The organism is Enterobacter cloacae complex sp. 2022EL-00788, from assembly GCF_026627565.1.
Lineage (GTDB): Bacteria > Pseudomonadota > Gammaproteobacteria > Enterobacterales > Enterobacteriaceae > Enterobacter > Enterobacter pasteurii.
The window spans coordinates 170,377-227,134 of sequence record NZ_JAPNMC010000001.1; the positions used below are offsets into that span (position 1 = coordinate 170,377).

General features: G+C 48.1%; 65 protein-coding genes (2 of these 65 running past the window's edge). 21 read left to right on the forward strand and 44 right to left on the reverse strand.

Translation table 11 applies throughout. The features are described from left to right. The 32 genes from OWK27_RS00790 to iteA form a co-directional block, all read right to left on the reverse strand. On the reverse strand, positions 1–2,876 hold the 5' portion of the coding sequence (locus OWK27_RS00790) for a host specificity protein J (RefSeq protein WP_267589560.1). It extends 799 nt beyond the left edge of the window; only the first 2,876 of its 3,675 coding nucleotides appear in the window; it begins with the start codon at positions 2,874–2,876; its stop codon lies beyond the left edge, outside the window. A 52-nt stretch (positions 2,877–2,928) separates the two neighbouring features. Further along, positions 2,929–3,552, reverse strand: coding sequence for a tail assembly protein (locus OWK27_RS00795; RefSeq protein ID WP_267589561.1), 624 nt, complete (start codon positions 3,550–3,552; stop codon positions 2,929–2,931). Next, entirely contained in the window at positions 3,530–4,264 is a 735-nt protein-coding gene (locus OWK27_RS00800; RefSeq protein WP_267589562.1) for a C40 family peptidase, read from the reverse strand. The genes OWK27_RS00795 and OWK27_RS00800 overlap by 23 nt, the downstream gene beginning before the upstream one ends. A gap of 1 nt (position 4,265) precedes the next feature. After that, positions 4,266–5,003: a phage minor tail protein L gene (locus tag OWK27_RS00805; RefSeq protein ID WP_267589563.1), complete on the reverse strand. Its 738-nt coding sequence runs from the start codon at positions 5,001–5,003 to the stop codon at positions 4,266–4,268. 56 nt (positions 5,004–5,059) lie between these two features. Then, positions 5,060–5,374 carry a hypothetical protein gene (locus OWK27_RS00810; protein WP_118282643.1) on the reverse strand — a complete coding sequence of 105 codons (315 nt, stop codon included), beginning with the start codon at positions 5,372–5,374 and terminating at the stop codon, positions 5,060–5,062. A gap of 105 nt (positions 5,375–5,479) precedes the next feature. Next, positions 5,480–5,818: a phage tail protein gene (locus tag OWK27_RS00815; protein WP_267589564.1), complete on the reverse strand. Its 339-nt coding sequence runs from the start codon at positions 5,816–5,818 to the stop codon at positions 5,480–5,482. 36 nt (positions 5,819–5,854) lie between these two features. Beyond that, positions 5,855–6,562 (reverse strand): hypothetical protein, encoded by a 708-nt coding sequence (locus OWK27_RS00820; protein WP_118282639.1) that lies wholly within the window; start codon positions 6,560–6,562, stop codon positions 5,855–5,857. A gap of 46 nt (positions 6,563–6,608) precedes the next feature. After that, positions 6,609–7,457, reverse strand: coding sequence for a DUF2971 domain-containing protein (locus OWK27_RS00825; RefSeq protein WP_267589565.1), 849 nt, complete (start codon positions 7,455–7,457; stop codon positions 6,609–6,611). Between the two features lie 189 nt (positions 7,458–7,646). Beyond that, positions 7,647–10,433: a phage tail tape measure protein gene (locus OWK27_RS00830; RefSeq protein ID WP_267589566.1), complete on the reverse strand. Its 2,787-nt coding sequence runs from the start codon at positions 10,431–10,433 to the stop codon at positions 7,647–7,649. Next, positions 10,433–10,696, reverse strand: a complete 264-nt coding sequence (locus tag OWK27_RS00835) for a DUF1799 domain-containing protein (RefSeq protein ID WP_048994953.1) — start codon at positions 10,694–10,696, stop codon at positions 10,433–10,435. Before OWK27_RS00835 ends, OWK27_RS00830 begins: the two co-directional genes overlap by 1 nt. Before the next feature lie 47 nt (positions 10,697–10,743). Continuing rightward, the gene (locus OWK27_RS00840) at positions 10,744–11,055 is read right to left on the reverse strand and encodes a phage tail assembly chaperone (protein ID WP_267589567.1); all 312 of its coding nucleotides are present in this window, start codon (positions 11,053–11,055) and stop codon (positions 10,744–10,746) included. 47 nt (positions 11,056–11,102) lie between these two features. Continuing rightward, complete coding sequence (locus OWK27_RS00845) at positions 11,103–12,041, reverse strand: phage tail tube protein (RefSeq protein WP_267589568.1); 939 nt, start codon at positions 12,039–12,041, stop codon at positions 11,103–11,105. Between the two features lie 43 nt (positions 12,042–12,084). Next, a complete protein-coding gene (locus OWK27_RS00850) occupies positions 12,085–12,501 on the reverse strand; it encodes a phage tail terminator-like protein (RefSeq protein ID WP_267589569.1) in 417 nt (138 codons plus the stop codon). Next, on the reverse strand, positions 12,498–12,728 hold the full coding sequence (locus OWK27_RS00855) for a hypothetical protein (protein ID WP_267589570.1): 231 nt from the start codon (positions 12,726–12,728) through the stop codon (positions 12,498–12,500). Before OWK27_RS00855 ends, OWK27_RS00850 begins: the two co-directional genes overlap by 4 nt. Positions 12,729–12,730: 2 nt before the next feature. Then, positions 12,731–13,312, reverse strand: coding sequence for a hypothetical protein (locus tag OWK27_RS00860; protein WP_267589571.1), 582 nt, complete (start codon positions 13,310–13,312; stop codon positions 12,731–12,733). A 1-nt stretch (position 13,313) separates the two neighbouring features. Further along, entirely contained in the window at positions 13,314–13,664 is a 351-nt protein-coding gene (locus OWK27_RS00865; protein ID WP_267589572.1) for a hypothetical protein, read from the reverse strand. Continuing rightward, positions 13,664–14,146, reverse strand: coding sequence for a DnaT-like ssDNA-binding protein (locus OWK27_RS00870; protein WP_267589573.1), 483 nt, complete (start codon positions 14,144–14,146; stop codon positions 13,664–13,666). The genes OWK27_RS00865 and OWK27_RS00870 overlap by 1 nt, the downstream gene beginning before the upstream one ends. Positions 14,147–14,185: 39 nt before the next feature. Beyond that, positions 14,186–14,461 carry an Ig-like domain-containing protein gene (locus OWK27_RS24320; RefSeq protein WP_410377910.1) on the reverse strand — a complete coding sequence of 92 codons (276 nt, stop codon included), beginning with the start codon at positions 14,459–14,461 and terminating at the stop codon, positions 14,186–14,188. A 2-nt stretch (positions 14,462–14,463) separates the two neighbouring features. Beyond that, positions 14,464–15,435 (reverse strand): major capsid protein, encoded by a 972-nt coding sequence (locus tag OWK27_RS00875; RefSeq protein ID WP_267589574.1) that lies wholly within the window; start codon positions 15,433–15,435, stop codon positions 14,464–14,466. 12 nt (positions 15,436–15,447) lie between these two features. Further along, positions 15,448–16,221, reverse strand: coding sequence for a hypothetical protein (locus tag OWK27_RS00880; protein WP_267589575.1), 774 nt, complete (start codon positions 16,219–16,221; stop codon positions 15,448–15,450). Between the two features lie 120 nt (positions 16,222–16,341). Beyond that, entirely contained in the window at positions 16,342–16,872 is a 531-nt protein-coding gene (locus OWK27_RS00885; protein WP_267589576.1) for a hypothetical protein, read from the reverse strand. 81 nt (positions 16,873–16,953) lie between these two features. After that, on the reverse strand, positions 16,954–18,069 hold the full coding sequence (locus tag OWK27_RS00890) for a hypothetical protein (protein WP_267589577.1): 1,116 nt from the start codon (positions 18,067–18,069) through the stop codon (positions 16,954–16,956). Position 18,070: 1 nt separating this feature from the next. Then, on the reverse strand, positions 18,071–19,459 hold the full coding sequence (locus OWK27_RS00895) for a DUF4055 domain-containing protein (RefSeq protein ID WP_267589578.1): 1,389 nt from the start codon (positions 19,457–19,459) through the stop codon (positions 18,071–18,073). Next, positions 19,459–20,784 carry a terminase large subunit domain-containing protein gene (locus OWK27_RS00900; RefSeq protein WP_267589579.1) on the reverse strand — a complete coding sequence of 442 codons (1,326 nt, stop codon included), beginning with the start codon at positions 20,782–20,784 and terminating at the stop codon, positions 19,459–19,461. Before OWK27_RS00900 ends, OWK27_RS00895 begins: the two co-directional genes overlap by 1 nt. Further along, entirely contained in the window at positions 20,753–21,787 is a 1,035-nt protein-coding gene (locus OWK27_RS00905; RefSeq protein WP_267589580.1) for a terminase small subunit, read from the reverse strand. Before OWK27_RS00905 ends, OWK27_RS00900 begins: the two co-directional genes overlap by 32 nt. Positions 21,788–22,269: 482 nt before the next feature. Next, positions 22,270–23,409, reverse strand: a complete 1,140-nt coding sequence (locus OWK27_RS00910) for a DGQHR domain-containing protein (RefSeq protein WP_267589581.1) — start codon at positions 23,407–23,409, stop codon at positions 22,270–22,272. Beyond that, positions 23,406–23,951: a hypothetical protein gene (locus OWK27_RS00915; RefSeq protein ID WP_248189337.1), complete on the reverse strand. Its 546-nt coding sequence runs from the start codon at positions 23,949–23,951 to the stop codon at positions 23,406–23,408. Before OWK27_RS00915 ends, OWK27_RS00910 begins: the two co-directional genes overlap by 4 nt. 81 nt (positions 23,952–24,032) lie before the next feature. Then, complete coding sequence (locus OWK27_RS00920) at positions 24,033–24,410, reverse strand: M15 family metallopeptidase (RefSeq protein ID WP_267589582.1); 378 nt, start codon at positions 24,408–24,410, stop codon at positions 24,033–24,035. After that, complete coding sequence (locus OWK27_RS00925; protein WP_267589583.1) at positions 24,394–24,741, reverse strand: phage holin family protein; 348 nt, start codon at positions 24,739–24,741, stop codon at positions 24,394–24,396. Before OWK27_RS00925 ends, OWK27_RS00920 begins: the two co-directional genes overlap by 17 nt. A gap of 60 nt (positions 24,742–24,801) precedes the next feature. Then, positions 24,802–25,467, reverse strand: a complete 666-nt coding sequence (locus OWK27_RS00930) for a hypothetical protein (RefSeq protein WP_267589584.1) — start codon at positions 25,465–25,467, stop codon at positions 24,802–24,804. Positions 25,468–25,733: 266 nt separating this feature from the next. Further along, complete coding sequence (iteS, locus tag OWK27_RS00935; protein WP_267589585.1) at positions 25,734–27,989, reverse strand: S8 family anti-phage peptidase IteS; 2,256 nt, start codon at positions 27,987–27,989, stop codon at positions 25,734–25,736. Continuing rightward, positions 27,964–29,118 (reverse strand): anti-phage ATPase IteA, encoded by a 1,155-nt coding sequence (gene iteA / locus OWK27_RS00940; RefSeq protein WP_267589586.1) that lies wholly within the window; start codon positions 29,116–29,118, stop codon positions 27,964–27,966. The genes iteS and iteA overlap by 26 nt, the downstream gene beginning before the upstream one ends. A 356-nt stretch (positions 29,119–29,474) precedes the next feature. Between iteA and OWK27_RS00945 the strand changes: the two genes are divergently transcribed. Together OWK27_RS00945 and OWK27_RS00950 are read left to right on the forward strand one after the other, a co-directional pair. Next, positions 29,475–29,810 (forward strand): hypothetical protein, encoded by a 336-nt coding sequence (locus tag OWK27_RS00945; RefSeq protein WP_267589587.1) that lies wholly within the window; start codon positions 29,475–29,477, stop codon positions 29,808–29,810. Positions 29,811–30,172: 362 nt separating this feature from the next. Next, positions 30,173–31,105 carry a DUF2971 domain-containing protein gene (locus tag OWK27_RS00950; protein ID WP_267589588.1) on the forward strand — a complete coding sequence of 311 codons (933 nt, stop codon included), beginning with the start codon at positions 30,173–30,175 and terminating at the stop codon, positions 31,103–31,105. Between the two features lie 43 nt (positions 31,106–31,148). Here the strand turns inward: OWK27_RS00950 and OWK27_RS00955 are convergent, their stop codons facing one another. The 4 genes from OWK27_RS00955 to OWK27_RS00970 all read right to left on the reverse strand — a co-directional run bounded on the left by OWK27_RS00955 (position 31,149) and on the right by OWK27_RS00970 (position 32,963). Then, positions 31,149–31,814, reverse strand: coding sequence for a bacteriophage antitermination protein Q (locus OWK27_RS00955; protein WP_267589589.1), 666 nt, complete (start codon positions 31,812–31,814; stop codon positions 31,149–31,151). Further along, positions 31,811–32,107 carry a Ref family recombination enhancement nuclease gene (locus OWK27_RS00960; RefSeq protein WP_267589590.1) on the reverse strand — a complete coding sequence of 99 codons (297 nt, stop codon included), beginning with the start codon at positions 32,105–32,107 and terminating at the stop codon, positions 31,811–31,813. Before OWK27_RS00960 ends, OWK27_RS00955 begins: the two co-directional genes overlap by 4 nt. After that, positions 32,104–32,700, reverse strand: a complete 597-nt coding sequence (locus OWK27_RS00965) for a DUF1367 family protein (protein ID WP_267589591.1) — start codon at positions 32,698–32,700, stop codon at positions 32,104–32,106. Before OWK27_RS00965 ends, OWK27_RS00960 begins: the two co-directional genes overlap by 4 nt. A 71-nt stretch (positions 32,701–32,771) precedes the next feature. Beyond that, positions 32,772–32,963: a hypothetical protein gene (locus OWK27_RS00970; RefSeq protein ID WP_196350030.1), complete on the reverse strand. Its 192-nt coding sequence runs from the start codon at positions 32,961–32,963 to the stop codon at positions 32,772–32,774. A gap of 531 nt (positions 32,964–33,494) precedes the next feature. Between OWK27_RS00970 and OWK27_RS00975 the strand changes: the two genes are divergently transcribed. Then, positions 33,495–34,841: a GrpB family protein gene (locus OWK27_RS00975; protein ID WP_267589592.1), complete on the forward strand. Its 1,347-nt coding sequence runs from the start codon at positions 33,495–33,497 to the stop codon at positions 34,839–34,841. 68 nt (positions 34,842–34,909) lie between these two features. Here the strand turns inward: OWK27_RS00975 and OWK27_RS00980 are convergent, their stop codons facing one another. The 4 genes from OWK27_RS00980 to OWK27_RS00995 are packed head-to-tail and all read right to left on the reverse strand — an operon-like array spanning position 34,910 to position 37,145. Next, entirely contained in the window at positions 34,910–35,635 is a 726-nt protein-coding gene (locus tag OWK27_RS00980; protein ID WP_267589593.1) for an ATP-binding protein, read from the reverse strand. A 2-nt stretch (positions 35,636–35,637) separates the two neighbouring features. Further along, on the reverse strand, positions 35,638–36,447 hold the full coding sequence (locus tag OWK27_RS00985) for a helix-turn-helix domain-containing protein (RefSeq protein WP_267589594.1): 810 nt from the start codon (positions 36,445–36,447) through the stop codon (positions 35,638–35,640). Positions 36,448–36,487: 40 nt separating this feature from the next. Then, a complete protein-coding gene (locus tag OWK27_RS00990; protein WP_232944634.1) occupies positions 36,488–36,934 on the reverse strand; it encodes a hypothetical protein in 447 nt (148 codons plus the stop codon). Then, on the reverse strand, positions 36,912–37,145 hold the full coding sequence (locus OWK27_RS00995) for a Cro/CI family transcriptional regulator (protein ID WP_102890647.1): 234 nt from the start codon (positions 37,143–37,145) through the stop codon (positions 36,912–36,914). Before OWK27_RS00995 ends, OWK27_RS00990 begins: the two co-directional genes overlap by 23 nt. A gap of 88 nt (positions 37,146–37,233) precedes the next feature. On the opposite strand from OWK27_RS00995, the gene OWK27_RS01000 reads away from it, so the two are divergent. The 17 genes from OWK27_RS01000 to OWK27_RS01080 all read left to right on the forward strand — a co-directional run bounded on the left by OWK27_RS01000 (position 37,234) and on the right by OWK27_RS01080 (position 48,307). Beyond that, positions 37,234–37,635, forward strand: coding sequence for a helix-turn-helix domain-containing protein (locus OWK27_RS01000; RefSeq protein WP_324291162.1), 402 nt, complete (start codon positions 37,234–37,236; stop codon positions 37,633–37,635). 175 nt (positions 37,636–37,810) lie between these two features. Further along, a complete protein-coding gene (locus OWK27_RS01005) occupies positions 37,811–38,290 on the forward strand; it encodes a hypothetical protein (RefSeq protein ID WP_267589596.1) in 480 nt (159 codons plus the stop codon). Positions 38,291–38,293: 3 nt separating this feature from the next. Further along, complete coding sequence (locus OWK27_RS01010; RefSeq protein ID WP_267589597.1) at positions 38,294–38,590, forward strand: hypothetical protein; 297 nt, start codon at positions 38,294–38,296, stop codon at positions 38,588–38,590. 3 nt (positions 38,591–38,593) lie between these two features. Then, positions 38,594–38,740, forward strand: a complete 147-nt coding sequence (locus OWK27_RS01015; RefSeq protein ID WP_267589598.1) for a hypothetical protein — start codon at positions 38,594–38,596, stop codon at positions 38,738–38,740. Positions 38,741–39,148: 408 nt separating this feature from the next. Next, positions 39,149–39,496: a hypothetical protein gene (locus tag OWK27_RS01020; protein WP_232944630.1), complete on the forward strand. Its 348-nt coding sequence runs from the start codon at positions 39,149–39,151 to the stop codon at positions 39,494–39,496. An 80-nt stretch (positions 39,497–39,576) separates the two neighbouring features. Continuing rightward, entirely contained in the window at positions 39,577–39,840 is a 264-nt protein-coding gene (locus OWK27_RS01025) for a hypothetical protein (RefSeq protein WP_267589599.1), read from the forward strand. Further along, complete coding sequence (locus OWK27_RS01030) at positions 39,833–42,214, forward strand: exodeoxyribonuclease VIII (RefSeq protein WP_267589600.1); 2,382 nt, start codon at positions 39,833–39,835, stop codon at positions 42,212–42,214. Before OWK27_RS01025 ends, OWK27_RS01030 begins: the two co-directional genes overlap by 8 nt. After that, positions 42,211–42,771 carry a siphovirus Gp157 family protein gene (locus OWK27_RS01035; RefSeq protein ID WP_267589601.1) on the forward strand — a complete coding sequence of 187 codons (561 nt, stop codon included), beginning with the start codon at positions 42,211–42,213 and terminating at the stop codon, positions 42,769–42,771. Before OWK27_RS01030 ends, OWK27_RS01035 begins: the two co-directional genes overlap by 4 nt. 313 nt (positions 42,772–43,084) lie before the next feature. Beyond that, positions 43,085–43,912, forward strand: coding sequence for a ParB/RepB/Spo0J family partition protein (locus OWK27_RS01040; protein WP_267589602.1), 828 nt, complete (start codon positions 43,085–43,087; stop codon positions 43,910–43,912). Further along, a complete protein-coding gene (locus OWK27_RS01045; protein WP_267589603.1) occupies positions 43,909–44,154 on the forward strand; it encodes a hypothetical protein in 246 nt (81 codons plus the stop codon). Before OWK27_RS01040 ends, OWK27_RS01045 begins: the two co-directional genes overlap by 4 nt. Positions 44,155–44,296: 142 nt before the next feature. After that, positions 44,297–44,509 (forward strand): excisionase family protein, encoded by a 213-nt coding sequence (gene xisR, locus OWK27_RS01050; protein ID WP_063439464.1) that lies wholly within the window; start codon positions 44,297–44,299, stop codon positions 44,507–44,509. Then, entirely contained in the window at positions 44,509–45,789 is a 1,281-nt protein-coding gene (locus OWK27_RS01055; protein WP_267589604.1) for a site-specific integrase, read from the forward strand. The genes xisR and OWK27_RS01055 overlap by 1 nt, the downstream gene beginning before the upstream one ends. Positions 45,790–46,049: 260 nt before the next feature. Next, on the forward strand, positions 46,050–46,655 hold the full coding sequence (locus OWK27_RS01060; RefSeq protein ID WP_267589605.1) for a transporter: 606 nt from the start codon (positions 46,050–46,052) through the stop codon (positions 46,653–46,655). Positions 46,656–46,892: 237 nt separating this feature from the next. Beyond that, positions 46,893–47,165 carry a DUF883 family protein gene (locus OWK27_RS01065; protein WP_148419487.1) on the forward strand — a complete coding sequence of 91 codons (273 nt, stop codon included), beginning with the start codon at positions 46,893–46,895 and terminating at the stop codon, positions 47,163–47,165. Between the two features lie 182 nt (positions 47,166–47,347). Continuing rightward, positions 47,348–47,587, forward strand: coding sequence for a regulatory protein YcgZ (gene ycgZ, locus OWK27_RS01070; protein ID WP_193355075.1), 240 nt, complete (start codon positions 47,348–47,350; stop codon positions 47,585–47,587). A gap of 118 nt (positions 47,588–47,705) precedes the next feature. Then, on the forward strand, positions 47,706–48,005 hold the full coding sequence (locus tag OWK27_RS01075) for a hypothetical protein (protein WP_148419485.1): 300 nt from the start codon (positions 47,706–47,708) through the stop codon (positions 48,003–48,005). A 23-nt stretch (positions 48,006–48,028) separates the two neighbouring features. Next, complete coding sequence (locus OWK27_RS01080; RefSeq protein WP_148419484.1) at positions 48,029–48,307, forward strand: biofilm development regulator YmgB/AriR family protein; 279 nt, start codon at positions 48,029–48,031, stop codon at positions 48,305–48,307. 85 nt (positions 48,308–48,392) lie between these two features. Here the strand turns inward: OWK27_RS01080 and OWK27_RS01085 are convergent, their stop codons facing one another. Beyond that, a complete protein-coding gene (locus OWK27_RS01085) occupies positions 48,393–49,850 on the reverse strand; it encodes an EAL domain-containing protein (RefSeq protein WP_267589606.1) in 1,458 nt (485 codons plus the stop codon). A 285-nt stretch (positions 49,851–50,135) separates the two neighbouring features. On the opposite strand from OWK27_RS01085, the gene OWK27_RS01090 reads away from it, so the two are divergent. Then, complete coding sequence (locus OWK27_RS01090) at positions 50,136–51,020, forward strand: MarR family transcriptional regulator (RefSeq protein WP_148419560.1); 885 nt, start codon at positions 50,136–50,138, stop codon at positions 51,018–51,020. A 33-nt stretch (positions 51,021–51,053) separates the two neighbouring features. Here OWK27_RS01090 and OWK27_RS01095 read toward each other — a convergent pair whose 3' ends face one another. The 3 genes from OWK27_RS01095 to OWK27_RS01105 form a co-directional block, all read right to left on the reverse strand. Continuing rightward, complete coding sequence (locus OWK27_RS01095; RefSeq protein WP_267589607.1) at positions 51,054–52,229, reverse strand: HlyD family type I secretion periplasmic adaptor subunit; 1,176 nt, start codon at positions 52,227–52,229, stop codon at positions 51,054–51,056. Next, positions 52,226–54,391: a type I secretion system permease/ATPase gene (locus OWK27_RS01100; protein ID WP_267589608.1), complete on the reverse strand. Its 2,166-nt coding sequence runs from the start codon at positions 54,389–54,391 to the stop codon at positions 52,226–52,228. The genes OWK27_RS01095 and OWK27_RS01100 overlap by 4 nt, the downstream gene beginning before the upstream one ends. 176 nt (positions 54,392–54,567) lie before the next feature. Beyond that, on the reverse strand, positions 54,568–56,758 hold the 3' end of the coding sequence (locus OWK27_RS01105) for an Ig-like domain-containing protein (RefSeq protein ID WP_267589609.1). Its footprint extends 15,815 nt past the window's final position; only the last 2,191 of its 18,006 coding nucleotides appear in the window; the start codon falls outside the window, past its right edge — the gene reads right to left on this strand; its stop codon occupies positions 54,568–54,570.

Below are 56,758 nucleotides of genomic sequence, written 5' to 3' on the forward strand. Positions count from 1 at the left end.
GCTGCAGCCGTGCCGTCTGACTTAACATATGAATCGAATTTCTGGTTCACTCCTGCGGTAAGCTCGCCAATCGAGGCGTTTACTGATGTTTCAAGTTTAGAAACTGCCTGCTGCGCATCTGCTGCGGCCTGCCTGACCTCAAGAATATGCGCATCCTGTGTTTCAAACTGGGCCCGTACACTGGTGGTCAGTTCAGCCATTGCTCTGTCTACTTCAGCAATGGTGGTGGTCACCACCAGAATTTCGGCCTTAACCTCGCCGTACTGTTCCCATTGACGGAACGATACCTTACCTATGGCCAGCGAGTTATTCAGGCTCGCTTCTAGATTCGAATTGATGCCCTGATTAAAGTGATCCCACACTCCTGAGTTTTGAATTTCCTCGTCGATGTCACCAATCAAATCTGAAGCATCCTGATTGGTAACTCCTTTCACCCAATCAGTCCAGTCGCCCACGTTACCGATACGATCAACAAGCCTCGCGCGATACCACTGACTTACGCCTGCTTTCATTGGTCCGTGCTGATATGTTGCTGAGGGATAGGCCAGCAAGGTTAGTTGTTGAGGGTTCTGGAAGTCAGACGTGGTGGCCCGCTCAATTTCCGTATAAGCAGTGTCACCTGAACCTTCAGGAAAGCCCCATGCCAGGTCGATATTCCACACAACGTTATCGGTGGCGCGAAAGTTGGTCGGGGTGCCTGGCTTGCCCTGTTTACCTGAGAGGAAAGTATTTTCGGCATAGCCCCACGGTGATGACGTTTCCTGCGCATTTAGCGCCCTTACCCTCACATCGTATGAGCCTGAATAAATCCCCTCAACAGAGAAGCCCTGGGCGCTCGTAACCGGAACGTTTATCCAGTCGCCGCTATCCTTACGCCACTGTGCAATATAGCGGATAGCTCCATCTACCTTACTCCAGGAAACATACATCGTCGCCACAGTCAGCCCCTGGGCGACATAATCAGTCTCCTGAATAACAATGTTTTCAGGTGCACTGAGAACATTAATCGGTGTAACTGTGATCGGAGGGCTTTCGATACGCACGCCGTCATCGATGTAGCGATATTTCTCAGGGTCGTGCTGAATTGCCGAAATGGTGAAACCGCCTGTTTCATCGTCGTTAGCGGCAACAGACATCACCCTAAAATACTGAATAGCTACCTTGTCGCTGTCGATAGCCCATACAGCTCCGTAAACGGGCGTCTGGCTGTATGCAGTTGTCAGGGTTACCGTATGCTCTTCGTTGTCTACGGCCTCAATGGTGCGCGACTGGGTGGTACCATCAGGCATGTTCATAACCAGACGAGCACCGGCCTCATAGTCAATGGCGCGATCGAGGGTCACGACCCGCCCCTTAATCGACTTCATACGCCCTCCGTTCTGGATACCAGCACGGAACGGATCGGCAACCCCTATCACCTGCGACGGTAACGGTATGTAGCCGTCGAGCCCGACACCAAATGTCACTGAGCCGTCTTTAACGCTCGACAGCAGCGCCCAGCGGCCGCGTCGGTGCGCCTCACTCTGTTTTGTGCAGCCTATAGCCGTAAGCGTGAGCTGGTTAATCTGGTAACGCTCAACCAGGGCAGAGTCATAGACCCCTTCCACCGTGTCGCTGTAATGGTTGACAGGGTCAGACCATGACACCAGGCATGAGGAATAACGTTTTTTGTAGCTGCCGCCAGCGTAAGAGAATTCGCCGTTGATAACGTTTGACGCGGTATAAACCCAGTCAACATTATCCTGCGGCACGTCAGCTTTAACAAAAAGCTGCTCGTTGCCCCAGAACGTGATCCCGCGAAATACCGCTGCCAGGTCGTTAAGTACCGTGTAGGCGTCCTGCTGGCTCTGAATAAACACATTGCAGGTGAAACGCGGTTCTGTGCCGCCCGCGCCGTCAGAAACCGATTCATCGCAATATCGTGCAATCTCGTAAAGCTCCCACTTATCAACCATGCTGGCATCAATGCGCGAACCCATACCGTAAATTTCATCAAGCAGGAGATCGTAAAAAATCCAGGCAGGATTATTGCTGTACGCCCATTTAAAACCGCCCGACCAGCTACCGGAGTAGGTGCGATACACGGAATCATAGTTATCAGGTACGCGAATGATTTTGCCCTTAGGCTTACAGGTTATCTTCGGCGCAGATCCATTAAACTGGCTGGCATTAACCTCAATGTACAGCAGCGCGGTATTGGGATATCGAAGCTTACTGTCGATTACCTCAGCGAAAGAAAAGACGCTAAAGCCGTTAACCAGTTTTGAATCCGTCGAATCAGGAGTAAGGCGACGAACCCGAACAGACCAGCCGGTAGAGGACTTAGGAAAATTTATCCGGTGATCCCGCTGATACTCTGACGTGGTTTTTCCGTCAAATTTACCCCTAACTACTTCCTGCCAGTTCCCTCCATCGGTTGAAAGGTCAATGGCGTACTCGGTTACAGTACCAACCATGTCTCCGTTATTCTTATAGCGGTACTGAACTGGCAAACTCAGCTTAATTCTGACGGCATCAAGCGCCAGATTTGTAAACTGTCGGGTCCACGATACCGATTCACTTACGACTACCCCAACCGCCAGTTCGTTATTCACCTCAGGCAAGCCGGGAATGTATTCCTGGTCCTGTGTGCCGGTACGAAATTCCCAGGTAACGCCCTCAAAGTTGTACGTGCCGTTAGCATTCGCCAGTGGGGTATCGTTCAGGTAAATATCCTGGGCAGTCAAATTGCCCTGAATCTCACCTTCAGAAAGGGCCACCAGCATTTTTAAACGGGCTTCAGACAGTAAATCGTCTGGTTGCTCAACGGGTGTGCGCGCGCTTCCACCACCGCCCTTTCTTCCTGAATACGGGATTTCCGTGAATGAGTAGTTCATATTGCACCCATAAAAAAGGCCACCGAAAAGGTGGCCAGTCAGAAATTGATGGTTAATGCTGATCGCTGGAGAACATTCCTGCGCTGATAATCGCGCCGCCGATTTCCCGCTCGCCATAGAGCACCGGAACGGGATAACCCATCGATACGGTATTTACCGGAGCACCGAAGGCATAGTTAGGCTTGTTGTCACTGCTGGATGATGCGCCCACGTTGAAATCAGGCTGCGGCGTCAGCATCTGCACCACGCCTCCAAGAACCATGCTCAGGCCGATTGAGGTTAGGGCTGTGACAGCGGCACCTGTTGCCGTAGTTGCTCCCAGCGCAGCCCCCCACAGCGCCAGTGAGCCGCCAGCTGTAAAGAATGCTGCAGCAAGCGCAGCCGCGCCTATAACGACCTGAAGGAATCCACCCCGCTTTGCCCCTTCAATAACAGGCTCAATACTGAATACCTCCCCTCCGGCGGTCATATCAAACTCGTCAATCCCGATATTGTTGCGACCGCTGAAAAATGCGAAGCGAATACCGTTCATATGCGCCTCGCTCATGTATTTCCTGAACCCCGACACCTGCGAACACATCGCCCTGAGCATTTCGCGCAGGTCTGCCACATGAAACTGGTGAGTTTTACCGAACTTTTTCGCCATGCGGCCTTTAAGAATCAGCGTTTTTTTCAAGGTTTACTCCTTTGTGTCTTACCACGCGTACAGTCCGATCACGGTAATATTTGCCATAAGGCACGCGCGTTGATAGCTGCCCGAACATATGATGAAGCATCTGGTTGTCGCCCAGATAAATCGCAGCGTGATTGGTTACAGGGGCGCTGACCTGCATCATGATCATGTCGCCAGGCTGTATCTGACTGGATGGCACTTCATAGAACCCTTCGCGCACCCAGTTATCGTCGTAGCGGTTTTCCTTCGCATCAATCCACCACTCGTAGTCGACAGAGTAATCCCCCACAACCACGCCGTGTTCACGCAGGTAATATTCACGGATCAGCGACCAGCAATCAGCGTATCCCAGCAGCCACTGGCGACCGACATAATCGCGTTCGTCACGCGGTGAAATCGTGCAAAAATCCCCGTCAGGCCAGGACATAATCCCCCACTCAATCCCTGACCAGTCGCACTGGATACGGTCGAATTCAGACGGTATCAGTCGGGTGACATCAGGATGAGAATGGATAACCATGATGATCTCACCCAGTTTTTCAGCCGCACGTCGGTCATCGGGTGACATCGTGAAAGTTTCAGTCGGATCACTGGACACGTTGCGACAGGCAACGTATTTCTGCCCCATACTCGTTTCAACGATCACGCCGCAGGCCTCTTTCGGGTACTCAGCCGCGACGTGTTTACGTATTGCGTCCATCAGGCGTTTACGCATGCTATTTCCCCTGTAAATTTGCCGCAGGAAAGCCACCGAAAGGAAGTGGGTTGTCCTGTCCAAAGCGATCCCTGCAATCCTGCATACGACCGCCGCACACATCCAGAGCAGGGTTATCAGTTGGCGTGCCGTCTTTCTGAAAATACTTCGTGCCGTTGTAGTCGCAGCCGTTACCTGTGCGGTACCAGCCCCGGAGGCACCATGTACACACGGGGAGAATTTGCCTTGCCGGCAACTGGAGGTTCTGAATATCGAAGGGGGAGCACAGTTCAAAATCGACCTGTACGCGCGATTCTGCGGTTCGGGCACTGATATAGAAAAGCTGCACACGTTCTTCGTTCGGGTTTGCGTTAGGATTGCCATGCACCCAGTTAGCGGCATCCAGATATTTAGCGAACGTGGTATGAATGCGGACCTTAGCCTTCACCATGTCGTCATACTGCAAACAGAGCGCCGTGACGTAGTTAGATATATTCCCTACTGAAAGAGTTGGTGTCGGCTGCGGGCCCGCCCCCGATAATTCCAGCCCCGTCACCTCATAGGGATGCGGGTCGTATTCGTTACCCTGCCAGATGATCGATGGGAGATTGACAGCGGCAAACGATGCCCAGCCTTCGGAGTGGATATTGTAAGCGTGGAAGCGAAGCACTTTATCCATCCCGAAGGATGTTCCATCAACCTCGATTAGCTGGATTTTTTCGCCAGGCTCCAGCGCCTGGAAATCAGCATTTAGCCCCATAAATTTTACCCATAAAAAAACCCGCCGAAGCGGGTTTGTGTTTTAACCTGAGTTCTTTACTGGCACTTAACCTGTTTCAATGATTCAAGCTGATTGAGTCGCGCCTGTGCCTTTTTTCTGGCATCACTTTTAGCCATTCCGTTACCAATGCCAAAATCACCCAGCACGCCTAAAACTGTTCTGCCATCAAATTCACCTGTTGACTCGATTTCTTGCTGAATACTGTGCGTTTTAGCAATTTCCTGTTTGATGGCCTGACAGTCGAATGCAGAAGTCTCTTCCCCTGTGACCGAAGGGGCCTGAGGATATTGCTTAGTAGCACAAGCAGACAGGAATCCAACACTTAAAACCAGAAGCGCTAACTTTTTCATTAACAAATAACCCTAAATTAATTCACATATTTTTATTTTAAAGCGGCTCGCATGGTACCAGTCACTTCTAAACCAGTCATAAACCAAACTCATAATCAATAAAAATCATGGTGCAAAGGCTTGTTTGAATGTGAATGCCAGTGAGACAACTTTACCTGAGATAAACGATGGTTTTATTGAGTCAGGTTTCACCCGGTAAAGTTTTTTCTCCCCCCACGGATTCGACCACCAGAACGACTGGTGAGCATGGGAGTGGAGAAACGCCCGGATAGCCGCAACGTCCTTTTTCTTTCCCGTCCAGGTCAGCTCCCATTCTTCCGCCACGTTGTTAATCCCGTTAACCGCCACCTGTTCATACCCGTCTCCGAATTGTGAGGTCAATAGATTAACTACTTCGTTCGCACTTGGCGAAACTTGTGTTGCCCACGAGAATGTTTTTGACATAACACATCTACCTCTAAGCATTTATTGCTTAACTTCTCAAACATCCATTTCAATCCCATCCGTTGTTTTGTTAGTCACTTCCTTGCGTATTAATAAAAATAACACAACCATAACTGAAGAAATTAACAACTGGATCCAGCCGGCCATGCTATTACTTATTTGAGATGGCATGATTGCAGCAATTATCGCTGATAAAACCCATAAAATCAAAAGTGAAAAGTTAAACACCTCCACAGTTTTAGTAATAGATGCCTTTACATTTTTTGGATTGCTATTTTTAAACTTAATTGAATACAAGCAGCCAGAAACAAAAGGTTCAAGAGTATAAACATGATATTCCCAGACCTTTTGCCAATGCTTCCCAGCAATTATTATGAAGCTTGTAAAGATTGACAAAATGCAACCTACCAAGGAAACAAAGGCAAGTGAAAAAAATATTGAGTAAGGCACATGTCCATTTTGCAAATCAATAATTTTAATTATCAACGCCCCCCAACCTGCAAATAGAAGAGCGGTTATCGCCCAAAGATAATTCAACCTTTGCCAGTAAAGCCCAATTTCAAACTCTCTAATTTTATGTGAAATTTCAAATGATCTTTCAATTTTCTTAAGATCATCTGCAGTTATATTAACATTGAGGTCTTTAAAGTCTTTATTTAGAAGCTTAGAAAAATATGCAATGTTTTTTTCAAAATGTTCAATCAAATCTGAAGGTAAGTTGTAATTACGAGTATGCGTAGACATATTGATCTCTCTGATGCTAAGTGATTAATGATGGAAATATATTTAGCTAGCCTCGGTAAGGAATAGATGAACGACTGATATTGACGGCATCATATCCATTATTATTAAGCAACATTCGAACTCCTTTCTCTATCAAAGCACCATTTGCCCCCGGACCTATAACCACTTCTATTATAGGCAGTTTATCTTCCATGACACTTAATTCAATATACGGGATAATGAGTCCGTTTCCACAGCGAAACTTTATATCCGATTTATTATTAACTTGTAGGGCAGCTACTCTAAATTCACCTTCCTCACGGAAACTGTAATTTTTTATAAAAGGTACTATTAAGCCGAATAACTTAGCTCGCAAGCCTTCATCAAGTCCATCCAATAAAGATTGCTTTTCATAGAGGTCAAAATGATTTTTCTTTATTTTGTCTAAGGTTCTTGTGAAAAAATCATATTCAGTGCCTTTTTCAAGATATTCCACTTCATTACAATAAAGATCATACCGTGGGATGAAAGTTTTTTCTTGTCCGATTAATTTATTAAATGAGTTGTAATTCCATAAACCAATGCTATTCATCAGCTTTTTATCAAATACGACACATACTCCTTGCTGACCATAACCACGCCATTGACTAAGCAAGTCCTTTGATTTACAGAATGATGTTGAATATATCTCTGGCAAGTCACTTTTCTTAATGTAATCTATTACATTTGATAAATGCCCCCGCCATGAGGCTAAACGCCCTTCAGAAGGAGGGCCATTTAGAAACTCTTCAAGGCAGCAAATCCCATATATAAACTCCTCTTGGTCGTTTAAAAATGAATAATTAGTAGCCCAGATTGATTTACTCTCAATAATACCCTTTAATCCATTTAAATTTGTATAATGACACAATTCCATTTTAAGCTCTCGAATTCAAAAAAAATAATGACATTCAAACCCTGTACTTATCACTGTTTTCTCACAATCCTATCTGATTATCAACCCTTTAAGCAAAAATGTCAGCCGCGAATATTAGATATATTGGCAAGATGCCTCGTACAAGTACCGCTTGCCACTCAGCTTATTAACATTCTATAAGCTAATATACTATTTTTGATTATACAGATTTCCACCGGGTGCAATCTCTTTTCTCAGACGACGAGTAATTTCGGTTTGGACAACATTTTTAACCAAGTTGCCTATACTCTCAGCGCCTTTCCGATTTGAGAAGTTTTTCCCAACCTCATTACTCTGCATAACAGAAACAGGTGCATCAACATTCACTGTAAGCCCTCTGCTACAAAGTCCATACATAGGGGCTCTTCCGACCACTCCACCATCGGCATAACCATGTGCGTTATGCATAAGTGCATAAAGATTTTCAACACCGAGAGCGCTGGTGGCCTCTTTCGTAAATACGAACTCTCCTCCGTGAACGATCCCTTTAGGTTCATACTTACCACCCGCTCCGGTATAGCCTCCTGAGTCAAACTTAGGAACGGCACCGCCGCCTGAGAAGCCGAATAAACCGGCGGCGCTTTTAGCCGTATTAACCAGGGCAATTTGGGTCAACATCTGGGTAATGCCTTTCAGGAAGGTGGTCAGATAGTCTTTGAAATTTGCCTTTCCGGTAGTGAAGAAATCAGCGAGGCTATTTGACATGCTGGCGAATGCCCCCTGGCTTACACTCGCAATATTATCGTAAACGTTGGTGGCTGAATCCTCATACTCAGCCCAGCCCTTTTTAGCCCCTGCAAGCCAGTCGCCGCGCAGTTCATCCTCCTTCGCATAGCGTTCTTCAAGCTTGTTGCTTGCTGCTGATTTATCCTCTTCAGAGGCTTTCATCAGTTTGAGCTGCTCACGCTCTTTTTGACGCTGCGCTTGTCGGTTGCTCATTCCCGCGGTGCTGTCCATCGCTGAAATGAGAGCGCTTTGTTGCTGAATGAATATCAGGGAAGTTTCATGGCCCTTCGCGATCTCCTTGATGTTTTGAATCCGCTTAGCCTCTGCACTTTCAGCCTCAAGTGCTGCGCGGATCTCACCACTTCTGGCGACAAGACTTTTTTGGTCTGCCGTTAAAATCCTTTTTTGCTTAAGGTCTGCAATTTGCTGGTTGAATTCCAGCAGACGCTTTTCTTCTGACGTCAGGCTGTTGGTTGTTTCATCCTGCGCTTTCAGTACAGCCAGGCGTTTCGATGATTCCTGAAGCATCTTTGTTGCAGAATCATCGGTGTAGGTTTTTTCCTTCTTCAGCCCCTTCTGCTTACTTTTCTCGTAACTCTCATTCTCACGACGAATAGCCTCGTCTTTCACCGCTTTTGAAGCGTAAGAATTACGGATTTCAGCTAGCCGTCTTTGATGCTGCTCTTCCTTGTTTTCGAACTGGGTCTTCCATTTTTGGTCGTCGTTGAAAATACGTTTTTGGTTTTCTTCTGCTTTTCTAGCTGAGTCTTCACGTGCCGCAGCAATATCCGCCTGAAATTTTTCCTCCTTCAGCTCATCCAGTGACTTTTCGGCCCCATAGTTGTTCATCCCTGACGGCGTAGGGATTTTTCTGCTGGCGCGTTTCTGTAGGTTTTCAATCTGGTCTTCGATTGTTTCAGGACGCCCAATACCCAGCATGGCATCCCAGGCTTCAGCGGCTTTCTGCTTGATAGCCTGCCAGCCCCATTCCAGAAAACCCAGGTTGTTGGTGATATCAGTGGTACGATTTTGAATAGCGTCGGCATACGCTTCCATAGCGATTTTTGCCGCGCCGGTGGTATCACCAACCTGTGAAAGAGAGGTAATCTGCTCAAGCTGGCTGGCGGTCAGGAAGTGGAGCTGCTGATCCAGCTCCTTAGCCGCGCTGAGAGGTTCATTTTGCAGCCGCGCAAAATGCCCTACTGTCGCATCTACTGACTGACCCGTTACCTGTTCCAGCCGGATGGCAGATCGGGTAATCATCTCAAGCTGGTTACTCCCAAAGCTTCCTGTGCCGACAACTTTCGCTAGTGCCGCCGCTGCGTCCCCACGCGTTATCCCACTGCCTGAGATAGCTTTCGCAAGATTATTTAGTTGTCCGGTTGTACGGCCAGCATAATTCCCCGTCAGCGCGAGCTGTTTATTAAACTCGCTGCTTTCCTGCTGGCCTTTGTAGTAAGCGGTTCCAAGCGTTGCGACTGCACCCGCCAAAAGAGCAACTTGCGGTGTCAAAGCCCCAATATTGCCAAGAAAAGACGTTCCTGTACCTGCCACACCGCCCAGGTTGCTTCTGACGAGTGAAGCGGCCAGAGTGCGCAGGTTTTTACCCGCTGCAGCGGTCCTGGTATTAAAGCGTGCAGTACCCTCTTCTGCCTTTTTCAACTTCTGAATATAAATTTCAGCAGCCGAACCTGCCCCCAGCTGTTCAGCCCTGTAGCGCAGCAGTTCTTCGCGGGAAAGACGCGTGGTTGCTACCTGATCTTTGAGTTTTTTGAGAAAAACTTCCCGTGCCGCTGCTGCACTTTCTTCTGCGCGTCGGCCTTCGATCTGTTTTGCTGTAATTGCAGACAGCAACGCCAGATAGTCTTCCTGGATCAGATTCCCTGATTTCTGCGCCGCATGAAGGCGGGAGCGTATCGCCGCGATATTATCCGTTTCTTTTGCGGCATTTTTTATGCTGTCAATTTGCTTATAAAACGCCGACGCCAGCTCATCCTGAGCGGAGGCATTTTTCCTGGTTACAGCCTCACTATTCGCCAGGCGCTTACGCAGTTCCTCCACCCTGCGATGCGTTTCATCAACGCTCTGGCTCAGTTCGTCAGCGGATCCAGTCCCGCCTTTCGCCGCGTGGCGGAATTTATCAAGCTCCTGCGTGCCTTTTTCCAGCCCGCAGGTGTTAACACGCAGTGAGATTGTGGCGATATCACTCATCAGGCCACCTCTTTTTTATGCATGGTTTTCAGAGCGGTACGCTCCATGATGCGTATGTCGTTAAGCGCGGTTGCCTCATCCTCGATGCCGTGAACGCGCATCAGCCAGGGCAGCACGTTGTAATCAAGACCTGTCGCGCCACCAAACCCGGTGCGCCATTGCGTAGACAGCGACTGGAACAGGCAAAAGGCGGGCCACACATCAGGCAGAACGTGAACGATCACATCGTCATAATCGTCATCAGTCAGCCCGAAGGTGGCCATGTCCTCCGCTGCCACTTCAGGCGTATAGAATGCAGAGGCAACCGTTATTAGTTTTTTTCCCGGTGCCCCATCAGTTCGGCGTAATATTTTTCGGTGATCGCAGAAGCCGCCCCCAGATAATTATTCAGCAGTACCGTCAGGTTTTCGCGGGTGTAAGGTTCAGGCAGCGCCCAGCCCTCGATAATTTCCGACAGAAAATCAATGGCCGTTGCGCCCTCTCGCTTTTCCATCTCTTTGATCTGATCCGCTGACTTATGACGGAACGTAAAAGTCAGCACGCCAGGCTCTTCCCCGGCACGCGGGATCTCTACGTTGGCTTTAAAAGTCGGTTTCGGTTGCAGCTCAAATTTAGTTGCCATTGTTTTTTCCTTCTCAAAATAAAAAGCCCTCAGCAGAGGGCCAGTAATCAGGCTACCGTTTCGGTAACTTCACAGGTTGCGGTTTTACCGCCGTTTACCGTTGTGCAGGTGATAATCGCCGTACCGCCATCACCAGCCATTGCCGTCACGAGCCCATCGGCGCTAACTTTGGCGACTTCTTCATTCGAACTTGACCAGGTGACCTGTTTATTTGTGGCATCTGCCGGAGTGACTTCAGCGACCAGTTGAGCTGTTTCGCCAGCATCCAGATCCAGTTTCGTCTCGTTGAGAGTAACCCCCGTGACCTGTACTGCAGGGGTAGTTACGTTATCGGTTTTGTAGAACGTCATAGCCGGAGACTGAAGGTTGAGAACAGCGGTTACTGTTTCTACTGCGTTTACGGCTGTCTGCGGGATATCGTTGAAAGAAGCTGTCGCCGCCCAGTAGCGGTTTTCTTTCGCTTTTGGCACGTACATGTACGCCGCCACCGTTTCTTCATCCTCATCAAGCTGGCGCAGCAGCGGGTAAACCGGAAGCGATGAATCATGCGCAATGGTGTAGGTCTGCGAGCTGGCTGATTTGTAGGTGTTCAGGTTGCGCTGGCGGTCATCAGACAAAAACTGGATCTGCGTGGTGTTCTGCTCGCCACCCGCGTTCGCCACCTCGGTGATCTGAGGGATTTCGGTCCATTCGGTGACCTTACGCAGAGTACCGCTTCCACCACCAGCAGGAAATTTTCCGGTGTTGGTGGTATTGATGTTGCGAAGGGTTACCGCCGAACCTGCAACGGCATCAACCAGCGCGACGACGTTATCAATTCCGGTCCAGTCACAATTGACGTGAACAACGTCGCCAGAAGCAAAGCCGCCCCCTGATTCAACCGTGACAACGGTATGTTCGGTATTAGTCGCCCCTGAAAATGAAACCGCAGGATCATAGCCCGACGCCAGATAGACGTGCGAGCCGTTAGGCAATGCAAAGCCCATAGAGATATCTCCACTGGAATAAAGTTAGGGTGTGCAGCAGAAATCAGACTGTGGTTTCTGCGCGGTAAGTCAGGCTGACCGGAACAGTCCAGTTCACGCCGTTATTGATGCCACGATGAATGGCGGGAAGTGATAAAACCCAGCAGGTAAAACCTTCGCCGACAAGGACAAGGTTTTGATGAAAAAGCGCGGTGATTTTTTTTGCCGTCTGCGCAGCAAGCGTTCGACCCGTTGCCGTTCTGGCAATAACATTAATCTGATACACACCAGGATAAACCTGACATTTTCCGGCCAGGTCAATACTGTATGGCGTGGCCGGCAGATCATGTGACTGAAGATAAACGCTCGTTTCAGGCGGTGTGAATTCCACATTATCCCAGGAAACCGAAATACCTTCCTTATCAGCCCATTCACCCAGATGTTTATCCAGCAGCGCTGTAATATCGGGTTGAATGTTCACGGCATCCGCCTTATTTCAACCGTCCCGTAAAGCGTGGTTTTCTCCACCTCACCATTTCGCGCCCTCATGAGGCCTCTCTCATCTGCAACCGCACAAATGACCAGGCCTTTATCATCATCCGCCGTCAGGCAGTATTTAATGATTTCCCCGTCGAGCCGGACCTCGTAGCGCTCTGCGCCTGGACTAATACGCTTACCGGGATCGTCATCCAGAACAGTGATACGCATGATTAACTGATCTCCTTAGCCGCTTCATCAAAAAAACGCGCCGCCTCTGCGGCTGTGATACGCACCATCCCGCCTGGAGCCTGAGAGGAATGCCCCATTTCAAGCGGATAGGCGTAGGGGACGTTATTGCAAAAAAAAACCTCCTTCATACCCACGCGAAACTGTGAGAGAACAAGATTTCCGGCCCGCAGTGTTTCTCCACCGCTTTTGTCGATGCGCCCTGTCTCTTCCGTTGTCCGTGCATCGAAAGAAACCTGCCAGTTACCCCGAAACCGTCCGCCCGTATAACCCGCAGGGGATCTAATCGCCATGCTGTCATGAATCTTACGGCCTCGTTTCAGGCGACCGCTTCGGGTCAAGTTGTCAGGGTCATTACGCAGCTGATCGTTGTACTCGGTAACGGCGTTGTTGTACTGCACCGCCGTCTGGTTAACTTCCCACAGATCGGGGTTACCAACCGGAGACATTTCGACGAGACGCGCAAGGATGCGTATACAGCCAGCCCTGACAACCTGCTCCTGATTGGACTTTGCTTTTGCCACGAATGCATCGATGGAGGCAATGAAATCATCGTTTCCCGCCATGCTATGCCCTCAGCTGTGCCTTATAGCAAATAACAAGAGAGGCAGGTTTTACCGGATTAGGTTTGATAACCCTGTGTTGTTTGCCGTCTACGTTAACCAGATCGCCAATTTCGATAATTTTTTCTGACGTGAAAACGATTTTCACATCACCACGCTGGATATTGTTTCCGTCAATCTCGTCAGGGGCATATTCAGTTCTTACGCCCCAGGCAGAAAACCTCATGTCCTCAGTCTGATGCTCAACGCCTCCTACGACTGAAATATTGCCTTTCCGTGTAACCTGATACTCTGCGCCGTTCTGACGTAACAGCCTGTCAGAGCGTTGCTGCATACGCTGATAATTAATCGGCATTATCCACGCTCCGAGAAAGTGTTAATGGCAAACCCGCGACCACCCATAAACGCAGCCAGAAGCGCGTCAACGGCTGGATAAGACGGAACGAAGGCCTCACCATCAGCCACGGCGTAAGTCATCGTCACAGCCCCTTCCACGCGCTCAGTTTTCACCGCAGCTTCACGGGAGGAACCGAGCAGCTCACCATCAACCGCTTCAACCGCCAGCATGCACTGGGCGGTAATAACCTGACGTGGGATCTGATCTGACGGAAACGGATGACCGTCAAATTCGATATCGAGACGGGGCCAGCACAGAGGCTGTGACGGGCTGGCGCGGATGCCGTACCAGCTAAGGCCTTCCAGATAATCCATTGCTTTGAGGAGTATCGCGGGGAGATTTTCCGGCAACATCAGATCTCGAGCGCTGACATATTTCTGTAAATCGGCTTCGCTGGCGTAGCTGTTGAAATCAGGAGAGGTGATATTGGTATCAATCATATCTCACCAAAAAATTAAGGGGGACAAGCCCCCTGTTGATTACGCACCTGCTGGTGCAAAGGTGATTTTTTCTGACGTGACGCCCACGCCATCAACCGTGGCGGTCACGGTAAATTCACCAGCCTCTTCTGAGGTCAGTTTTACCGTTGAGCCACCAGCAGAGCCCGTCGAAGTTGATTCCGAACTGAGCACCCCGCCAGACGTCGCCCACGAGATAGCCGCACCGGAAACGGGCGCATCATCTTTGGTGACTTTGACGGAGAAGGTTACGGAATCTGTACCGTCAGCGGTGACGGAAGTTTTATCCGCTGACAGGCTTACTTTACGGACTGATTTGCGGGTTCGGCGCCAGTGAGCTTAATCAGCACGCCTGCGGTAGATTTGTTAGAAGTGAAATGTTTTTTCCAGTTCCCTTCGGTACCGATTTTTTCCAAGCTCGGATTTTTATCGCCTTTCGACTCATCCCAGCTATAGCCCAACAGCTCAACATTCACCGTACCTTCAGCACGGAAGCCGACAGCCAGGTTTTCCTGATCGTTGATGTCGTAGGAACGGAACCCAGGAACCTGTGACTCGGTGACATACACCGCGCCCTGAACCAGACCCAGAATGGCATCAACATCCATTGAGTCAGTGACAAGAACCGGCTTACCCAGCGTGCCAGGCTGACCGCCGTACACAACCACACCCGCTTCTTCGTGGATTTTGTTGGCGATAGCCTCATCCACGATGTCGAAATAGGTAGCGGAGTGCATGACGAACAGCGCGACGCGGTTAAATTTGTCGCCGTACTTACGCAGCCCACGGGTAAGGGTACGCTTACCGTCGGTTTCGATATCGGCGGTGACCACCATGTCCGTGTTGGAACTAATAGCAGCCGTCAGCGCTTTCAGTCCGTATTTCACGTAGCCTTCAAGCGCAGCATCTGCCACGTCAACGCCAACCACTTCAGAGAACTCGTCAACACTGCGACCGCGGCGTTTAAACGCTTCTTCCGTGGTGTGGTACGGGCCATATTTCCACGGCGCTTTTACCGATACCGCTTCACCCGCGCCGATTTTTTTGCCTTTCACCGTTCCGTCAGAGTTCACGTCACGGGTTTCGATGCTTCCGCCGACTTTGTAGAACGCGCGTTTACGGAGATCACCTTCGATCAGTTCGTTATCCAGTACGATGGCACCGTTTGAGGCATCGTTAAATACCTGCAAATTATCCTGGCGACGCTCAAGAAAAGCGGTCTGCGCCAGGTCGTTATAAATAATCAGGTCAGAGTTTACAGTTGTGGTCATGGAGAAAATCCTTTATTTCGGGAGTTTTAGAAAAGCCTGCTGGCCATGCTTGCGGATATAGTCGGTTTTTTCCTGTGACGACATTTCTGAGCGCTTCAGGTTTCCACCACCTCCACCCTGTTTATGTCCACCGCCCCCCGTGCCTTCAGCCGCCGGGAAGAGATGCGGCGCGGTATCTTTGAGCGACTCAGCCCATTCAATCGGGCTCAGCGGCGTTTTGCCGTCCTTGCCGAGAATGGCATTGCCATCTGAATCAACGGCGATGGCCTCACCTTCATCGTTGACCTTAAACGTGCCACGAGCGCGGAGGATCAAATCATCTGACGCGGTAGGCAGCGCCCCGGCCTTCAGCCCCGCTTCACGGATTGCATCAGCCAGAACGCGGTCGCGGAACTTGTTGGCAAAGCCTTCTGCTTTTTCCGCACGCTCTACGGCCGCTTTGATTTGCTTATCGCTGTCAGCGCGAAAACGCTCAGTGCGTTTTTCCAGAACCTGGTCAATTTTCCCTTCGGCGATCAGCTTCGCTTCTTCGTCGTCAGAAAAACGCTGGAGGATGGTTTTCACCGCATCAGGATCGATACCTTCAAAGCGGGCCAGGTTTTCTTTTTGCTGTTTGATGGTTCCCAGCAGCTCGTTATTCTTGGACTTCAGTCCGGTGACTTCAGACGTCACGCGTTCATCAATCAGCTTCTGAATCTCTGGGGTGATTTCGATACCACCGCCACCGCCACCGTTGCCGCCGTCATCTGGAGCGTAATATTTCAGAAGCATATTTCGGATTAACATAAATTCCCCTCGGGATTATTCAGGGCGTCGCCCAATGAAAAAGCCCCGCATAACGGGGCTTAGAAGATTTGGCAAAGGCAAATGTGTATTTACCTTTATTAAATAACTGTTTCTAGCACATTATGTAAAAACGAAGTTCTTCGAATACAGTTCGTTTATGATTGATTGTAATTCAGCTCTTGTTGCATTGCCCTCAACGTACTTCCTTGCAAGTTCGCATACATCATTCCATCCTTTCTCAATATCTGTAGATGAAAAAAGATGTTCAGTTGCGACCCAAGCATCACAACACTTCAAAAAAGCATGATTGAAGTTATTAAACTTGATCGCTTCCAATGCGGCACTTTTATCATTAGTAGTCAAGTCACCTTGAAAGTCAATATACGCCTGACCATACTGGGCCTTTGAAAGATTAAATAACTCAGGAGAGTTGTAGCACTCAGTTTTGAATGCCATCAAGGCTTTTTTAAATTCCATTTTAATTTTCAGTATTTCTTGCTTTTTCCAGACCCCATACGCCTTGCATGCGACCCCCAAAGTTAACAAGGAAACTAAAAGTGATCCAAAAGCCACAACAGTGCTCCACCCTGCCCACTCTGCAGCATTCCTTCCAGCAACCATCGTTTCATAAGAAATGTAATCATTCACCATATACGCCACCAACAAATCTTTCCATAAAATGACAAACTCATGTACATCAATTATTTAACCATTTAAACGCAAGCGAGTACATTACATAACAAATGCCATTTCAAATGATTCACTATCATATTCGCGTAACTGAGCCAGCGTGAGCCATTCCCCTTTATCGGTGTAGAACTCATCTGGGCGCATACCGCCGTCACGAATGAGCCTTGCGCGGGTTTCACCCAGCACCTGAACCTGTCGGGTGAATGACTGACTGAGTAACCAGTCGTTATAGGTAATGCCGGCCGGTACTTGTCCGTCCATACTGGCGCGGGTTCCGACGTCCATTTCATCGACATCAATACCAAGCTTGCGCCATGATTTCACCACCAGCGTTTCGGTTGAGCGGCAACAAAAATGAATTCGGCCTGGCCCCTGCAAATAAGGCACCTTGTGCCCTATCGGTTTATTTTCCAGCGTGTACTTTCTGCGGTCGCGGATCATGCAGAGGGGCGTGGTCTTATTATCGAGCGTAGAAAGCCACTGCTTACACTCGATAACGTCACTGTTTGCTTTTGCGAAACTGTGCCGCGCCGTCGCTGCGAGATGGTTGACCGCAGATTTAACGATGCTGGTGGCGTTTGCCCTGCTCATCTGCAGCGCACCGTCTTTATAGCCTTTGTTAGCGTGGCCTCTCACCCTCCTGGCGATGGCCTCAGTCGTGTCCCCCTGTAGATAACCATGACGAACAGCATTAACGATGCGGGTCATCCTGTCGGTTTCCAGACCCTCGGCCCACTCCGACAATAACCGCCCCTGAAAAGGCTGTGACATGGTGGCGGCGTAAACCATATCCGCGGTGATGCCCTGCAAAGGGTAACGCTTAAGAACGATATCCGGCAGGAGAGAATCGAACAGGCTGATTTGATAGCCAGCCTCATACCCTGCCAGCGCATGCAGCTCACCCGACATTGCAGAAAACATGGAATCAACCGCCTGACGGTTGAGCGAACGAACATCCCCTAGGATTGATTCAAGCCGCCTCACGGTGAAACTTTCAGGGGAAAGGGTTTCCAACGCCACAACCAGTTTTGCACTGATATCCGCGTCACTGGCGTTGAGGATTTTCAGCATCCGGTTTGCTATTCCGGTACCGAAGCGATTTATACCGATTGCGTGTGAAATGGCCTCATCACGAAGCTGCTCGTTTACGGTGGCCATATCACTTATCCAGCAATGTAGGGTTCGCGTTGCGCAGCGCGTCGATCACCTCGTCCACGCTGTCAGCCGGATCAATGATGTCCAGCTTTTGAAGCACGCGCACCAGGTCACTGTCACGGATAGCGCCTGACTGCCAGGCACTGACCAGAACGGCCACCATCCCGGAATCTGCCACTCTGGCGATAAACTCCTGGTTGATGGTGTAATCCGCTTTTTCATCCGTCACGCCGAGATATTTCGCGCACCAAGCCAATGCCTTGCTGAAAGCCTCTGACACGTTCGATACGCAAATACTCAGGACTGATGTTGCAGCAGACTGTTCACCGCTAGCCTGTGTTGCTGTCTTTGTGGCGCTGTTTTGCTCGATGAGCCTTGCTCCAAGCTGGACCATGTAATCACGCTTACTGTCCATAGCCTCTTTTGCAAGCATGTTGGGTTGAGCCTGTGCATAACCAAAAACGCCGTTTTCGGGGAGCAAAAGAGGATTACGTGAACCGACCTTAACACCTGACTTCTGTAAAAAGTCTCGCCAGTCTTTATCAAGGCCAGACATATACGGCTGAACCTGACCGCAGAACCAGACACTGTCTTCGTAATCTGCACTGTTCCGGTAGTGGCCCAGATTAATTTCTGCCAGTGTGGCCAGCGGGGGATCGTCGATAGTCTCATCATTGTTTTGTGCTCCGACAAACGTGAAAGGAATTTCATCCCAGAAATCCTTCCCTTTAGGCTTCGGGTTATACTCAGCATCAATCGTAAACACCCCGCCGCCATTCTCTGCTTTTGACCGCCAGACGCGACAAACAAATCGGCCATTGATTAGAGCCAACTCCCGATACTGTATAAGCTCCCTGAATCCGTAGCCGTCCTTCTCTTCTATCACCTCACGCAGCACCACCAGCACCAACTGGTTGCGCCCGTTAATGCGCTCAGTTCTCCAGTTGATAATGTTCTCCGGTGTGTATCGCAGAATGATGGCCTGATCGCTTTCTTTGGCGTAATCAACATAGAGACCGTGGCGGGCCGTTTCAAGAATGTCCTCCAATACCAGTTGCGACAGCTGATAGATACTTACTCCACCACCGTCCGAATTGGTTTTCAGGTATTCCAGTTTTGCCGGTGCGGTCATCGTAGGATCTTTGCGGTAGGCCATGCCCAACAGTCCGATTTTTGTATTGCCGGTAATGGGGTAAAAAACGGCCCTGTCACGGTAATCCTGATTTCGCTGTTTGGCTTTAGATGAACGATCGCCAGGATCAAGAAGGGGGAGATATTCCCCCCCTTTGCTTTTTATCGCTTCAGCACCTTTGCAGACATCGCGGATTTTTCTCCAAAGCGCACAGGCCGCTTTCTGCTCAGGCCTGACAAAAGTAATGTCGTTGTTTGCCATCAGAATGTGGTTTCCAGTTCGATTTCGTAAACTTTCTCTTTGATTGGGAACAGGTACGCGATTGGATAACCGCCCCCGTCATTGGCGTGGTCAAACCCACCTTTTTTATCCGGTTCGCCCTGGTCGTTATAAATCTGACGCTCAAGGCACTGCGTGAACTTGGGACATGTGCGAGTGTTGACCAGTAATCGGCGTTCGCCATAGGTATTACAGAGCATGGCGTTAACTGAGTTGATGCGGTCTTTCACAGCTGGGTTTGCACGGTTAACGCGTACGTCAAAACCCGCTTTTTCCAGCAACGCGATATCTGAATTACTCGCATCAGAGGATTTGCGATTTTTTCCTGAAGCGTCCGGATAAATTTTTATTTGATGATTTTCTCTGGAATATTTTTTTTCTATCGCCTCGATCATCGCTGGCGTGTCGAAAACATCCATGAACTCATCAACAGCACGCGGCAGACCGTCACGCATGATGTAAACCACCGCAGCCATTTTCCCTACGTTGAAGTCCATCCCGATATGAAGAACGTCGCCACGTTGGACCGTTTCGTCGGTGTGGTTCTCGCGCCTGTCAAAACAGTAATAAACAACGCCCTGATAGTTTTCAAAAGACGCCAGATATTCCTGTCGGAAAGTGCGCGGGTCCATTTTTCGCCTGGCAGCTTCCAGTTCTTCAGGCGGGACGTTTCCACCGTCAACCGAGGTGTAAAGCCAGCTCTTATGGTCAGGCTCCCTTCCATCCTGACCAGCAAACCACGTGTCGTAACAGTGGTTAAATCCTTTGGGTGTACCTATACGAAGCGCGTGTCCTCCGATATATGTCACCCCATCGATGATGTAACGACAGGTTGAGAGCATCGGGCGGAGAACTTCTTCCCATGCCTCATAAGGACAGTCAGCCCATTCATCAATCAGCACGAAGAACAGACCAGAACCGCGCAGATCATCATAGTTATTGAGGCCCACGCACCGGAGGATATGACCGCTAACCAGCGTGATTGATAATTCAGTCTCGTTTGGCTTGCCAGCCCTCCAGTGCGGTGGGATGGATTGTTTCAGTCGCCGCCAGAAAACACGCTTAGCCTGTTTCTGCGTAGGTGCGCAGTACCAGATTTCATCCTCAATACTGACGTTCCACTTCATCGCGAGCCTTGCAGCCCTGCGCATCTCAGCTTTACCCAGGAACGTTTTACCGAAGCGACGACCACACACAGCGTCACGAAAACGCGCTGAACGTTGCCAGCCCCAGGCGAAGATGTTTGCTTGTTTTGGTGTAAGTGTGACGGCCTGACTAGAGGATTGGATTGTCAGGTGTTGGCTCATCAGTATTTAACGGTTGAAGCCGGTAATCCTCTTCAGGAACTACCGGCACGGCGGGTTTGTTCGCTTCCTTAATTTCAAGGATTCGAATCAGTGCGGCGCGAGCGGCTTGCTTACTTTCGGTTAAAACCTCCAGACCATTTTTAGTCTGCTTCACGCCGAGGTAATACATCAGCTCATCGCCTTCAAGGTCGCGGGTATCGTTGATAATCATCTGCCCCTTACCTTCACCCTGGCAGCGAGGGCATTCAGGATTCGGGTCGGCATTATCAATGAAACCTGTTCCCCCATCCTCAGGCGGTGGCTTTCCGTTTTCGGATGCCTTTATAGCTGCAACCTCATACTCGTTTTCGTCACGCCACTGATATTTATTTTCTTCGCCCCAGCAGAAACGGCAGTTAACGCGCCTGTACTGAGAAACAAGATTCGGATCAGCGCGGGTTATCGCTACCAGTTGATCCACGATTTCATCAAGGTCAGCGGTGTAACGCTGGCGCATCCGTTTAACCAGCGCTTTGATTGCACGCGAAACCTTAACATTTCTATACATCCGGCTGGCGGCTGCATACGCAGTATCACCTGTGCATTTGTAACCAGCTTTTTTGTATGCTTCGACTCTGTTTTTTGTTCTTACATACCAGAAGACAAAAAGAGCCTGTTGGTCAGACAGCCCGAAATCTCTGGGTTCGAAACCGAGATCATCCACATCTTCGGACTGATTACCCGCTTCCGCATCTGATGCCCGTTCATCACTTAAACGCTGTGACTTTCCAGTTTCCAGCTTCGGTGTTTCCACTTTTTTTGTTTCCATTTTTTTAGTGGTAACTTTTTTTGTTGAAACTTTCTTCGTGGAATCTTTTTTCTCTCCCTTTACCCAGCCTTCCTCCCTAACCTTTTTGTTTATCGCTGTATGACTGATTTTGTACTTTCTTCCCAGCTCACGGGCCGATGTACCATCAGTTTCATACCCGCGTCTGATGGCCCCCCAGTCCGTTTCTTTCATCATTCACAATCCAATTTCGTAGACTAGTTTTGAGCTAGAGAGCAGACATGTAGCTTGCCAATGACTACACTCATCCTGCTACTCTGGCGAGGATGATTCTAAATGGTCATTGGTCAAACTGAAGTAAAGACCTGCCCTGTATGCAACTCTGATGCTACGTGGAGAAATCATGGTATATGTTGGAAAATAGAATGTAGAGGTTTCTGCGAAAATTTCTTGATAACAAACGTGACAATAAATTATCTATCATCAGACATTGTAAGAAGAGTCGATGCAATGGATCTATTAAAAGAAAGGACACTTAAAACGATGTTGACCAATTCTATTCTTGCTGATTATGCGAAAGAACGGCATCCCTCTGATTATTTCGAAGAACATTACAGCGGCTACTAAAAACCCACGGCGAGCTCTACAGTTAAAAAACCCAAGCCTTCAATTGTCGACCTGGGTTTTCTCTGGTTAAAACATAGCGCCATTAACAACAATTAGGAAAGCAATGACTTTTGCAATGCTTTGACATTTTTCGCGCTGATTTTAAGTATTTTATTCGTTTTCTTTGACCAAACCTTATTGGAGAGTAAGTCTCCTGAGAGGTTTAAGCTATGTCTAAATATTCCCTCAATAGTTTCATCAAGAGTTCTACGGCCATTTAGCATGCTGAAAATCACTATGTCGGTATATAAATCCCAACCAACAGGCCTGAAGAGTAAGTGCCCACCAGTTTCTGAATTCCTGTAGAAACCTGCAGGTTCGTTACCCTTAATAACTTTTTTAAGTTCAGGGCAAGAGTCAAAAGTGAGTGAAAAGAACGCATGGACAAAATCCATCAATTCGGAATGGTCTCGGTAACGATACTTGTCCAACTCAGAAACTTTGACACCAAGCTTATATGCAACTAATTTTTGTACATTATCGTAGATGTTTACTATAGAGGTGATACTTGTTTTATCACGTACAGGACCAGAACTAAACGAAACATTTTCCTCATCGAAATAGTCAAACTCATCCGACTCTATCAGCTGTCTCGTTATACAAGCTGAAATATCATCTTCATCCAACGCTATTATAGTATCTTTACTTACAAGCTTTGCCTTCTTGTTTAAAGTCGTAAATAACCTTCTAGATCTTACTTTCCCTTCAGGAGTGTTTGAATGAGCAACTATTATGACACTTATGAGATCACTGCTTATTTCTTCTTTTTCTTTAATGGCAGCTTTAATACCAGCTAACCGATGCTGCCCATCTAAGGCAAAGAACTTCTCATCTCGAGTTATAGATAAAAAACCGAGACAGTTAGCAGCATAATCTGGAAACTCTAAAGATTCAGCCTCTTGATTGTTTGGAGTTATATCGCCAATTTCATGCCAATTTGGGTCACCATCGTAAACTGCTACGACTAACGAGTTGAAAAAACGATCATCATTATTAGTGAGATATCTTGATATCTCTTCAGCCCTATCAGTATTTAATTCACGCTGTATTTTGTCAGACAGCTTATCAATCTGATGAAGTTCATCAGCAAAACCAATTAACTCGGAGGCATCAGAAAGTCGCATCATACAACTATAAGTAATCCAACTCCCCATGTACCCTCTTAAACATGGAATGACTAATCGTTGACTCATAAAATCCTGACCCCTTTCAATAAACTGCGTACTCTAGCAGAGAAATCTCTCTGGCAACACGGCGGAGCAAAAACATCGGCAAGAGTTGACTCAACCTCTGATGTCGACTGTCCCGCAGGGATAGTCGCATAATAATAATATAAATGTTCAGAAAAATGCTTAATTAATGGTCGAACTCTAGGTCGATCTCTGTATCCAGAGGGATTAAGATAATCCCTGAACCTTGTGTGTATTGTGTTATTGCTATTTGTATCACCAGCTTTTCCAACATACATAACATAAGAGTTGCTAGGAAGGTTGCTATCTTCGAAACTAACCATAAACATATAAACCCCTTGTTGTCGGGGAAAAGTATGTAATGCATGTTCGGTGTATTTAACCTTTACCCATGTCAATGCTGGCAAGTCTGCACTTCGAGAGAATAATGTAGGGCATAATAAAAATGGGAACGTATTCTTAAAGTATCCTAGATAAGCAATACGATTCTCCTCTTCATCAAACTCATCAAAAGCGTCATCTATTTCATCGTTTAAATTGATCATTTTTCATCCATGATTGGACTCATGAGAATAAAAAATCTCAAAAAAACAATTTCATGTCAACTTATGCAAGGCTTTTCTTGATTAAGATCTCAGTTGAAAATGTGGACCATCCACCAGAGTTTTCCATTCCCCCCCCCATTCAACAGATGTGTTTAGTTCTTGAGCGGCCTGTTTGAAGGCGTCAGCGATTTTTCGATAAAGCTGGAAGTCCCACGAAACGGTTCCGCCTACATAAGCCACAACGTCAACAGCTTCTCCAGTGAGGTGTCGGCTGTTCATGGTCTGACTTTTACCCTCAGCATAGAGCTGTTTCTGGCGCTCCTGTGTGCGGAGACCTTCAGTAATACCGAAATCCACCGAGGACAATTCAAGAGCACGGCGAACAACATCCACCAGCTGTGGCTTTACCCCTTTGAGATTGTTTTCACTACGCTGCGATAACTTAAAGTTGTTTGTCATCGTTGATACCCTTCTTACTTGCGAATAACGTCACAGCCGCGTTAATCAGAGAACGGCAGCGGTCTACACCAGCACCACCGACAGCGGCACCTATAACGAAAGACCAGTCCATGTCTGATACGCCAAGTTGTTCAAAAAAGCTCACCACTGTCAGTGCGACGAATCCGCAGATAAACCCAGCAGTGAATGAGCGGCGCCAGGCTATCCCGTCCCACAATGAGAAAAGCATGGCTATAAAGAACGCAGTCAAAGCGCCCTGCAATGCCAGCCTGTTCTCATGTAAAAAATGAAGTACCGGACCCCAGTCCCCTGGCGGGGTGTAGTTCTGCATGATTCCTCCCAAATTGCAGGCATAAAAAAACCGCCGTTAAGCGGTTAGCGTTGTAAATGTTTAAACTAAATTTTCGACTTGTAACAATTGCTCTTCGATAAATGACTTTACACCATTTTCGATAGCTTCAAAGTAGCTGTCGAAATCGTCTCGCGTGTAACCATTCGGATATAAACCCGGTTGATTCAACATAAAGGTTATATCGGTTATAGCCTTTGTTATAGGTTCGTACTGGGGTTGTTTCTCACTGATAAGAAGTCTAATATTCCATCGTTCAACTGACATTTGATGGAAGCAGCTAGTTAATTCTTTTTTTAAGTCTTCAATTCTATCGGTTTCGGTTTGTTTGTTTTTTTCATAATAATTTATTTTGTTATACGTATTCGCCGAACTTTGAACAAAAGACAGGTAAGATGATGTACATTTTCGCAAATCATCAATTAACTTTTTTCTGTTTGAAGTAACTAACTCAGCAGTAAGAGTCATACGAGTTAAACGTTCCTGCTGACTGATTTGAATTTTTTGAGAATTAACATTGGATCGCAATGTCAGCCAAGCAACTATTGCAGGAATGCCACCAGCGACAAGAGCGGTCAGAAACCCCTCTATGCTCCATCCTTTAGAAGGAAGCTCAACAATAATTTTGGGGATTTTATTTAAAAAAACTTCTGCGTAATAAAAAGCCTCATCACCAACAAGTGGGAATGGAACACCTAACCAAGCCATGTAATTTCCTTCAAAAAATCAATTTAGGAACATCATCAGTATTTATCTGGCAAGAGATATACAGATTGTAGTCAAATCGCTCTGAAAACCAAGAAGCAAAAGAACAACATGCTCCTTCAATCATTTAACTAATCGAATGAAGTATATTTGTTTCTATTTCTTAATAATAAAAACCCGCCAATAGGCAGGTTTTTATTCTTGTGAATCATATCAAAATCATTAAAATTATGACCTAAACAGTAAAATTTTACAACAAAATTTTGGCGTTAGACTGAAATAGGTACACGCACCGGAAGCGGCGAACTAGCCCAGTTGTTCGCATTCAATGCCCTAACCCCGTCAGCATACACTTCGGTATCACCATCTAAAGACCTCAATGTTACGATTATGGTTACAGGCAGAGGTTCTCGAAGCGCAGGTTCATTAGCTCTCAAAGTGGCTTTTGCCTGAAGACCCCAATTTCCACTTGCAATACCGCGTGTAAATGCCTTGCGATGAATCTTCACTGGAGACCATTTTCCTCCATGTTCAATCTGGGCTGTTTCATAACCTGATTGGCCTGTTTCACCTTCCATTGGTACTTTGCCTTTCATGCTATTATTTTCTATCAAACCAAAACTAAGTTCGACATTTGCTCTAACATACTCACTACCAGCATTTGGATCTAACGGCGGAGCATAAGCGGCTGTGATAATAATCTCTCCTTTGAATTTATCGTCTTGGATAAGACAGTCAGGAATAGGATAATTCTCCTTCCGCCACCTCATGCCAGGTACAAGAAATGTTTGGAAAATTAATGTAAAACGATCATCTGAATCATGCAAGGTTTCGAAAACTTCTTCAGGCAGACCAGCGCCATAATACCGCCGTTCATATGTAGTATAATCTGGAGAAGAAAGCTGAGCTGAGTGAATCAAAAGAGCTTTAACTAAAGAAGGCGAAACAGCAAAATCAGGACTGGTTGCGATTTTTTGCCATGTATGAGCGGCTAAACTCGCTACAATAGGTGATGCAAAGCTAGTGCCGAAATTAGAATATATTCTATTATCAGGCCCTATAACCTTTAAACTGCTTGAACCAACACTCCATGGAGCGTGAACTCCACCACCGGCATGAATTATATCAGGCTTAGGAGTAAAAATTGGTCCAGGCCCGCGGCGACTATAAGGTGTAGGTGTGCCTAAGGCGCTCAATGCATCTGCAGCATCTATGTGCGAAATTGAACCGACAGTTAATGCACGGACAGATTCACCAGGTGAAGACACAAGATCATTGCCATTTAAAGAATCAGGGTCCGGCCACGTTCTTATTGGCTCATCAAGATAATTCCCCGCAGCGACTACAAATAAAACGCCATATTGATCACTTAATTTATCCAAAGCCATAGAGAAATCACTGAATAAATGTTCACTACATGGTCCACCGCCTAAGGATAAATTCCAGATCTTGATGTCAGGTCGTTTACTTACGGCATCGGTCAATCTAATAATAAGGTCAGAGATGTAAGATCCATCTTCGTCGAGAGCACATACATCATGCACTTTTGAATGTGTTTCAGGCAACCAAGAATGTCTATCGTTCAGGGTACTTGCCCCCGAAACCAGTGATGAGACCATTGTACCATGCTCATAACGAGTCTCAGGAGGAATAACATACGTTTCAGTACTGGCTATCCAAGGACTAATTGATACAGCTTCTGGACTGACGCCAGTATCAAATACTGCTACTAAAGGCAAATCTCCCTGAGGTATTGGGAAGTCATCTACACCATTGCTTTCAGCACTGCTGGCACTGACAGGGAAGGCAGAGTATTTAGGTTCGGGAATTAAGGTGCGTACTCCGGGATGCTCAATCAATGCTTCCAATACAGATTCATCATGCTCAGAAATGCCAACAACACATATCAAAGGAGGGCCGCGTCTTTGTCTGATGGTAATATATTCGACTTCGTTGTCATCTAAGATATCTAACACATTTTCATGGTTAGAATCTGTGGCGTCCTCTACGGAATACTGAAACAGCCGCATAAGAATATTAGATGCAGCAAAAAGAGCTTCGCGACCACCAGGGATTTTTCGTTCTTCATCCCATGGTTCAATACTTTCAATAGCACTCAAGTTAGCAACAATCGATTTGATGTTACGATTCAGTATGATTGACTCCAATGCAGCAAAACTACCTGAATGGGCAGCAACCAACATCTCGTCAATTTTACCGTGGCCAGCGTTCTGCAACCCTGCTTCTTGGGTGATTTTGTTTGGCCTGTGCGATTTTGCAATGCCTTGTTCTCTAAGCTTAAAAACGATCGTTCCTAGACTCCTCGGATGCTCATCGAGTTTAGACTGCAAATAATCCTTCGTGCTATTGAGAGCGCGGACTAATCCGCGCCTGTACTCAGGAGTGACTTCAACCAGTTCTTTGGCTCCGCCACCTCCCCCTTCAATCGCACCCAAATCCCTTCGGGAAAATGGAATTTTTAAAATGGGATTGGAAATACTAGCCTGTGTGCCCCTTCTGCTCATGTGATCCTGACTCCTTCAGAACATTTGAAATAACTCTTGCCGAAAGACCATATAGCTCAGCAAGAACTCTAATTGAGAAGATTTTCTTATCTTTAGATCGAAGCCAACAAATTTCATCTTCGTAAGTATGTAAATTTACACCGTCAATTAGAGATTGCGCAAGGTATAAACGCCTATAAAGTTTGTGGTTAATGATTTTTTTATCGCCAGCAATAACTGCATCTCGGCGCGCATCCAAGCTAACCTGTTCAATTATCGCACCAGATAAACCTTCTGATTTTTTAGCCAGGTCACATAAATCGAGTTCATTGCTTAGCATATTTTTTAACCGGCTCTTCCAGATTAGTTCTCTCTGGTGCTGGTCAGGTAATGGCATAGGGATTCTAAAGCTAAACCGTCTCCAGACCGCAGGATCTAAAAGTTGTTCATGATTGGTGGAGGCTATAATTATTGTGTTATCAGAAGCGGCATCAATATTTTGCAACAAGGAAATTACTACCCGCTGTAACTCACCAATATCTCTTTCATTTCCTCTAGCACCTGCTAAAGCGTCAAATTCATCTAAAAATAATACACATGGACGCTGGTTAACATAGTCAAATACTTGTCGCAGATTCTTACTTGTCTGACCTAAGAGGCTACTGATTAAGGTATCGCACCTTACAGTCAACAAAGGATACTCGAGTCGGGATGCGATATATCTTGAGAGCATCGTTTTCCCAGTACCTGGTTTACCATATATAAGTAACCTGCTTGGTAAAGCAGCATCTACCTTCACAAACTCATCAAAGCGCTGAACATTAGTGATGAACTCATCGACTCTTGTGTTAATTCCTGCAGGAAGATAGAGCTCCGATTTTTCTAGTTTTGGATAGCTTACATCAACAGTGTTTAACCTACTGTCAATGTCAATGGGTAAAGACCCTATCGAAACACCTCCTCCCGCTTTTTGCGCGCCAGCTAATGCTTGAGGTGCTCGCAAAAGCCGCTCTCTAATAAGTTTTGCTTGTTTAAGCTCACCGGATTGTTCAAGTTTGTCAGCCAGCAAACCGGCATAGTTATTAGCCATCGATGCATTAGCTTTAGTAGCACCTTCAATTATTTTCAAAATTTCTGAAAGATAGTCCATCAACTCACCCACACCTAAAAATGCAACAATGATACAAAAATCATACAACTTGTATCGCTAATAGCGATAATCGTAACGCATTTTAGGACCTTTGATACGCTTTTTTTGATTTTTGCGTACCAATCGGCATGTTCACTGCACAACACAGCAAATTTTTGATGTACAGGGGAGCACACTACCCAACAAACCACCCCAGCTAGTTGGACGGCGTAATGTGCTCTCATATCAATGCCATCTGGTTAGCCTTAACCGTCATCATCGATCGGTGATAACGATCAATCAGCAAAAATTGATCTGCAATACCAATTTTAATTATGTGGGTATATCTGCCAGGCTGTGCGGACACAGGAGGTCCAATGTCAAGACGATACACGGAAGGCGCTCGTGCGTTCATTTTCATCCTATTTACTTCTATAGTGCTTACTTTGTGCGCAATAGGTGTGGTTTTTATCAACTTCATAGAACCAGCCCCAAAAAGGTTAACTTTCAACGTTCCTGAGTTCTTACCAGCTAAATCAGAGAATGATACTGAGTGTCAGCTTGAACGCGCTCTACATGTCTTATTTGTTGATGATCTATCTGAGTGGCTAACTACAACTGATAGACATGCTTTTTGCCTGAAGAAAAAGTCAGAAGGCTTTTGGGTTATTTACGCTATGAATGAGATGAAAAACATCATGTCAGCAGATTAGGTTGATAATAATTAGCGTTTAGAAACCCAAAAACAGGGGAGCACACTACCCAACAAACCACTCCAGGTTAGTTGGACGGCGTAATGTGCTTTCCTGAAATTTGGCTGTAAAAAAACCCGCAGGCGGCGGGTTTATGTAACTTAGGCAATCTATCAAAATTGGCCTTAAATATGGCATAAAGTGTCGGGTTTTGCAAGATGCTATCTAGACTCATGTAAGGTGACTCGACTCCCGATCCGGTTGTATGTAACATTAGCAACAAGAGGCGGTTGTATTAGAATGTATAGTTCATAGGTACAAACCAACCAAAGACAGCCTCTCCTACACACGATGCTTTTTCAACTATATCTAACGGACTAAATATGGGACTCCCAATTTTATACAAATACTCAAGTATTAAAAATGGATTGCGTTCAATCCAGAATCAGAAATTTAAATGGTCTTCAATCAATGAGTTTAATGACCCTTTCGAGTCTCGCTTTACTATTTCAAGGGATTTAAACACAGTAGTTAGGATTGCTGCCTTGACAGCGACAATAAAAGGTTATTTCAAACTCCCACCAGAGCTAGATATTACAAAACTAAACAATTCACAGGCCGCTTTATTAAGAGAATTCATCGCTCTCGAAAACACAATAAATTCAACACTAGCTAATAATAACAAAAAACCTCCACGCGATGTATTTTTTGAACTAGAGCGTAATATATTAAACCATGCAAAATCATCAGAACACATACAACAAGTATATTTGAACTCTATTGATTTTAGTAAGCTCGCATATGCAAGTGTAGAGAGTCAAATCAGAATTTTATGTCTAAGCAAGAGTTTTAATCATCCACTAATGTGGGGGCATTACACCGAAAACCATAAAGGAATCATGTTTGAATTAGATCTAAATAAAATAGATCCTGACACAAACCTTATTAAAGGCGTGAAAAAAGTAAAATATCAGAAAAAATACCCAAGCATGTGTTTCAATACTGTATTAGGTTTCAATGGTAAACTTTTTAATAAACAGAAGGAAAATTTCTATCATACCCTAACCAGCATAAAACAAAGAGAATGGAGTTATGAGCAAGAATATCGATCGATATGTCACAAGGATAGTCTAGACGAGAAAGGATTATTCCAATTACCTAAAGAATGCATAAAATCCATTACGCTGGGGTGTAATAGCACTGAAGAAAATATAGAATTAGCCAAGGAGTATGTGAAAAGTAACATACCCATGACAAGAATCTATAAAAATAGACTCGACGAGGGGAAGTATCAGCTTATTAGAGTTGAGTTATGAAATAATGCGATAGCACATACTAGTGCTATCGCGATTTAGACAACTAATTTGAAACGTATATATTGACTTTATTCAAGGTATCGAAATCAAGCAACTCAGTTATTTTCTTTAGCTCTTTCCAAGGGGTGGCATAAGTTTGATACCATGTATCACGATGTACCGATAGAAGATTTGCCAATGCTGTTGCTGCATATTCTTTATACAACTCATTCCTGTTCTTTGCGGCTAAATCTTGTACAGCCAGCCAAACGAGAGAAACCATATGACGCTTAACTCTATTTTGAAGCTTAACGCCATTGAGTTCTTTTTCGTATTTTCCCCAAATGTATTTACAAATTTCTATCTGATAGCAGTAGCGTAAATCATATCCGTAGCAGTAATTAATCCATGCTTGCTGCGGGGCATCGAGTCTTAGAACGGCTCTACGCCAAGCACACAATGAGAACGCCTGATCCTTTATAGGCGGCATAGGGCGACGACGGCTGCGCGTCTCCAGGACGTAGAGAGCGCTATTTTCAGCTTTAACTCGACGGACACCTCCGCGACCGTTATCGAGTTCCACAACGTGCACCTGCTGGCGCGGGCTCCTGTTCTTATCAGCTGGTGGATGCTCGGCGAACGCCTCCAGTTGCCCTTTGGTGCCACCTGAGTCATCGGCCAGCGCAGCGCGTAATTGAATGCGTACATATTCCAGTTGCTGCGCGTTCATGCTGTAAACTCCCCTGCTAGCTCTCTATTAACCTGCTCAAGCAGGGCTTCTTCACTTCCGTAGTTTTCTTCCCACTTACGTTGTCCTGAGTGGATAGCAACTCCATAGCCACCGTTACGGTGGTGAGGTGGGCATAGTGGAATTGAGCGCTTGTGTGCTGAACGTTGCCCAGCACCACAGCCCTTTCGCAGATGATGGATTTCAGCAGGTGAGTAACCGAAGCCAAGATTGCGACAAACAACACAACCCAGGTCCGCCACTTTCTGAAGATGAATGCGATCAACCTTTTTCATGCAGCGAACTCCAGCAGCTGCATGGCTACGTTGTCGGCTTCCTGATAGTTGCGGAATTTTTTAAAGAAAATGGTGTTCCACAGGACGTTAAAAACTGCTTTGTAGACCTGGAAAAACTCGGCCTCCGTCATGTTGGAAAACGAGATCGATTTTGCCTCTCGGCGAATGGTGTTATCAGGGAGGATGAAGGTATCGAAGAAACCAGCCTCAACAACGGCCCACTTTCTGAAGGCTTCGAACGATTTGGTAATTGCCGCCTCTTTCGTTCGCCACTGCCCGTGGGTTTCGTTGTACACCTTCTCAGTTTCTAAAAGGAGATCGTCATTACCGGCCATCGAGATCAGGTAACGCACGTAACCGTGAAGGTATTCTTTTTCCGCAGGGGTAATCGCCCCGCCTGTGGGTGTCCAGTATTCGAACCCAAGATTGAGCAGAGCGAAGAAGCGCTTATGGAAGAGGTAGTTTCTGGCTTGCTTAACGTCGCAGTTAAGCCACACGCCGATTTTGATACGCTGTAAAAAATCGCTGGCCTCGGGCGTAGCCGTGGTCAGGGTCGTGGGTGAAGATTTAAAGAGTTGTATAATCCGTGCCATCGTTCTCTCCGGTGGCACAGTGTTTCAGCAGGGTTGTTCAGACCCGATTGCTATTATAAATCAAAAGACTATTAGTCGTCATCCCCTTGACGCTCTTCAGGTGCAACAAGCTTGCGCGCCTCATCCACCAGCGCCAAGCTAGCTACAAACTCGTCAGGACGCATCACAAACCCATCTTTGAAGGAACCATCTCGATTTCTGCGAATAACCAGTGACCTAGTGCTGTCGTGTATACCCAATATTAGATGATCTGGAATGTACACCCGCTTATCTCCTGTTCTCTCAGAGGTTGTCCCTTTGTCTTCCTCGCGCGTCCTGACTTTGAATTTCTATAAGTTCTGACTGATCAGCCAATTCTCTTTACGTCTCTTAACTCACGAGATGAAAACACTGTATACACATACAGTTATAATTTCCAGTCATAAAAGCTAATTTTTGACCAAGATTAAGCTATTAATTTAGTTGCCTATTTTATAATCAGGCCTAACAACTTATTGATACACGGTATAAAAAGCTTTCTCTTTTTAAAGCTAAGAAGCACTTTAGGTACCCTACTCTTTTTGGTAGGTATCACATATTAAAAGAAGTATCAGCTGCGTGATTCAAGCGCAAACCACGTCGAACAGGGTATCGAACCATCAATCTTTTGTTGGATTGAAATGCTGAGCGTAATATCATGTTAGATAACGCTTTTTTTTTGTAGTGCGATTTTACATTAACTCCTTAACATGGCCAAGAAGTAGGTAATGTAGAGTTGGACCGATTTAATATATTTTCATGGACTGGAGTTGTTGGTGAATAAAATTTTAATTAGTGAACATAATCCCGCTTGGGCAAATCAGTTCCTAGAAGAGGCAGAAAAAATAAAAAATGCCATTAAACCGTCAACCGTATACATCGATCACGTCGGTTCTACATCAGTAAATGGCCTTTGCGGAAAACCAATTATTGACATCCTAATATCACTTTGTGAATGGGGTGACATTGATAAAATAGTTAATGAACTAAGAAAACTAGGGTATAAGGTTAATGAAAAATGTGATGATACACCCAGGTACTATTTGACAAAATACATTGATGAATCACATAAATACCATATCCACATCTGTGAACCTCATCGACAATGGGCTAGAGACATGTTAATTTTTAAAAATGAATTAAAAGTCGACAGTGAATTCTCCATAAAATATGCCAACCTTAAAAAATTGTTAGCTAGCACTCATAAGAATGATATTAAAAGTTATATGGCAGGAAAAAAAGAATTTATCGAGAATAGATTGCGAGAAGTTGAGAGTGAATTTGGTGTAAATAGGCTTCTAAGCTATCAAAGATCTGAGTCAGACAAAGCAGAGCGCTTACAGATCTGCATGATGGGACACCAGTTTTTGATATCATCTCTTGCTGCAATTTCTGTCTATTTCAATAAAAATGAAGTATTGTTCTGGTTCGCAATGTTCGGTTTTATACTTATGCTGAGTTGGTTTTTCATAAGCCAAAACCAACAAAGACATCGTTCTGCAGGAGACCAAGCCAGACGTGCGGTACTATTGATTAGTGGCTTGAATGCCATACCATCAGCTGGTCAGAACCTTCGCATTAGAGACAAATTCAACGTTGATATTGAAAAAGGAACATTACGTCGAGAAGAGGACCATTTCGCGACCCGTGAAAAACCTGGATATAAACGATTAGTTGACATGATTGAAGAATCTTCCTATTGGACATGTTACTTACAGAAAGCTAGCGCAAGGGCAATGGGATTTCTGTTATTTATTTTTGTAATTTTAATGTTTTTAGTAACTGGTGCCGCAATTACTATTTTTGACATTGAAAGTTTAATATTTATATCCCGCTCCATGATAGCCTTAATGGTTTTCATTATTTCAACGGACGCACTTGGGTTATTTCTTTCTTATAAGAACGCAGCCACTTGCATTGAGGAGATATTCACCAGAGTGGAGTCAATATCAGCAAAAGGATATCCTGAGTCTGATGCTTTACTTTTGATGCTAGATTATAACTCCGCTATTGAAAAAGCCCCGACAACATTGCCATCCATTTATAACCTTGTCCAAAAAAGACTAAATAAAAAATGGGGGATTTATTCAGAAGCAAAATTAAATAGCAAACAAACAGATTGATTTGTTTATTAGTTATTGTATGCATAACTCAGCCATGACGTTGCTTATTTAGGCAACGTCAGTGTTGACTAAGAATGAATACTTCCTCGATAGCTTCTCCAGTCAAAATTTACCCACAACCCACACCCCATACGAAGGCGATCAAGTGCCCTCTCACCTATGGCCTGAGTCAATTCCGCTTCTTTCAGATTGGTCAGAATCCCAACCGATTTTAGCATCGCCGTACGTCGATCAATAACCTGATGCAATATGACCTTTTCGTATTGTGAGTACATCTGAACGCCAACTTCATCGAGAACAAGCAAATCGACGCGAGACATCTGCTCCATCAGTTGGGCCTCTGTTTTTCCACCACTGAACCCCGCTTTGAACTCAGTCATTAGGTCAGCAACGGTAATAATCAGAACGCTTTTGTGCTGAGCAAGGAGAGCATTTCCTATCGCTGCAGCAAGATGGTTTTTACCCGTCCCAGGGCTGCCACTGAAAACGAAACAAGCGCAACCGGATCCGAAATTGTTCAGCCAAGACTTTGCATAAGACAACGCTTTGCGCTGGCCATCATTCTCTACCGAATAATTTTTGAACGTGCAGTTTTGATAACGTTCACGAATGCCCGAGCGCCCAAATGTCTTTTCTAACCTGGTACGGCTGTTCTCCTGGTTCAGCTTTTCTGAGTGCTTGCGCGCCTCCTCCTGTTGCCATGCCATAAGCTCCTCAGCACTGGAGAACTTGGGCTGTACTCCGGCAGGAACAATTTTCTGAAGCCGTTTTAACACATCAGCCATATCGCGCATGTTCACCCCGTGAAGCCGTCAGGAATTGAGCTATCTGGTTTTGAAACGCTGGTAATGTCAGGTCGGCTCGTCTGAGCCATGTTGAAATTGTTTGGCGGGTATAACCCCTGATACTCCCGAGCGATGCTGTGACGAATGACCACTTCAGGCGGAATGCCCTGGCTTCGATATCTCTCCAGCTCCCTGATCGAGCCTTTAGCACCCTGAGGAGTTTTTATTGGCTTACGTAATGCCTTGCGATACTCCACCCACTCAACCCATAACGCGCAGGAGAGCCAATCAGGAAGTTCAACCGCGAGAGGATCGAATTTTGGCTTCGCCAAATTCCCCTTGGGGGGATTAAGGGGGGTTTTAGGTTCTTTGACTGGATCTAATAACTGACTGATTCTGGGTGAATCTCCTGCACCCTCCCCCCCTGCACCATTTGCACCAGGGGGTGCAGCTCCTTCACCCTCCCACCCTGCACCATTTGCACCATAGGGTGCAGCTCCTGCACCCTGCTTTTGAGCCTGTTTCTGATAGGGTGCAGGATTTTCACCCTCATTGTTAAAGGTCAGGTGATAGATATTGGATCGGTTAACGCCGCTCGAATCTCTTCGCTCTTCAACACGAACAAATCCATCCTTCACGAGTTGCCGGATATGTGTCTGAACTGAGCGAGAAGATATCTCGCATTCATAAGCTATCGTTGCCACTGCCGGCCAACATTCCCCCGTATCACTGGCGTTATCTGCGAGCTTTATCAGCACCAGCTTACGGAGCGGATTTCCCACCCTTGCTTTCATGGCCTGAACCATCAAGGACATACTCATACTGCTACTCCTGCGAAATCATTACGGGTGATCCCGCCACTCAAACTGACATCAGTAATTCTGCTATTGGAATCAACGCCTGAAGCTCGTCGATAAGCCTGTTCAGCTTCACTGTTGCTGTGGGGCATCTGACCGCAACAGCCGACATAGCCGCACCGAACGACTCCATGACTTTCGCTTTAGCCAGTTCAGGCGAATGAGGTTCTTCCAGTTCTATGCGCTTGCGTGTTGGCATGGCTCGCAAAGCGACGTCTGATAGCTCTGCTGCCATCTTGACGTAACGAGGCCCACCTAAGCTGAAGATGCGCTTTACGCGTTGTTTAGCGTTGCGTATGCCCTGCTCGTCCGTAGCTGGTGGTATTAGTTTTCCGCCCCCCCTGCGTTGATATTCATCAGCGAAGCGAACGCCTACTGTTTTCCAGCCAGCCTCATGCGCCCATGACTCAACGCCAGCGGATATTTGTTCAACCGTCGGAGTGATTTTCATGCTTCAGTTTTCCGTTTCGCTTTGCTTTAGCATGAGCATCATAAATAGCTGGGTCATACTGTAATTCCCCGCCCGATGCCGTTTGTAATCGCGTTGCTCGTCCTTCTGGAACCAGATCCCCCCATTTGTACAGAGAGGAGATTCTTACTCCAGCAGCACGAGCCAGATTTGTTTTTGTTCCAAAAAAATGGAGCGCATCTTTCGTATACATTAATCATTCCAAAATGTTAGCCATAGCTAACAAGATAGAAGTTAACAAAAACGTAGTCAATAAGATTTAGCATTAGCTAACTATGGATATGACAAACCTTACGATTGGCGAGCGGATCAGAGCGCGTCGCAAAGAACTAAAATATACTCAGCGCACTCTAGCTAAAGCGTTGAAAATTTCGCATGTCTCCGTTTCACAATGGGAAAGGGATGATAGCGAACCGACAGGTAAAAACCTCTTTGCACTAACTAAGGTTCTCCAATGCACACCTACATGGATTCTCTTCGGCGATGACAGCCGGACTCCTGAGCCTCCAGTTCTCACCGATGCCCCTCTCGATGAACGTCAAACTGAGTTATTAGATCTCTTCAATGCCCTGCCTGAGTCTGAGCAAGAAGCTCTTTTGGGTGAAATGAGAGGCAGGGTTGAGAACTTCAATAAACTCTTCGAAGAAATGCTTATAGCCCGACGCCGCACTCAAAAAAAATAAAGCTCTAAAAAACAAACAGATATTTTCTCACGTACAAAATGTTAGCTATAGCGAACATTTTTCTCTTGATCTAATTGTTAGCTATGGCTAACCTTTCCACATCGAAACACGCACAGTGTTATCAGCAAAACGTTCAGCCAGCCTGGCTAAAGGGCAAAACAAACGGAGATTGGAAATGAGCAAACAAAACGCAGTCGGCTTAGCACGTACAGCCCGCAGTGAAGCAGAAAGCATCACCAAAGGTGACAAGCGCACTATCACCGCAATCATCAACAACTGGAATGAGTGCGTTAAACAAGCTGGCTTCTGGTGCATTTACGATTTTCCAACTACGGGCTACACCCGTAAATCTCAGCTGGTGGCCGACCTGCTCCGCTGCGCTGATCAGCTTGATGAATACGTTGAACCAAACCCGCATGCAGCTCAGACCGTTGAACAGCAGACCCGCGAACTTAACGCAGCTCTTACCCGCGTTCTGGATGTTGAAGAGGCCCACGCTGAAGCTCTGGAAATGAATGTAGGAATCGAACTTGCGTTACACATCATCACCAAACTGGCTAAGCCTGGCGAGGTAGTTGAAGCTGGTGATGCTGCCGGAGGATGCCTTTACCGTGATGGTTTTAACGATATCAACTACCTGGTATCTGTGGCGTAAAGGATGTACAGAGAACGCGAGGAATTACACGCTGAAGCCCTGCGAATTGATGCGGAGCAATATGCAGCTCCCGTCACCTGCTCCATCTTCCAGCGTAATGACGGCGTACAGCTGGCTCTGGATAGCTCATGCGATGTTCGGTTTATCCGTACCAGCAAAAACGGGGAATGGTTTAAAGCAGGTTTCCGCAATGCCGATATGGAAGGTTACCAGCCTGTCGAGAGCGATGTTTTGTTTACCTCCATGCCTTCACGCACTCTTTCATATTCAGACGGTGTGATGGTTGTCTCTGAGGCCTGAGCCTTGAGCAATAACAAATTAACCGATTTATTTATTGCCCTGACAGGCCAAGACAGGGCAACAGCGAAAAAATATCTCGAAGAGAATTACTGGTCTTTATCAACCGCAATCACTTTTTTTCAGGTTGATAGAAATGAAGGAAAAATTTAATGACTGGACAACACTACGGCACCCAAGAAGTAATTCGTTCATGTATTCGCCCTGGGATGTTAATCAGGCATGAAGGGCTAACCTGGACAGCAGGAGCTAACACCCGCGGCAAACTCGTTATTTCAACTTTACGCGGGAGTAAGTGTTTAAAAGATTGCTTCGTAGATGTTCTGTTGGATGCCAGGGGCGAACCTCTAGGCAATTACCCAAAGGATATTCAATGGACTGGCAAATCATAAAATTGTTTTTAAAGGCTTATGCACCCTTAGCTGTCGTCTTTTATCTAATTGTTATTTTTGGCTTCAGGTTATTCACAGAAGATAAAGACGACGATATTTAGTTAAACAGAACCATTACGTATGCCATTAATTATGGCAGGGATTCCCACACACTTTTTTGGAGTTAAATATGAACCACGAATTTACCGTAGCATTCAATACTGAGCTGTTAGTTTCTACCGATAATTGTAAAGTGCTGTCTTTAACCTGCGGCGATGAACAGCTGGGTTATATCGCTTTCAATACCATCGACCGCGATTCTGATAAGCGCACCTTCGTTACTCCTTTCACGGCTGAAGGCGAACTGAAGGAAGCGTGCTGTGCGAGCTGCGCGGCGAAAGCTCTTTTCAATAACCGTACCGGCTTCAAGCTCAAACTTATATCTATCGCTGAAACTGAAAATGTTCAACCTTCTATTACTCAGCTTCTGCCTCTGTTACTGCTGGCGGATATCGCCAAGCGAGCTAAATCACTCTGATTTATTCAGCCCCGTTAAGGCGGGGCATTTATCCGAGTGACCATTAGTTAGTGGTCAGCCTGATAAATAGAGGTATGCAGATGGATATTACTCTGGTGTTTAAGAAATTAGCCCTCGTTAACGGCGAGGAAGCAGTTATCAGCATTGCCCCCAGCGCAATGAAAAAGATGGTCATGGATTTAGTGGCGAATGGTTATTTATCCACTGAGGATTTAATCATTTTTGCAATCGGTCAGGTGAAACTCTGCGACCGCAAAAACCTTGAGCATGTTTTGCCCGACAACGTTTTAAAGAAATTAACCGAAACTTTTGAATCCGTAAAAGAAGGAGATAACAATGACTGACCAGAGAATTTTCATCGCAGGATATTTCCCCGATGAAGAATCAGAAAAGGCAGGTATTAAGCGTGTCGCTACCGCCTTCAATGCTAAGGATATTGAACGCGCTAAAGCTAAAGCGAACTTTATCTTCCTGGAAGAGTATGAACATGCTCAGGATGCAGCATTTAAAATCCTTGTGTGTGAAGACACTCCAGATGTTCCTGGTCGTCCTTCTCGCGGAACATGGAATGAAGAATTCCTTTACGAATACGACTGGCCTGAAGACGTCGGCCACCCTGTGAAACGACAGGCTGAAAAGGTCAATTTCGACAAGCTCTCCACCGTTACCAAAATTGCCGTTCTGGTGAAGTACGACTCTACCGAGATCACTAAAGCGGATCTCCCTGCCGCGCTGGAACTTACCCAGGACGAGGCGAACACTTTCGAAGGTCATGTTGTTGAGGCTATCAGCAAGATGCCTGAAATCGCCAATATGTACCCCGAGCGCATTCAGCACGTCATCGGCTGGGTCGGTGCCAAATGCGATCACTCTGCGAAATGGCCTGAGATCCAGAAAGAAATTGCAGCCTGGCAAAAAAGGCAGGATGGAGAGCGCAAACAAACCGGTTCGTCAAAATCGGTGGTGGATATCGCTCGCGAGAAAGCCGCGGCTGAAAAAATCCGTGTGCAAAATCCGGCTCCTGTTCACCTTCAGGATGAAGAATCTTTAAAGCGCAATATTGCCCTGGGCCTGGTTGCTAAGGCGATGGATTTCGACATCCTCAATCCTCCGGCGAGCATTGTTAATCGTGCCCGCGACATCATCAAGCTGAAAGAGAAACCCTTCCCTGCATGGTTTGCAGCAATGAGCGCGACGATTGGCATTTACGAATACTCAACCGTCCAGATTATCTACAGCGTGAAAATCTCGCCTGAAGATATCGACAAAACTGCCGGCTCTATTCAGGCACATATCAACCGCACGTTTACCGAAACTGACCACGCCAACCCGTCCGCTGAAATGCTGGCCATCGCCTGTGGCACATCGAAAACCGAAGAGGGAAAAAGCAATGAGACCGAACAGAACAAAACGGGCACAACTGGCCCACTGGACGATGCAGCGTCAAAGGCTGGCGCAGTGGAACCGGAACACAATGCAGACGGGTCAGCAGCGGGGCCGCTGGAAACTGCGCCACAGGTAGAGCGTACGGGCCCGTTCTATTACCTCTTTGCAGATGGTGTGAAAGTAGGACGCGCTAACAAGCTTCCAGGGCTCGAAAAAGCGCTGGCTGATGGTGGAAAGGAAATTAGCCAGGACGAATATTTAGCGCGTAAAAACGGCACATACGAAGCCCCTGCGGCCCCTGCTGATAACTCAGGCGCAGGTAATGAGCCTGAAATTACCAATCACGGCGCGGGTCGATTCTCCATTGATGGACTCATGTCTGAACAGCAGCCTCCAGGAACCTCTCAGGAAAATCTCCCAGAGACTCCTGTATCAGATACAGCTGGCTCTACAGCACCAGCAGCACCAGCGGTAAGTAGTGAAGAACCAACATTCACTCTCCGTGCTGACGAGCTGGAGAAAGAGCTGGGCGACAGCGAAAACCTTTCCATGTGGAAAGACGTGATGCGCACTAATCCGCGTTACACGAAAGATATGAGTGATATTGGGTTTGGTGGAACCGCTATCAACTCGCAATACATGATCATGCGAGCCACCGAAAAATTCGGTCCCGTTGGTATTGGCTGGGGCTGGGAAATCGTTGAAGACAAGATGATTGAAGGCGCACCGCTTACAGAGAAAATCTTCGAAGGTACAAAATTTGTCGGAAAGCGCATCCTGCGCGATGCAGATGGCTCGTTATTGTTCGAGCTGAACCACTACATCAAAATCCATCTTTGGTACATCAAAGACGGCAAGAAAGGGATCGTTGAGAACTTCGGCTCTACCCCTTATCGACAGTCAACTAAGCACGGTATTCAGTGCGATACCGAAGTTCATAAAAAATCGCTGACCGACGCGATCAAAAAATGTCTTTCCGGCCTGGGCTTCTGCGCCGATGTTTGGCTGGGTCTGTATGGCGATGCTGTATACAGGGCCGAAAGCGTTATTGAACATGGTCTGAAGGATGCCACTGACAGAGCTGATGATTCAACGCGCATCCGTGAAGAACTTGACGAGCGGTTTAAACAGAACGTTGAAACCATGCGTAAAGCTGTCTCTCAAAATGAAGTCTCAAAGATTGCGAGCAGCCTGACGCGAGCCGTGAGCATTCACTTAAAAGCCGCCAAAGATATTAACGATAAAGAATACGTCAATTATCTGGAGGGCCGTTTACGCCGCCTGGAAGATATTAAAGGCGAGTGCCTTTCTAAGCTGGAGGAAAAAGCATGAGTAACCGCACTATTGATTTAGCAAACGAAATAAGCAAAGTTCTTGCCCTCGGCGAAAGCGGCGATATAGATTCGCAAACCCTTGCTGATACCCTTGAAGGTATCGAAGGCATGATTGAAGACAAATTTGATGCCACGATGTCAGTTATTAAAGATTTCGATGCTAAACAGGAAGCATGTAAGAAAGAGGCGGCCCGTTTAGCCGAAAGAGCAAAACACTGGCAACGTCAGGCCGGAAGTCTTCGCCAGTATTTACTGGAGTGTTTGCAAGCCTCTGGCCGTAAGCAGTTTAAATCAACTCTTCATACCTATTCAGTTAAAAAAGGGGCGATATCTTTAAAGATTTTCGATGAAGATTTAATTCCTGATGAATTTGTGGAGTCCAGAACAGAGGTTATTCACGACATACAGAAGGATAAAATTAAACAGATCCTGACTGATGCGTTAAAAGCCATTGAAGATTTACGCGAAAAAGGTGAACAGGTGCCAGAGGAGCTTTTAAACAAAGTGCCTGGCGCTCAGGTAGAACGTGGGCCTGAATCTCTTTCTGTTCGATGAAACACAGGGCCGCTAAGCGGCCTGTTTCGGGAGCTTATATGTTCGTATTCAGAAACGAAATCATCGAAGAAACAAATGACGATTTAAGATATCCGCGCAAGCAGTCTTTGGATTCTGCACCTGACTATACAAAGAAAATAGTCGCTGCGTTATCTAATCGTCGGAATCTGAGAAAGAAAAATGTCTCTACTAACACGCGGTAAGTCTGTTTTCAAAGTGCGCCCTCTTTTGTTTAGCAAAAGTTTTAAATGGGCGAATGTAAAAGTAATTGCAACGTTGCGAGGAAATTATTACGGACGTGAGGTGAAAAATAATGGCTAACTCTTTTCGACAAATGACACGCGGCGGCGTTATCTCCCGCACTGACAATGGCATGTTTATCCATCTGGATGATATTCACGTCAAACCAGGCTTTAACAAGCGACTTGATGATGAACGTACACGCCAGGCTGATGACGACCTTTTCCAGTTCCTGATGAATGGCGGCAGCGTACCACCTCTTGAAGTGATTTCTCGTGATGAAGGTGGCGTGTGGATTGTAGAGGGTCACCGCCGACACCGTTGCTATGAGCGCTGCCGCGAAGCAGGAAAGCCGGTAAACAAAATCCACATCGTCCAGTTCGTTGGCGATGACAAAGAACGCCTCGCCCGGATCCTGACCTCCAATAACCAGTTAAGCCTTTCCGAGCTGGAACAGGCCGCGGTGGTAAAAGAGCTGGCATCAGCATTCAATCAGTCTGTGGCAGAAATAGCCGCACTGGTGAACAAGTCAGAACCGACCGTTCGTAACCTGCTTACCCTGGCTGGCGCGAATCATGACGTGAAGCAGAAAGTACAGGCTGGTGAAGTAACAGCAGGTGCAGCTATTGCACGCGTAAAAGAGTTCGGTGAAAAAGCTGGTGAAGTGCTTGAGCAGGATAAAGCCGTAGCCGCAGCAGCTGGAAAGAAGAAAGTTACCCGCAGCGTAATAGCCCCTGAAATTAGCGTGAAGAAAGCCCGCCGTCTGGTTGAGCTGATCACCCTTGCCGGAATCAACGAGAGCGGCGCTATTACCCTTTCTGGCGAGTTATTGAATGAGGTAGTGGAAATCATCAACGAACAGCGCGATATCGAAGCACAGCGCAGCAGGGCCGCAGTATGAACAAGGTAGAGAAAGAACGTTTAGTTACTTACCGCCGCTGGCTCTATACGGCAGAACTGAACGAGACAAAGCTTATCGCTTATAAGTGCCCTAAATGCATTGAGAAGTTACAAACCACCGAAGCGCCGGAAGGTGAAACGTGGGATACGTTTTCCAACTGCCCTTTTTGCGGCTCGTTACTTTTTAAGGTTACGCAAGGGTCAACAGTAAAAATTGATTTAATTCTTAATATTGGAAACTGAAAGTTAGTGATTGCTTTGACGCGGGTTCAGTCAAAGGCGCGTAAGGTGCTGGAGCTTCTGCTTTCTCGATATTAAGTGATTTTCGTAATTCAGTTTTGATACCCGACCAGCGATAAATTGCTGGTCGGTCATGGGGTGACTCATGCCGCAGATCGTTTTTAATAAAGAATGGGTTGTTGAGGCCGAACTAACAGCGCTTACAGGCCTGACAGAGCGCCAGATTAAAGCACTCCGCAGCGGGCCATGGCTGGAAGGCGTCCACTTCAAGCGACAGGCAATGAACGGAGGAGAAACTAAGCGTGGCTTGCTATGGTACAACTACCCTCGCATAAATCAGTTAGTGCAGGAGCTGTAATGACCTTCCCAACAGGTGTTGAAATTCACAATGGAAAGATCCGGTTAACTTTCACCTTTCGCGGCAAACGCTGCCGTGAAGTGCTGAAGGGCTGGATGGTCACTCCTGCAAATATCAAAAAAGCGGGAAACCTGCGCGCGCTCATCGTAAGTGAAATACAGCTGGGTGAATTCGATTACGCTCGGCGCTTCCCTGAGTCGAAAAGCATCAAGAAATTTACCTCTACGCGTGTTGCTTATACCTGGGACGAACTTACCGAACTCTGGCTGGATGCCAAGGAAGAGGATGTTTCAAGAAACACCATGACGCGAATTAAGGCGCAGCTCAGGACGATGAATAAGGTCATCGGAGGTAACACGCTAATTTCCGATATTACTCACAGCGACATGATGCAGTACAGAAAGGAGCTGTTGCGGGGAGAAAGCTTTTACTCTGAGGGCAACAAGAGGAAAAAGACTGGCCGCAGTGTGAATACGGTTAACGACTATATTTCACTGACCTGTCAGATCCTGCGCTTTGCTCACCGTAGCCGATTCATCACCGATAAACCGTTTGAGCACATCACAAAGCTGCACAAGGACCGTAAGAAACCGGATCCATTACAGCGTGATGAGTACGCCACGATGATGCTGGCCCTGACGGGTCAGGACAAAAACATGTGGCAGTTCGCCATCGGTGCCGGCCCCCGTCACGGTGAGATTGCGGCACTGTCGTGGGATGATGTTGATCTTGATGCAGGAAAGGTTCATATCCAGCGCAACCTGACCGGCCAGGGTGATTTTGTACCGCCCAAGACTAAGGCTGGTGATCGAATAATCACCCTTCTCGCTCCTGCGCTTGATGCGCTGCGTGCACAATATAACCTCACTGGCCATCTGCCGGAAACGGAGATCGTTCAGCATTTCAGGGAGTATGGTAAGTCTGAAGTACAGAGGAAGCGTTTTGTGTTTCTGCCGCGCCTGGGGACAAAAAATCCGGGTAATTATTTTTCGACGCAGTCAATTACCGATCGCTGGGATGCCTCGGTGAAAAAGGCCGGTATTCGCCGACGCACGCCGTATCAGTCACGACACACTTACGCATGCTGGTCACTTGCGGCTGGAGCAAACCCTTCGTTCATCGCCAGCCAGCTCGGGCACGAAGACGCTGAGATGGTGTATCGTGTGTATTCAGCCTGGATCAAGGAGTTTGACGGTGAGCAGGTGGAGCTGTTAAACGAGCAGTTAGGGTTTGCCCCCAATATGCCCCTGAAAACAAAATTATCTAAAATAAACCAATAACATCAATAATTTAAAAGCGCACCCCACTACTATAGGGGGGTATACTACCTCGCATGTTGCTCATCTGTAAACAATAAGAAAGATATTTGAATTGAGCGTAACCCTTCCAAACGGTACAGACGATATTTACGGCATATGTTCTCCACCGCTGAGGCTATTTAGCTCGTAATGTTAAAAATTTGCACTTATAACGCACGATGTGAACAGAAATAACATTTTCGTCACCTAACATAGTCGCGATAAACAAAATGGTGGTGTTAATGATTGTACTAAAAAGCTTTTTATTCTTCGCTGGCGCAGCGGCCGCCTGCGCACTTGGCGTACTTTGCCTTTGGGTGGACATGCACTTTTTTGGTCATGACATCCCTGAATTATCAATGACCGAAATCATGCAGGAAACGGTATTAGCGGCCATCGTGTTTCTCCATTTTCGGCTCGCAAAGCTGTATGTTCCCATGCGCTACTGCAATATTCTCGTGGGAGGTTTTTTCCTTAGCATGTTAATTCGCGAGCTGGATGCCCTTTTCGACCTTATTTCTCACGGCAGCTGGGTGTGGTTCGCCCTTATTACCGCGCTGGCGGCGCTCATTCGCCCATTAATGCATTATCGTGAAACGCTGGACCAGCTGGCAAAATATACACAATCGCCGTGGTACGGCGTTCTGCTGAGCGGCCTGCTGTGCGTGCTGGTCTTCTCCCGCCTGTTCGGCATGCAGGAGCTATGGCACGCCATCCTGGAGCATGGCTATATTCGCGTAGTGAAAAACGCCGTTGAGGAAGGTAGCGAAACGTTCGGCTATATGCTGTGCCTGAGCGCTTCCCTTGGCTATTACGCTACCTTTCGCCAACGCGAGGGTCGGAAATAATTCGCTTTCCCGCTGCGTATGGAGTCGTTATTTCGCGCTCGCGGCCGGCCTATATCCCGGCGCCCCTTTAAGACATTAACTTTTGTTAATTAAGGATACGGGATTATTTCGTAGAAGGTCAGAGAGTGAAAGGTAGACATATCCTAAAAATGCGCAATCTGCTGCCGATTTCAGCGGTTTATCTCTCACTTCCCCCATCAGCGACTATCCTTAATCTACCAACAAAAGGAGGCAGGAATGTCTGATATCGACGCTGATAAAAACGCACAATACGCTGGCGATAAAGCCAAAAACAAACTCGATGAATTGTCCGGCTCTGCGCAGCAGCAGTTTGGCGAGTTCGTTGATTCCCCTAAGCACCAGGTGAAGGGGGCGGCAAAAAAATACGCGGCCCAGGCCAGCGATGCCGTTTCGGACGTCACTGAAGCCGTCAGAAACAACCCGCTAACCGGCTTAATCGCCGCAGGTGCGGTTGGTATCGTCCTGGGGCTTTTGCTGGGACGTAAATAACATCAGGCCCTCCGGGGCCTTTTTCTTTCTCCCTCTCCTTTCCCCCCCTAATTCTGATAGTTCTGGGGTCAAACGTACGCTCTGTACAACAAACTTGTACAATTTATATGTACAGATTTGACCAAATAGTATAAATTCCATTCCAGTGATGTTACACAATTGTTTGTTAACGGTGGAAAATTATGCGTCGCAACCATGCTCCCTCTACAGCAGAAAGCGCTATCACGTTGTATTTCAACAAAGATAACGTGCCAACACAGCAGGAAACGCTCGGCGCCATTGTCAGTGAAATCATTAAAGAAAATGTACAACTGAGCAGAATGACAATTTGTACAAAGCTCTTACGCCGGATTGAGGAGTCAAATTCCGACGTTGAGAAAGCACACTATAACGGTCTGATCGCCCTTTTCTTCGAGCGTTAACCTGAACACTGTTTTTTAACTTACTAAGTTAGGCACGCTGAGCGAGAATAGCTATATCGAACGCGATGACTAACCCCATGCTACAGCCTGCCGCGTGTAGCAGAGTGAGATTGAAGCTATGCATAGAACTAAATTTGAACGACTTAAAGATGACCTGATTGGTGAGGCCGTTTTATCAATCCTGAAAGAGAACGGGCCGATTACCTTTGCGTCTCTTGCCAGTCGCCTCCGGGCAATGGCTACCGTTGAATCAAATGACGAACGTAAAAATGCATTGGTTGCTGCTGAAGATGAAGTGCGCCAGCGCGTAACCGGCGTATCGCAGGATCGAGGAAGGGTCATAGGGGATTATGACATCGGCCGCATGCGCTCTCTCTTCAGCAAAACCACGCTTCTGGCCCCAGACAAGAAACACTAATTTTAACCGACACGGTGACCACCATGAGTAAAGCGCTTAGGCAGCAGACGTACAATTTTGAAGCACTGCACGATAAAGGACTGGCAGAACATTTCCTGAATGCGGGAACGCATCTCAGCGGTGAGGTTGAAGTATTAGGCTCTGCCATCCGCTGCATTATGCTGACCGGCGATAATCTTTCTAATAAAGAGATTATCCTGCAACTTATTCACGCTCTTGAAATTACGCCAGAGCCTGATGCCTGTGACGTTATTCGCAACACGCTTGAAATTGTGGTCGGTTTTACTCGTGATGATATCTGAGAACGGTCTGTATCAACGGTGAGTCTCCGTTTTAAATGCTGGTGGTTAACTAAAAGCCTGCTTTTATTCTTCCACCAGCATACCGCTAGCTAAATAATCGCACCATACGATCTAACTCTTCTTCTTTTACCGCCCGGGAAAAATAGTATCCCTGGAAGCGCTTAACGCCTAATGCGACAAGCTTTTCAAATTTTTCCTCGCTGTCCACCCCTTCCGCAACGCATTCCCCGCCCGTCAGATCGCTATAAATCTGTATCGCCTTAATAATATTATATTCATTATCGTTAGCGACGAACGCCTCGACGATATCCCGGTCGAGCTTAAGACCGTCAAAGTGAACCTGTCTGACGGGAAACATGGCGTGATCTCGTGAAAAACAGTCATCCAGAAACAAACGACAGCCAGCGTTGCGTAAGCGCTGAAGCGTTTCGGGTATATTTTTATCCTTCGTGACGTCAACGGTTTCCGCTAATTCAAAGACGAGCTTTTCGGCCCATTGAGCCTTAAGTAACATCTCAACGGCTTTTTTCGCCATGCCCGGCAGCGCGTTTCCGGACGCCAGCTGGGGCGGTATATTCACAGAAAAATAATATTTACCGTTGTATTTATTGATGCCGGATACGGCAGCGTGGATCGCCAGCGCCGTCAGCTTTAGCCATATTTCGGCGTTTTTTATGCCGCTAAGAAACCGGCCCGGCTTAATAATTTCTCCGTTTTTATTCCAGCGCAGCAAAATTTCAAACCCTACCCCTTTTTTATCGCCGTCGGTAATAATCTGATATGCCGCAAAGATTTCCCGCTTGTGCAGCGCCTGTAATACCGCCACTTCCGCTTCTGAAAAGGCCTGCTGATTATCAGGCGCAATATAAACTTCATCCCTGAATACGCGCGAATCGTTAAACCACAGCCGAATAAGATGCAGCTTGGTTAAACCCACCTTACGATGGCTATAGACGGTTTTATCCGACACGCCCAGCTTCACGCATAACGCCTTAATTGAAACCCCTCGATAAAAGTTCAGCAATACGTCCAGCTCACGCTTCGTTAAGCCATGCACATTTTCTTTTTCTCCATTATCGGGAACGTCACGCAAAAGGCGTGACGAACGTGCCTGGCCGTTCGAATTATTCGTTAACTTATCTATGACCTCTGAAATATTCGCTATGCGGATCCTGGAGAGCATTTTTTTATTACTGACGAGGCTTTTCAGCGTGGCGTAGAGCCACCTTTCAGGCACTGCACCATACAGCGTGACGCCGGAAACAGCGGGCAGCGCATTAAGCACGGATACCAGCCGCTTCAGGCTTTCAAGAAAGGCGGCAACGTCGCGACCAAGAAAAACAGAAATGGTAACTGATTGATTATATGCCATTTTACTTACATCAGCCGAACACACCTCATCCTCTTCAAAACGGAGGCGCGTGACGTTTACGCCACGGGCCTGAAGGAGCTGGCTGTACCCCTGGAAGGTAAAGGCGCAGGATGAAATAACAAATCGTTGCTCAGAACACGCGTCGTTCAGTGAAGATAAATGTTGAGGCATAACCTGCTCCTGAGAATGAAGATGTCATTCCCGCTGGGGATAAAAATCAATAATTCGCGTTGCACAACATTATTTTACCGCACCCCCTAAGGTTAATAAACCGTTATCAATGTTAAGCACCGGAACATCTTTGGGTTAATCAACCGGCGCATCCATAAGCCGTATAAATATAACTTTCTTTTCATATAACGTAAGTATCCGGGACTTTCTCAAGGTATAATGAAAATTCCGAAAAAGAAGAGCGGACACTTCATCTTATCGGCTCATATAAAAAGAGAAAATGCTATGGATAATCATATCTCATCCAGGGCCTTGTTACATCGACGGGATGTCATTAAGCACAACCCGCGATTTAGCGAAGCCATAAAAGAGCACTACAGAATTAATGACGCCATCTATAAAAAACAGCCCTTGTTCTACAAGACGATGCTTCAGGAATCACGCTTCAATATAATACTGTCTATGTGTTGTTTTGTTTTTGGCAATCAGGCCGAGTCAGTTTCAGAAATTAAGGAATTGTGCTCCCGCTATAATATCGCCAGCCCTAACAGCGTTATCGCGATCATCACAATACTGAAAACCACCGGGCGAATTAAGACCTGGCGCTGCACCGAAGATCGACGAAAGACAAAAATCGCCCCTACGGATAAGGGACTCGATGAGCTTAAGCGCTATATGTCCGGGGCATTTACGCCCGTGAGCATTCTTTATCCGGCATTCAATATAAACGTTAACCTGCTGGATAATGACATTTTACGACACAACTTTTTCCGGCGGGCTGCGGAATATCTTTTCCGGGGATTAACGTTCAGAAAAGTACTTCCTGAGGTCGGGTTATTTATTGATAAAGATGGCGGCCGCATGATTATGCTGTATCTCTACTTACAGGCCATTGATAATAAAACCGCACACGGCGCAACCATTGCGTATTCAGCCAGCACGCTGGCAAAAGAATTTTTTGTTTCGCGTATTCACGTTAACCGGATTATCAAGTCGGCGCAGGAGGCGGGTTATCTAAAAGATCGCGGCGACGGCCGGATGTCGGTCTACCCGGCATTTATTGAGCTTGTCGAAAATTATGCCGGGCTCTATTTCGCCTATGTCACCCATTACATCAACGTGGTGCCAAAAGAACGACGCCATGCCCCCAACATGACGTCCGCATACTAATCTCACCGGCGTTCGGCTTGCCGAACGCCTTTTTTATCGCTCGCGCAGCGCCTCTTTTGCCTTATTGAGCGGCTTCAGCAGATAATCAATAATCGATTTACTGCCGGTTTTGATATCGACGGTGGCTATCATGCCCGGAAACACCGGAAATGCTTTACCCTGCCTGTTCGTCAGGTGGTTACTCTCCGTACGGATATAAACGCGATAGTAATAGACGTCCCTTTTTACCTCGTCCTGAAGGGTATCCGGGGAAATCATCGTCACCTCGCCCTTCAGCCCGCCGTAGATGGAGTAATCATAGGCGGTAATTTTCACCAGCGCTTTTTGCCCCGGATGGATAAACGCCACGTCGCGCGGGGAGATTTTCGCCTCGATAACCATCTGGTCGTCAAGCGGGACCAGGCTCATCAGCTTGCCGTTTGGCGGGATCACCCCGCCTACCGTCGTCACGTCAATATCCTTTACGATGCCGCGTACCGGCGCATTGAAGGTCAGACGAGTCAGCGAATCTTCGCGCCCTTTCATGACGGAACGCTGCGCTTCGATCTCCGCGTTGGCCTTCGCCAGCTCTTCACGCGCGCGAACGTAGTACTGGTTCTTCATCTCGGTGATTTTATTTTCAAGCTCGTTCTTCTGGCGCTCAAGACGCAGCACCTCAACCTTGCTGGCCGCGCCCTGCACAACCAGCGGACGGGTTAGCGCCAGCTCGCGCTGCACCAGCGCCGCTCCCTGACGCAGCCCGGCCAGCCCTTTTTCCAGGCTCTCGCGGCGCGACTGATAAAGCGCCGTTTCCTGCTTAACCAGCTCGACGTCATCGTCCAGCTCCGCCGGAAAAGCCAGCGCCGTATCGTTTACCTCGGCCTTCAGGCGCGCGGCGGTTGCCAGCGCGGCATTCAGGCGGGATTCACTCTCGAGCACGCTGGATTCCGTTTTGGTGCGGTCGAGCTGCGCCAGCTGCTGGCCCCGCTCGACGATATCGCCTTCGCGCACCAGCAGGCTGTGAATAATCCCCCCTTCCAGGGACTGGATCACCTGTTCGTGGGAGGACGGGATCACCTTGCCGCTGCCGGTCGTCACCTCATCCAGCTGGAACAGGCTGGCCCAGATGATAAACACCACCAGCAGGGCAAACAAAGACCAGGCCACCAGCGTGGAGCGCGGCAGGCGCGGCTCCTTCAGCCGGCTGTTAAAACGGGAGAAATCATTCATGCCACGCCCTCCGCTTTCAGTTTGACGGTACGCTGGGGCGCCTGCTGCGGCGCCATGCCGTGCTGGCGCAGGATGGCATCGCGCGGGCCGTCCATCACCACTTTACCGTTTTCCAGCACGATGATGCGGTCCACCAGCTCCAGAATCGGCAGACGATGGGTAGCGACCACCAGCGTCCGGCGCTTGCCCAGCCACTGCCTGAGGTGCTGAATAAACTGCTTTTCGCTCACCTCGTCCAGCCAGGCGGTAGGCTCGTCCAGCAGCAGAATATTCGGCGACGTGATCAGCGCGCGGGCCAGCAGCAGCGCCTGACGCTGGCCGCCTGAAAGCCCCGCGCCTCCTTCATTGATGATGTAGTTCAGCCCCATTTTCTGCTTACGCACAAACTCCAGCGCGCCGCTGTTGACCAGCGCCTGGTGGATCTCGTCGTCCGTCGCCAGCGGGTTACCCATCAGGATGTTGTCCCGCACGGAGCCAAAGAACAGCCGCGCCTGCTGGCTCAGCAGCTGCATGTCGCGGCGCACGTCGGCCGGGTCCAGATGATTGAGCGCGATATCGTCCAGCAGAATGCTGCCCTGCTGCGGCTCCTGCATGCCCGCCAGCAGCTGTAGCAAGGTGCTTTTCCCGGAGCCGTTGCGCCCGAGTACCGCCACGCGCTCCCCGGCGCGAATGCGCAGCTTGCTGATGCTCAGCACGGTAAGCTTCTCTTCTTCGTCATAGTAAAAACCCACGTCGTCGAGAACGTAGTCGCCCCGCAGGTGCGCTTTGTGCACCTTTTTGCCCTGCTGAGGATCGTCAATCGGGCGCTGCATCAGGTCGTCCAGGCCCTTTCTCGCCACCTTCGCCGACTGCCAGCGGGAAAGCACGCCGGAAATCTGCGACAGCGGCGCGATAGTGCGCGAGGCCAGAATCGAGGTCCCCACCAGCGCGCCGGTGGTCATATCGCCGCTGATAACCAGATAGCACCCCACCAGCAACACTACCGCGTAAACTATGGACTGTACCTCCTGCGTCCACGTCAGCAGCAGCCCGGTCAGCCAGCGCTGCTTCATGCCGACGCTTGCAGCCACGTCGTTGGTGTTGTTCCACTGGTTCTGAAAGCGCTGCTCGGCGCGCATGAGCTTAATGTCCTCGATGCCCTGCACCGCCTCCACCAGCGTGGCGTTACGGATGGCAGATTCGCGCATCCCCTCGCTGGACAGCTTTCCGAGCGGGCGCTGTACCAGCAGGCCGGGGATCAGCAGCAGCGGAACGGCCAGCAGCACCACCAGCACCAGCGGGCCGCCAATCATCCACAGGATGAAGACAAACAGCAGGAAGAACGGCAGATCGGAGATGGCCGCAATGGTGGTTGAGGTGATCAGCTCGCGCACCGACTCCAGCTCGCGGATCTGGGCGATAAACGAGCCGGTCGACCTTGAGCGAGCGCCGTTTTTGATCCGCAGGGCGTGGGCGAACACGCGTTCAGAAATGCGCAGATCCGCGCGTTTCCCCACCACGTCCGAAATATGCACCCGCAGCATGCGCATGATGAACTCGAACACAATGGCAATCATTACCCCGCCGAACAGGACCCACAGCGTGGCCTCCGACTGCGACGGCACCACCCTGTCGTACACCTGCATGGAAAAGACCATCCCGGAGAGCGCCAGCACGTTAGCGACCAGCGCCACCAGCATGATGTCGCCGTAGCGCCGCCAGTCCTTCAGCGCCAGCTGCCAGAACCAGTTCTTCTCGTACGGTTTGATGTACTCGTCTACGCGGGCATCCGGCGTGGACTCCAGCGGGCGCAGCACCATCAGCCCCTTCAGGCGTGGCCCCAGCTCTTCGCGGGTGAGCGTCGTCTCAAGGCCGCCGTCGCCGCTAAACTGCAGGCTGACGTTGCCGTCGCTGTCCATACGGTTAATCACCGCAATCTGCCCGCCGGTAAATTCCGCCAGCAGGGGTAAACGCCACGGATCGAGCGAGACCGCTTCTGCCGCCACCATACGCATCCCCAGCCCCAGCTGGCGCGCCATCTCCTCCAGCACCAGCTGGCGCGGCGAGTGACTTTCGTGGTTAATCGTTACCCGAACATGCTCAGCCGAAAAGTCCAGCCGATAGTGCTTCGCGATGATGAGCATGCCCTGCAGCCAGGGTTCGTACTGTGGATGTGTCTTCATAATGCTACGTCCTGTTCAGGGCGATAATTTCGCACTGAAATGATACCTTTGCGGGACGATAAGTAATGGAACGATCCCTAAACGAACCCGCAAAATAATCTTGTGAAATATAGGGTTATGGCTATTCGTGTAAAGAAACGCAAAAGGCCGCGAGGATCGCTCCCCGCGGCAGGTTTTTACGCAATTAACAGCTGATGATTAGCCAGCAGCGTGGCCAGATCCGTCTGCACGCCGTTTAGCGTCACCAGGGTGGTCGGCGTGAACTGCCCGCCCGTCCCGTCCAGGTCAACCTGGATCTCGGTGTTGCTGCCGTTCTGCACCACGCGGATGTAATCGGCGATGTTGCCCGCGCTGCTGTCCAGCGTGGCGACGCCGTTGACATAGCTCGCCGAGCCGCTGCCGGTATAGCCGCTGTCGGACAGCAGGTCGCGCAGGTCAATGCGATCCGTATCCGCCGTCCCCTCCCAGGTACCGACGGTGAAGCCGTTGACCACATCGCTGCCGTTCCCGCCGGTAGCGTCAGAGGCGCTGATCAGCTTATAGAGCAACGTGTCGTGACCGCCGCTGCCGATGTTGAAGGTGTCGTTACCGCCGCGACCTTCGAACTGGTTATCACCGCTGTTGCCGGTGATGACGTCGTCGTAGTCAGAGCCGTTGATCCCTTCAATATTGAGCAGTCGTGACGTACCGAACCCGGTGTCCTGCGCGGTTGAGAGGCGCAAATCGACGGTTACGCCGGACGTGGCGTTGCGGTAATCCACCACGTCCATTCCGCCGGTGTTGCTCCAGGTGTCATAGTCGGAATGGGTATTCCAGCCGCCGGAGCCGTTGTAGGTATAGGTGCCATCCTCCGCGATAAAGGTGTCGTTATACCCGGTACCGGTAATCGTTCCGCTGTGGCCGCCGGTGGCCGCTTCGGCGGTGAGCACGTAGCCCTCTTTGCCGTTGCCCGCCTCCAGGCCGCTCCAGGTGACGTTATCCGACGCGCCGTTGGTGATTTTCACGATCTCTGCCGAGTAGGTCTCGTTCGGATCCAGGCCGTAGAAGCTCACCAGCGCGGAGGTATCGTTCGAACCAATACCGGACTGGGCGTTGATGATCTGCGAGGCCACCAGCACGCCTGCGGCGTTGTACAGGTTGACCGTATTGCCGTAGTAGGCGTTGATGCCTTCGCTGTCGACAATGTGCAGATGCATCGCGGTACCGTCCGCAATGGTCTTGCTGTTTTGCACCAGCACCACCTTGCCGTTTTGCTGCGAGACCAGCAGGTCCTTCGCGCCGTCCCAGTTGTAGTCCACTGCGGCCACGCCGGTAACGTTAGCAAGCCCTGACGCCAGCTGGCTGGAGGTCCAGCTTGAGCCGTAGCCGTTGTTGGTGAACAGCGTCGCGGTCTGCGAGCCGCCGTAGGTGCTGAGCTTAACGATGTCCATCTGCCCGTCACCGTTCCAGTCTACCGCCACCGACAGATAGCCCGCGGAGGCGTTAGAGGCCTCAACCGCGCTCTTGGTGGTGGACAACTGTCCTGCACCGTTGTTGTAGTAAATCACCCCACCGGTGTTGTTGTAGCTGCTGCCCAGGTACAGATCCATGTAGCCATCACCGTTGAAGTCCGCCCACGTCATGGACGCCGCCGTGGTGGTATTCGCCGCGTTCACCACAAACACGTTGGTCATGTTCTGGCCGATGGACAGCGTACCGTTGCCGTTGTTGTTAATCACGGTAAGCGAGTACGCGCCGCTGCGGTTGGTGTGCTGCACAATATCCACCGTGCCGTCGTTGTTCAGGTCGACGCCGGAAATCTCGCGCCCGGAATCAAACTGACCGTAGAACCCGCCCTCACCGCCGGTGCCATCCGGCGACAGAACGCCGTTGTTGTTCACCAGGTAGGTCAGGGAGTCCATACCGGCATCGCCGTAGGCCAGGTCCAGATAGCCATCCCCGGTTTTATCGTACGCCATCACCCCGCCGTACCAGATGGTGGTTCCCATCGCCAGCTGGCTGGCGTTATAGGTGCTGCCATCGTAGGTCCACATCACCTGCGTGGAGCCGGCGTAGGTGTTCTCCGTCGCGAAGATATCCTGCGTGCCGTTACGGTCGAAGTCGGCGGCGGTCTGGCTCACCACGTAGTAGCCGCGGGTATTGCTCAGCGTATTTCCGGCATAGGTCGAGCTATCGCTGCTGGAGTAAGACTGGCTGTTAGCAATGATGCTCCACAGGCCGCTGCTGTTCGTGCCGACGGTCATGGTCGAGTTGTTGCTGTTCCCCGCCGTGGTCGCCCAGTCGGTATTCACCGTGGTGGTATCAATCACCAGGCTGCCGGTCGCCGTGCCGGTGGTATTGCCGTTGCCCGCGCTGCTCTTGACCTGC

Coding starts and splice junctions, on each gene's coding strand:
- OWK27_RS00800 (WP_267589562.1), bottom strand. CDS start 4,264: ATGCGTAAACGCCTGATGGACGCAATACGTAAACACGTCGCGGCTGAG.
- OWK27_RS00805 (WP_267589563.1), bottom strand. CDS start 5,003: ATGGGGCTAAATGCTGATTTCCAGGCGCTGGAGCCTGGCGAAAAAATC.
- OWK27_RS00810 (WP_118282643.1), bottom strand. CDS start 5,374: ATGAAAAAGTTAGCGCTTCTGGTTTTAAGTGTTGGATTCCTGTCTGCT.
- OWK27_RS00815 (WP_267589564.1), bottom strand. CDS start 5,818: ATGTCAAAAACATTCTCGTGGGCAACACAAGTTTCGCCAAGTGCGAAC.
- OWK27_RS00820 (WP_118282639.1), bottom strand. CDS start 6,562: ATGTCTACGCATACTCGTAATTACAACTTACCTTCAGATTTGATTGAA.
- OWK27_RS00825 (WP_267589565.1), bottom strand. CDS start 7,457: ATGGAATTGTGTCATTATACAAATTTAAATGGATTAAAGGGTATTATT.
- OWK27_RS00830 (WP_267589566.1), bottom strand. CDS start 10,433: ATGAGTGATATCGCCACAATCTCACTGCGTGTTAACACCTGCGGGCTG.
- OWK27_RS00835 (WP_048994953.1), bottom strand. CDS start 10,696: ATGGCCACCTTCGGGCTGACTGATGACGATTATGACGATGTGATCGTT.
- OWK27_RS00840 (WP_267589567.1), bottom strand. CDS start 11,055: ATGGCAACTAAATTTGAGCTGCAACCGAAACCGACTTTTAAAGCCAAC.
- OWK27_RS00845 (WP_267589568.1), bottom strand. CDS start 12,041: ATGGGCTTTGCATTGCCTAACGGCTCGCACGTCTATCTGGCGTCGGGC.
- OWK27_RS00855 (WP_267589570.1), bottom strand. CDS start 12,728: ATGCGTATCACTGTTCTGGATGACGATCCCGGTAAGCGTATTAGTCCA.
- OWK27_RS00860 (WP_267589571.1), bottom strand. CDS start 13,312: ATGGCGGGAAACGATGATTTCATTGCCTCCATCGATGCATTCGTGGCA.
- OWK27_RS00865 (WP_267589572.1), bottom strand. CDS start 13,664: ATGCCGATTAATTATCAGCGTATGCAGCAACGCTCTGACAGGCTGTTA.
- OWK27_RS00870 (WP_267589573.1), bottom strand. CDS start 14,146: ATGATTGATACCAATATCACCTCTCCTGATTTCAACAGCTACGCCAGC.
- OWK27_RS00875 (WP_267589574.1), bottom strand. CDS start 15,435: ATGACCACAACTGTAAACTCTGACCTGATTATTTATAACGACCTGGCG.
- OWK27_RS00880 (WP_267589575.1), bottom strand. CDS start 16,221: ATGTTAATCCGAAATATGCTTCTGAAATATTACGCTCCAGATGACGGC.
- OWK27_RS00885 (WP_267589576.1), bottom strand. CDS start 16,872: ATGGTGAATGATTACATTTCTTATGAAACGATGGTTGCTGGAAGGAAT.
- OWK27_RS00890 (WP_267589577.1), bottom strand. CDS start 18,069: ATGGCCACCGTAAACGAGCAGCTTCGTGATGAGGCCATTTCACACGCA.
- OWK27_RS00895 (WP_267589578.1), bottom strand. CDS start 19,459: ATGGCAAACAACGACATTACTTTTGTCAGGCCTGAGCAGAAAGCGGCC.
- OWK27_RS00900 (WP_267589579.1), bottom strand. CDS start 20,784: ATGAGCCAACACCTGACAATCCAATCCTCTAGTCAGGCCGTCACACTT.
- OWK27_RS00905 (WP_267589580.1), bottom strand. CDS start 21,787: ATGATGAAAGAAACGGACTGGGGGGCCATCAGACGCGGGTATGAAACT.
- OWK27_RS00910 (WP_267589581.1), bottom strand. CDS start 23,409: ATGAGTCAACGATTAGTCATTCCATGTTTAAGAGGGTACATGGGGAGT.
- OWK27_RS00915 (WP_248189337.1), bottom strand. CDS start 23,951: ATGATCAATTTAAACGATGAAATAGATGACGCTTTTGATGAGTTTGAT.
- OWK27_RS00920 (WP_267589582.1), bottom strand. CDS start 24,410: ATGACAAACAACTTTAAGTTATCGCAGCGTAGTGAAAACAATCTCAAA.
- OWK27_RS00925 (WP_267589583.1), bottom strand. CDS start 24,741: ATGCAGAACTACACCCCGCCAGGGGACTGGGGTCCGGTACTTCATTTT.
- OWK27_RS00930 (WP_267589584.1), bottom strand. CDS start 25,467: ATGGCTTGGTTAGGTGTTCCATTCCCACTTGTTGGTGATGAGGCTTTT.
- iteS (WP_267589585.1), bottom strand. CDS start 27,989: ATGAGCAGAAGGGGCACACAGGCTAGTATTTCCAATCCCATTTTAAAA.
- iteA (WP_267589586.1), bottom strand. CDS start 29,118: ATGGACTATCTTTCAGAAATTTTGAAAATAATTGAAGGTGCTACTAAA.
- OWK27_RS00945 (WP_267589587.1), top strand. CDS start 29,475: ATGTCAAGACGATACACGGAAGGCGCTCGTGCGTTCATTTTCATCCTA.
- OWK27_RS00950 (WP_267589588.1), top strand. CDS start 30,173: ATGGGACTCCCAATTTTATACAAATACTCAAGTATTAAAAATGGATTG.
- OWK27_RS00955 (WP_267589589.1), bottom strand. CDS start 31,814: ATGAACGCGCAGCAACTGGAATATGTACGCATTCAATTACGCGCTGCG.
- OWK27_RS00960 (WP_267589590.1), bottom strand. CDS start 32,107: ATGAAAAAGGTTGATCGCATTCATCTTCAGAAAGTGGCGGACCTGGGT.
- OWK27_RS00965 (WP_267589591.1), bottom strand. CDS start 32,700: ATGGCACGGATTATACAACTCTTTAAATCTTCACCCACGACCCTGACC.
- OWK27_RS00980 (WP_267589593.1), bottom strand. CDS start 35,635: ATGCGCGATATGGCTGATGTGTTAAAACGGCTTCAGAAAATTGTTCCT.
- OWK27_RS00985 (WP_267589594.1), bottom strand. CDS start 36,447: ATGAGTATGTCCTTGATGGTTCAGGCCATGAAAGCAAGGGTGGGAAAT.
- OWK27_RS00990 (WP_232944634.1), bottom strand. CDS start 36,934: ATGAAAATCACTCCGACGGTTGAACAAATATCCGCTGGCGTTGAGTCA.
- OWK27_RS00995 (WP_102890647.1), bottom strand. CDS start 37,145: ATGTATACGAAAGATGCGCTCCATTTTTTTGGAACAAAAACAAATCTG.
- OWK27_RS01000 (WP_324291162.1), top strand. CDS start 37,234: ATGACAAACCTTACGATTGGCGAGCGGATCAGAGCGCGTCGCAAAGAA.
- OWK27_RS01005 (WP_267589596.1), top strand. CDS start 37,811: ATGAGCAAACAAAACGCAGTCGGCTTAGCACGTACAGCCCGCAGTGAA.
- OWK27_RS01010 (WP_267589597.1), top strand. CDS start 38,294: ATGTACAGAGAACGCGAGGAATTACACGCTGAAGCCCTGCGAATTGAT.
- OWK27_RS01020 (WP_232944630.1), top strand. CDS start 39,149: ATGAACCACGAATTTACCGTAGCATTCAATACTGAGCTGTTAGTTTCT.
- OWK27_RS01025 (WP_267589599.1), top strand. CDS start 39,577: ATGGATATTACTCTGGTGTTTAAGAAATTAGCCCTCGTTAACGGCGAG.
- OWK27_RS01030 (WP_267589600.1), top strand. CDS start 39,833: ATGACTGACCAGAGAATTTTCATCGCAGGATATTTCCCCGATGAAGAA.
- OWK27_RS01035 (WP_267589601.1), top strand. CDS start 42,211: ATGAGTAACCGCACTATTGATTTAGCAAACGAAATAAGCAAAGTTCTT.
- OWK27_RS01040 (WP_267589602.1), top strand. CDS start 43,085: ATGGCTAACTCTTTTCGACAAATGACACGCGGCGGCGTTATCTCCCGC.
- OWK27_RS01045 (WP_267589603.1), top strand. CDS start 43,909: ATGAACAAGGTAGAGAAAGAACGTTTAGTTACTTACCGCCGCTGGCTC.
- xisR (WP_063439464.1), top strand. CDS start 44,297: ATGCCGCAGATCGTTTTTAATAAAGAATGGGTTGTTGAGGCCGAACTA.
- OWK27_RS01055 (WP_267589604.1), top strand. CDS start 44,509: ATGACCTTCCCAACAGGTGTTGAAATTCACAATGGAAAGATCCGGTTA.
- OWK27_RS01060 (WP_267589605.1), top strand. CDS start 46,050: ATGATTGTACTAAAAAGCTTTTTATTCTTCGCTGGCGCAGCGGCCGCC.
- OWK27_RS01065 (WP_148419487.1), top strand. CDS start 46,893: ATGTCTGATATCGACGCTGATAAAAACGCACAATACGCTGGCGATAAA.
- ycgZ (WP_193355075.1), top strand. CDS start 47,348: ATGCGTCGCAACCATGCTCCCTCTACAGCAGAAAGCGCTATCACGTTG.
- OWK27_RS01075 (WP_148419485.1), top strand. CDS start 47,706: ATGCATAGAACTAAATTTGAACGACTTAAAGATGACCTGATTGGTGAG.
- OWK27_RS01080 (WP_148419484.1), top strand. CDS start 48,029: ATGAGTAAAGCGCTTAGGCAGCAGACGTACAATTTTGAAGCACTGCAC.
- OWK27_RS01085 (WP_267589606.1), bottom strand. CDS start 49,850: ATGCCTCAACATTTATCTTCACTGAACGACGCGTGTTCTGAGCAACGA.
- OWK27_RS01090 (WP_148419560.1), top strand. CDS start 50,136: ATGGATAATCATATCTCATCCAGGGCCTTGTTACATCGACGGGATGTC.
- OWK27_RS01095 (WP_267589607.1), bottom strand. CDS start 52,229: ATGAATGATTTCTCCCGTTTTAACAGCCGGCTGAAGGAGCCGCGCCTG.
- OWK27_RS01100 (WP_267589608.1), bottom strand. CDS start 54,391: ATGAAGACACATCCACAGTACGAACCCTGGCTGCAGGGCATGCTCATC.